Origin of the sequence: Ensifer soli, assembly GCF_041928815.1 — a bacterium.
In the GTDB taxonomy this organism is placed as follows: Bacteria; Pseudomonadota; Alphaproteobacteria; order Rhizobiales; family Rhizobiaceae; genus JBHFEI01.
In genome coordinates this window covers 230,143-286,319 of record NZ_JBHFEI010000009.1, presented here as the reverse complement: position 1 = coordinate 286,319, position 56,177 = coordinate 230,143, and the positions used below count along the sequence as shown (strand labels likewise).

48 protein-coding genes (1 of these 48 running past the window's edge) are annotated in these 56,177 nt (G+C 68.3%); 23 read left to right on the top strand and 25 right to left on the bottom strand.

The features are described 5' to 3' along the window. Positions 1–45: 45 nt before the first annotated feature. The 4 genes from ACEVQ6_RS15735 to ACEVQ6_RS15720 form a co-directional block, all read right to left on the bottom strand. Complete coding sequence (locus ACEVQ6_RS15735) at positions 46–822, bottom strand: ABC transporter permease (RefSeq protein ID WP_374889969.1); 777 nt, start codon at positions 820–822, stop codon at positions 46–48. Then, entirely contained in the window at positions 809–1,576 is a 768-nt protein-coding gene (locus tag ACEVQ6_RS15730) for an ABC transporter ATP-binding protein (RefSeq protein WP_374889979.1), read from the bottom strand. The genes ACEVQ6_RS15735 and ACEVQ6_RS15730 overlap by 14 nt, the downstream gene beginning before the upstream one ends. Before the next feature lie 65 nt (positions 1,577–1,641). After that, positions 1,642–2,643, bottom strand: a complete 1,002-nt coding sequence (locus ACEVQ6_RS15725; RefSeq protein ID WP_374889968.1) for an ABC transporter substrate-binding protein — start codon at positions 2,641–2,643, stop codon at positions 1,642–1,644. 45 nt (positions 2,644–2,688) lie between these two features. Then, entirely contained in the window at positions 2,689–3,771 is a 1,083-nt protein-coding gene (locus tag ACEVQ6_RS15720; RefSeq protein ID WP_374889967.1) for a 4-oxalomesaconate tautomerase, read from the bottom strand. A 108-nt stretch (positions 3,772–3,879) separates the two neighbouring features. Between ACEVQ6_RS15720 and ACEVQ6_RS15715 the strand changes: the two genes are divergently transcribed. Beyond that, complete coding sequence (locus ACEVQ6_RS15715) at positions 3,880–4,776, top strand: LysR family transcriptional regulator (protein WP_374889966.1); 897 nt, start codon at positions 3,880–3,882, stop codon at positions 4,774–4,776. Between the two features lie 198 nt (positions 4,777–4,974). Here the strand turns inward: ACEVQ6_RS15715 and ACEVQ6_RS15710 are convergent, their stop codons facing one another. Next, positions 4,975–5,643, bottom strand: coding sequence for a permease (locus ACEVQ6_RS15710; RefSeq protein WP_374889965.1), 669 nt, complete (start codon positions 5,641–5,643; stop codon positions 4,975–4,977). A 1,132-nt stretch (positions 5,644–6,775) separates the two neighbouring features. On the opposite strand from ACEVQ6_RS15710, the gene ACEVQ6_RS15705 reads away from it, so the two are divergent. After that, positions 6,776–7,603, top strand: coding sequence for a cobalamin B12-binding domain-containing protein (locus tag ACEVQ6_RS15705; RefSeq protein ID WP_374889964.1), 828 nt, complete (start codon positions 6,776–6,778; stop codon positions 7,601–7,603). Between the two features lie 375 nt (positions 7,604–7,978). Here ACEVQ6_RS15705 and ACEVQ6_RS15700 read toward each other — a convergent pair whose 3' ends face one another. From ACEVQ6_RS15700 to ACEVQ6_RS15670, 7 genes are all read right to left on the bottom strand, one after another. Further along, complete coding sequence (locus tag ACEVQ6_RS15700) at positions 7,979–10,300, bottom strand: N,N-dimethylformamidase beta subunit family domain-containing protein (protein ID WP_374889963.1); 2,322 nt, start codon at positions 10,298–10,300, stop codon at positions 7,979–7,981. After that, positions 10,293–10,670 (bottom strand): hypothetical protein, encoded by a 378-nt coding sequence (locus tag ACEVQ6_RS15695; RefSeq protein ID WP_374889962.1) that lies wholly within the window; start codon positions 10,668–10,670, stop codon positions 10,293–10,295. The genes ACEVQ6_RS15700 and ACEVQ6_RS15695 overlap by 8 nt, the downstream gene beginning before the upstream one ends. A gap of 2 nt (positions 10,671–10,672) precedes the next feature. Continuing rightward, complete coding sequence (locus ACEVQ6_RS15690) at positions 10,673–12,331, bottom strand: branched-chain amino acid ABC transporter permease (protein WP_374889961.1); 1,659 nt, start codon at positions 12,329–12,331, stop codon at positions 10,673–10,675. Further along, positions 12,328–13,209, bottom strand: coding sequence for a branched-chain amino acid ABC transporter permease (locus ACEVQ6_RS15685; protein WP_374889960.1), 882 nt, complete (start codon positions 13,207–13,209; stop codon positions 12,328–12,330). The genes ACEVQ6_RS15690 and ACEVQ6_RS15685 overlap by 4 nt, the downstream gene beginning before the upstream one ends. Before the next feature lie 15 nt (positions 13,210–13,224). Beyond that, entirely contained in the window at positions 13,225–13,932 is a 708-nt protein-coding gene (locus ACEVQ6_RS15680; protein ID WP_374889959.1) for an ABC transporter ATP-binding protein, read from the bottom strand. Between the two features lie 145 nt (positions 13,933–14,077). Beyond that, positions 14,078–14,794: an ABC transporter ATP-binding protein gene (locus ACEVQ6_RS15675; RefSeq protein ID WP_374889958.1), complete on the bottom strand. Its 717-nt coding sequence runs from the start codon at positions 14,792–14,794 to the stop codon at positions 14,078–14,080. Positions 14,795–14,810: 16 nt separating this feature from the next. After that, the gene (locus tag ACEVQ6_RS15670) at positions 14,811–16,145 is read right to left on the bottom strand and encodes an ABC transporter substrate-binding protein (protein WP_374889957.1); all 1,335 of its coding nucleotides are present in this window, start codon (positions 16,143–16,145) and stop codon (positions 14,811–14,813) included. Positions 16,146–16,437: 292 nt separating this feature from the next. Between ACEVQ6_RS15670 and ACEVQ6_RS15665 the strand changes: the two genes are divergently transcribed. Genes ACEVQ6_RS15665 through ACEVQ6_RS15655 form a run of 3 tightly spaced genes read left to right on the top strand, consistent with a single transcriptional unit; the run spans position 16,438 to position 19,936 of the window. Next, positions 16,438–17,160, top strand: coding sequence for a response regulator transcription factor (locus ACEVQ6_RS15665; RefSeq protein ID WP_374889956.1), 723 nt, complete (start codon positions 16,438–16,440; stop codon positions 17,158–17,160). Between the two features lie 13 nt (positions 17,161–17,173). Next, entirely contained in the window at positions 17,174–18,709 is a 1,536-nt protein-coding gene (locus tag ACEVQ6_RS15660; protein WP_374889955.1) for an ATP-binding response regulator, read from the top strand. A 15-nt stretch (positions 18,710–18,724) separates the two neighbouring features. Further along, entirely contained in the window at positions 18,725–19,936 is a 1,212-nt protein-coding gene (locus ACEVQ6_RS15655) for an ABC transporter substrate-binding protein (protein ID WP_374889954.1), read from the top strand. A 48-nt stretch (positions 19,937–19,984) separates the two neighbouring features. Here the strand turns inward: ACEVQ6_RS15655 and ACEVQ6_RS15650 are convergent, their stop codons facing one another. Together ACEVQ6_RS15650 and ACEVQ6_RS15645 are read right to left on the bottom strand one after the other, a co-directional pair. Then, complete coding sequence (locus tag ACEVQ6_RS15650) at positions 19,985–20,950, bottom strand: FkbM family methyltransferase (RefSeq protein WP_374889953.1); 966 nt, start codon at positions 20,948–20,950, stop codon at positions 19,985–19,987. 84 nt (positions 20,951–21,034) lie between these two features. Continuing rightward, positions 21,035–25,540 carry a beta strand repeat-containing protein gene (locus ACEVQ6_RS15645; RefSeq protein WP_374889952.1) on the bottom strand — a complete coding sequence of 1,502 codons (4,506 nt, stop codon included), beginning with the start codon at positions 25,538–25,540 and terminating at the stop codon, positions 21,035–21,037. 185 nt (positions 25,541–25,725) lie between these two features. On the opposite strand from ACEVQ6_RS15645, the gene ACEVQ6_RS15640 reads away from it, so the two are divergent. Further along, positions 25,726–25,980 carry a type II toxin-antitoxin system prevent-host-death family antitoxin gene (locus tag ACEVQ6_RS15640; protein ID WP_374889978.1) on the top strand — a complete coding sequence of 85 codons (255 nt, stop codon included), beginning with the start codon at positions 25,726–25,728 and terminating at the stop codon, positions 25,978–25,980. After that, entirely contained in the window at positions 25,977–26,405 is a 429-nt protein-coding gene (locus ACEVQ6_RS15635) for a type II toxin-antitoxin system VapC family toxin (protein WP_374889951.1), read from the top strand. The genes ACEVQ6_RS15640 and ACEVQ6_RS15635 overlap by 4 nt, the downstream gene beginning before the upstream one ends. On the opposite strand, the gene ACEVQ6_RS15630 is transcribed toward ACEVQ6_RS15635, so the two are convergent. From ACEVQ6_RS15630 to cyoA, 5 genes are read right to left on the bottom strand one after another with little or no spacing between them, the layout of a single operon-like run. Beyond that, positions 26,377–27,093 (bottom strand): SURF1 family protein, encoded by a 717-nt coding sequence (locus ACEVQ6_RS15630; protein WP_374889950.1) that lies wholly within the window; start codon positions 27,091–27,093, stop codon positions 26,377–26,379. The two genes, ACEVQ6_RS15635 and ACEVQ6_RS15630, sit on opposite strands and share 29 nt — an antisense overlap. Next, complete coding sequence (locus tag ACEVQ6_RS15625) at positions 27,090–27,494, bottom strand: cytochrome o ubiquinol oxidase subunit IV (protein WP_374889949.1); 405 nt, start codon at positions 27,492–27,494, stop codon at positions 27,090–27,092. The genes ACEVQ6_RS15630 and ACEVQ6_RS15625 overlap by 4 nt, the downstream gene beginning before the upstream one ends. Further along, entirely contained in the window at positions 27,494–28,120 is a 627-nt protein-coding gene (cyoC, locus tag ACEVQ6_RS15620; RefSeq protein WP_374889948.1) for a cytochrome o ubiquinol oxidase subunit III, read from the bottom strand. The genes ACEVQ6_RS15625 and cyoC overlap by 1 nt, the downstream gene beginning before the upstream one ends. 6 nt (positions 28,121–28,126) lie before the next feature. Next, entirely contained in the window at positions 28,127–30,130 is a 2,004-nt protein-coding gene (gene cyoB, locus ACEVQ6_RS15615) for a cytochrome o ubiquinol oxidase subunit I (RefSeq protein WP_374889947.1), read from the bottom strand. A gap of 12 nt (positions 30,131–30,142) precedes the next feature. Next, the gene (gene cyoA / locus ACEVQ6_RS15610) at positions 30,143–31,357 is read right to left on the bottom strand and encodes a ubiquinol oxidase subunit II (protein WP_374889946.1); all 1,215 of its coding nucleotides are present in this window, start codon (positions 31,355–31,357) and stop codon (positions 30,143–30,145) included. A 222-nt stretch (positions 31,358–31,579) separates the two neighbouring features. On the opposite strand from cyoA, the gene ACEVQ6_RS15605 reads away from it, so the two are divergent. Together ACEVQ6_RS15605 and ACEVQ6_RS15600 are read left to right on the top strand one after the other, a co-directional pair. Then, the gene (locus ACEVQ6_RS15605) at positions 31,580–32,917 is read left to right on the top strand and encodes an MFS transporter (RefSeq protein ID WP_374889945.1); all 1,338 of its coding nucleotides are present in this window, start codon (positions 31,580–31,582) and stop codon (positions 32,915–32,917) included. Positions 32,918–33,101: 184 nt separating this feature from the next. After that, a complete protein-coding gene (locus ACEVQ6_RS15600; RefSeq protein ID WP_374889944.1) occupies positions 33,102–33,392 on the top strand; it encodes a hypothetical protein in 291 nt (96 codons plus the stop codon). Positions 33,393–33,637: 245 nt separating this feature from the next. On the opposite strand, the gene ACEVQ6_RS15595 is transcribed toward ACEVQ6_RS15600, so the two are convergent. Continuing rightward, positions 33,638–35,254: a GMC family oxidoreductase gene (locus ACEVQ6_RS15595; protein WP_374889943.1), complete on the bottom strand. Its 1,617-nt coding sequence runs from the start codon at positions 35,252–35,254 to the stop codon at positions 33,638–33,640. Between the two features lie 108 nt (positions 35,255–35,362). On the opposite strand from ACEVQ6_RS15595, the gene ACEVQ6_RS15590 reads away from it, so the two are divergent. Further along, a complete protein-coding gene (locus ACEVQ6_RS15590) occupies positions 35,363–36,271 on the top strand; it encodes a LysR family transcriptional regulator (RefSeq protein WP_374889942.1) in 909 nt (302 codons plus the stop codon). Here ACEVQ6_RS15590 and ACEVQ6_RS15585 read toward each other — a convergent pair whose 3' ends face one another. Continuing rightward, positions 36,272–37,168 (bottom strand): LysR substrate-binding domain-containing protein, encoded by an 897-nt coding sequence (locus tag ACEVQ6_RS15585; protein ID WP_374889941.1) that lies wholly within the window; start codon positions 37,166–37,168, stop codon positions 36,272–36,274. A gap of 147 nt (positions 37,169–37,315) precedes the next feature. Here ACEVQ6_RS15585 and ACEVQ6_RS15580 point away from each other — a divergent pair, with 147 nt between their 5' ends. From ACEVQ6_RS15580 to ACEVQ6_RS15565, 4 genes are all read left to right on the top strand, one after another. Further along, a complete protein-coding gene (locus ACEVQ6_RS15580; protein WP_374889940.1) occupies positions 37,316–38,566 on the top strand; it encodes an aromatic ring-hydroxylating oxygenase subunit alpha in 1,251 nt (416 codons plus the stop codon). After that, positions 38,556–39,593, top strand: coding sequence for an FAD-binding oxidoreductase (locus tag ACEVQ6_RS15575; protein ID WP_374889939.1), 1,038 nt, complete (start codon positions 38,556–38,558; stop codon positions 39,591–39,593). Before ACEVQ6_RS15580 ends, ACEVQ6_RS15575 begins: the two co-directional genes overlap by 11 nt. Before the next feature lie 75 nt (positions 39,594–39,668). Beyond that, a complete protein-coding gene (locus ACEVQ6_RS15570) occupies positions 39,669–41,705 on the top strand; it encodes an oxidoreductase (RefSeq protein ID WP_374889938.1) in 2,037 nt (678 codons plus the stop codon). A gap of 48 nt (positions 41,706–41,753) precedes the next feature. Further along, on the top strand, positions 41,754–42,149 hold the full coding sequence (locus ACEVQ6_RS15565; RefSeq protein WP_374889937.1) for a GFA family protein: 396 nt from the start codon (positions 41,754–41,756) through the stop codon (positions 42,147–42,149). A 10-nt stretch (positions 42,150–42,159) separates the two neighbouring features. Here ACEVQ6_RS15565 and ACEVQ6_RS15560 read toward each other — a convergent pair whose 3' ends face one another. Both ACEVQ6_RS15560 and ACEVQ6_RS15555 read right to left on the bottom strand, forming a co-directional pair. After that, on the bottom strand, positions 42,160–43,296 hold the full coding sequence (locus tag ACEVQ6_RS15560) for an acyltransferase family protein (protein WP_374889936.1): 1,137 nt from the start codon (positions 43,294–43,296) through the stop codon (positions 42,160–42,162). Between the two features lie 147 nt (positions 43,297–43,443). Beyond that, positions 43,444–44,652 carry an ROK family transcriptional regulator gene (locus ACEVQ6_RS15555; RefSeq protein ID WP_374889935.1) on the bottom strand — a complete coding sequence of 403 codons (1,209 nt, stop codon included), beginning with the start codon at positions 44,650–44,652 and terminating at the stop codon, positions 43,444–43,446. Between the two features lie 277 nt (positions 44,653–44,929). Between ACEVQ6_RS15555 and ACEVQ6_RS15550 the strand changes: the two genes are divergently transcribed. The 9 genes from ACEVQ6_RS15550 to ACEVQ6_RS15510 all read left to right on the top strand — a co-directional run bounded on the left by ACEVQ6_RS15550 (position 44,930) and on the right by ACEVQ6_RS15510 (position 53,681). Then, on the top strand, positions 44,930–45,673 hold the full coding sequence (locus tag ACEVQ6_RS15550) for an ATP-binding cassette domain-containing protein (protein WP_374889934.1): 744 nt from the start codon (positions 44,930–44,932) through the stop codon (positions 45,671–45,673). Positions 45,674–45,715: 42 nt separating this feature from the next. Then, positions 45,716–46,696 (top strand): ABC transporter permease, encoded by a 981-nt coding sequence (locus ACEVQ6_RS15545; protein WP_374889977.1) that lies wholly within the window; start codon positions 45,716–45,718, stop codon positions 46,694–46,696. Positions 46,697–46,792: 96 nt separating this feature from the next. Continuing rightward, complete coding sequence (locus ACEVQ6_RS15540; RefSeq protein WP_374889933.1) at positions 46,793–47,809, top strand: sugar-binding protein; 1,017 nt, start codon at positions 46,793–46,795, stop codon at positions 47,807–47,809. A gap of 69 nt (positions 47,810–47,878) precedes the next feature. Next, positions 47,879–49,003, top strand: coding sequence for a Gfo/Idh/MocA family protein (locus ACEVQ6_RS15535; protein WP_374889932.1), 1,125 nt, complete (start codon positions 47,879–47,881; stop codon positions 49,001–49,003). A gap of 11 nt (positions 49,004–49,014) precedes the next feature. Further along, positions 49,015–50,046 carry a hydroxyacid dehydrogenase gene (locus ACEVQ6_RS15530; RefSeq protein ID WP_374889931.1) on the top strand — a complete coding sequence of 344 codons (1,032 nt, stop codon included), beginning with the start codon at positions 49,015–49,017 and terminating at the stop codon, positions 50,044–50,046. Between the two features lie 25 nt (positions 50,047–50,071). Then, the gene (locus tag ACEVQ6_RS15525) at positions 50,072–51,145 is read left to right on the top strand and encodes a Gfo/Idh/MocA family protein (RefSeq protein WP_374889930.1); all 1,074 of its coding nucleotides are present in this window, start codon (positions 50,072–50,074) and stop codon (positions 51,143–51,145) included. Between the two features lie 39 nt (positions 51,146–51,184). Next, positions 51,185–51,988 (top strand): alpha/beta fold hydrolase, encoded by an 804-nt coding sequence (locus ACEVQ6_RS15520; protein ID WP_374889929.1) that lies wholly within the window; start codon positions 51,185–51,187, stop codon positions 51,986–51,988. Between the two features lie 2 nt (positions 51,989–51,990). Further along, positions 51,991–52,704 (top strand): ribulose-phosphate 3-epimerase, encoded by a 714-nt coding sequence (locus ACEVQ6_RS15515; RefSeq protein ID WP_374889928.1) that lies wholly within the window; start codon positions 51,991–51,993, stop codon positions 52,702–52,704. Between the two features lie 2 nt (positions 52,705–52,706). Beyond that, entirely contained in the window at positions 52,707–53,681 is a 975-nt protein-coding gene (locus ACEVQ6_RS15510; RefSeq protein ID WP_374889927.1) for an ROK family protein, read from the top strand. Here the strand turns inward: ACEVQ6_RS15510 and ACEVQ6_RS15505 are convergent. Together ACEVQ6_RS15505 and ACEVQ6_RS15500 are read right to left on the bottom strand one after the other, a co-directional pair. Then, positions 53,641–54,513 carry a lipid kinase gene (locus ACEVQ6_RS15505; RefSeq protein ID WP_374889926.1) on the bottom strand — a complete coding sequence of 291 codons (873 nt, stop codon included), beginning with the start codon at positions 54,511–54,513 and terminating at the stop codon, positions 53,641–53,643. The genes ACEVQ6_RS15510 and ACEVQ6_RS15505 overlap by 41 nt on opposite strands. 560 nt (positions 54,514–55,073) lie before the next feature. Beyond that, positions 55,074–56,177: the 3' portion of a methyl-accepting chemotaxis protein gene (locus ACEVQ6_RS15500; RefSeq protein ID WP_374889925.1), read on the bottom strand. It continues 681 nt past the right edge of the window; only the last 1,104 of its 1,785 coding nucleotides appear in the window; its start codon lies beyond the right edge, outside the window; the stop codon is at positions 55,074–55,076.

Genomic DNA, 56,177 nt, shown 5'->3' with positions numbered 1-56,177 from the left:
CGGCCGACGCCGCCCGTTGCCGTCCGATCGTCTGTCCGCGCCCGGTCAGGCCGGGCGTTCCTCGCCGGCCTTGGGCCGCCAGGTGATGAGGCGCTTTTCGGCGATGTCGAGGAGGAGGTCGATGATGAGGACGAAGACGGCGAGGATGATGATCCCGGCGAAGACGCCGACCGCATCGAAATTGCCTTCCGAGCGGGCAATGAGATAGCCGAGGCCGGCCGAGGCGCCGAGATATTCGCCGATGATGGCCCCGACCACGGCAAAGCCGACGGAGGTGCGCAGCGACGACAGGATCCAGCTTGCGGCGGCCGGAAAATAGACGTGGCGCAGCAGGTCCGAGCGGCGGGCACCGAGGATGCGGGTGTTGGAAAGGACGACAGGATTGACCTCGCGCACGCCCTGCATGGCGTTGAAGAAGGTGACGAAGAAGACGAGCGTGACGGCGAGCGCCACCTTCGACCACAGGCCGAGGCCGAGCCACAGGACGAAAATCGGCGCAAGCACGACGCGGGGAATGGCGTTCACCGCCTTGATGAAGGGATCGAGTATGCGGGCGACGAAGGGGCTGAGGCCGAGCCAGACGCCGGCGGCCACGCCGAGCCCCGTGCCGATGAGGTAGCCGAGCACGGTTTCGCTCAGCGTGATGCCGACATGCTTGTAGAAGCCGGGATCGACGACCCAGCTGATCACCTGCTGGACGATGTCGAGCGGCGCGGGAAAGAAGAAGCGGTCGATGACGCCGGAGGCGACGCCGATCTGCCAGCTTCCGAGAAGGAGCACGAGCAGCGCGACCTGGATGAGACGAACGTTAACGGCTGGCATAGGACTTCTCCACTTCGCCCCGCAGCGACGCCCAGATGTCGCGATAAAGGGTCATGAACTTCGGATCGAGCTTGATTTCGGCGACGTTGCGCGGACGCTCCAGGTCGACGGGAAAGCTCTCGATGACGCGGCTGCGCGGACCCGCGGCCAGCACGGCGACGCGGTCGCCGAGCGCGATCGCCTCCTCGAGGTCATGGGTGATCATGACCACGGCGCGGCGATCCTCCTGCCAGAGGCGCAGGAGCTCGTTCTGCATCAGGTGGCGCGTGTGGATGTCGAGCGCGGAGAAGGGCTCGTCCATCAGGATGACCTTCGGCTCGGTGATCAGCGCCTGCGCCATCTGCACGCGCTTGCGCTGGCCGCCGGAAAGCTGGTGGGGAAAGCGGCCCTCGAAGCCCTTTAGGCCGACCTTCTCCAGCCAGGCCATGACCTTGGCGCGGCGCGCGTCCGCCGGCACGCCGCGAAACATCAGCCCGAGCTCGACATTCTGGTAGGCCGTCTTCCACGGCAGCAGGGCATCCTGCTGGAAAAGATAGCCGATGGTGTTCTGCACGGACCTGACAGTCGCGCCGTCGATGGACACCGCCCCCTTGGCGGGCTTGAGCAGGCCCGCGATGGCGTTGAGGATGGTGGACTTGCCGCATCCCGTGGGGCCGACGATCGAGAGGAACTCGCCGTCGCCGACGGTCAGGTTGACGTTCTCGACCGCGACGAAGGCGCCGAAGGCCATCGTGACGTCGTCGATGGAGACCATCGGTGGCAAACTGGCCTGAGGCACGGCGGCGATCTTCCTTGCTGCAATGGACATGGCGGGTCTCCTCAGTTCTGGGTCGACTGGGTCGAGGCCTCGACGAACCTGTTGGTGTAGGTCGTCTCAAGGTCGATCGTCGCCTTCCTGACGCTTTCGTTGAAGCTCTTCAGCACGGCGAGCGGCGTTTCGAGATCGGCCGGCACGAAGCGCCCGTCCTCGGAGAAGATCGCCTTCGCATTCTCGACGGCCTTGATGTAGGTCTGCTTGTCGCCGGAGACGAAGTCGTCGGGAAGCTTGGCGACGATCTCCTCGGCCGAATGGGCCTTCATCCAGTGGAGCGCCTTCAGCGTCGCATTGGTCACCTTCTGGATGACCTCCGGATGGGCGTCGATATAGTCCTGGTTGGCGTAAAGGACCGAGGTCGGATAGATGCCGCCATAGACGGCCTTCGCGCCCTCGTCGCTTCGGGCATCGATCAGGATCCTGCCGAGGCCGCGCTCGACCACGATGGTGGCGGCCGGATCGTAATTGACGAGCAGGTCGATCTTGCCCTGCTGCAGCGCGGCGACGGCGGCCGCGCCCGAGCCGACGCCGATGATCGAGATGTCGTTGTCGGTCAGGCCGTGCTGCTGCAGGTAGTAGCGGATGAAGAAGTCCGAGGACGAACCCGGCGAGGTGATGCCGACGCTCTTGCCCTTGATCGTCTCGGGCCTCGCCGGATCGAAATCCGTGTCCGGCTTGCCGGCGAGGACGAGGCCGGAATTGCGGGCCAGCTGGATGAAGCCGGTGACGTGCTTGCCCTGCGACTGCATCTGGATCGTATGGTCGTAGAAGCCGACCGCCACGTCGGTGGAGCCGGCGACCAGCGCCTGGAGAACCTTGGAGCCGCCCTGGGCGAAGTTCTCGATCGTCACGTCGAGCCCCTCCTCCTCATAAAACCCCAGGCTCTCCGCGACGGGGAAGGGCAGGTTGTTCAGGTTATACGAGCCGACGCTCATCCGGACGGACTCGGCCTGGGCGGCGGTTGCCATGGCCAGACCGAAGACGGTTGCCAGAAGTAGGTTGCGCATGAGATCTCCTCCTTGTGGAATGCTCCGGGTCCTCACCGGAGCGTGTTAAGCAGCGTGTTCGACACGCTCGTCGGGTTTGGCGAAGGCATAGCCTTCGAAAAGACGTCGGGCGGTGCGGACAAGACCCGCGACGGTCGAGCCGTTGCGCGTTTCCAGCTGCACGTCGAGACGTCCGCCGGGATGCTCGAGGCGGACGAGCGCGGGCAGATCGGCAGCGCCGGCGACGGCGGCCGCGACCGTGCCGGCACTGACAGCGGCGGTCGCGATGCCGACCGCGCCGGTGGTCGCAAGCGCCGGGTGGCAGTCGTTGGGCATGAAGTACCGGACCGAAAGCGTCCCGCCGCTGCGGGCCCTGGCGACAATAACAGGTTTCGGGATGACCATGTCGGAAACGTCTCCCATTCCCATCAGGGCGCCGGCGGCCACGCGGATGGCGGTGATGCGGGCGATGAGATCGCGGTTGGCGGTCAGCGCCGCCGCGCTTTCATAGCCGGTGACGCCAACATCCTCGGCCCGCATCAGGACCATCGGTATGGCGCAGTCGATGGCCGTGACGTCGACGCCGTCGATGACGTCCAGCGGCCTTCCGGTCGGAAACAGCTTGCCCGTCTTCGCGCCCGCCGCATCCAGGAAGGTGAGCGCGATCGGAGCCGCGAGGCCCGGAACGCCGTCGATGGAGGCGTCGCCGAGATAGGTGACCTGCCCGTGGCGCGTGGGGACCTTCGCCTCGATGATCTTGTGCGTGTTGACGTTGTGGATGCGGACGAGCGTGCTGGTCTCGCCGGCGCGCACCAGCCCCGCCTCGATCGCGAAGGGGCCGACGGCAGCCAGCATGTTGCCGCAGTTGGGGGAGTAGTCGACCGTCTGCCGGTCGGTGCGCACCTGGGCGAAGAGATAGTCGACATCCGCGCCGGGAACCGTGGCGGGACCGATGATCGCGACCTTCGAGGTGACCGGGTTGCCGCCGCCGATGCCGTCGATCTGCAGGGGATGGCCCGATCCCATGATGGAGAGCAGCGTCGCATCGCGCCGCCCGCGATCGGCCGGCAGGTCGCGGTCGAGGAAGAACGGGCCGCGCGAGGTTCCGCCGCGCATCAGGACACAGGGAATGCGTGTCAGGTCGTTCATGGTCAGCCCCTCGAATATTGCAATTCATGGATCAATCAGATCCGTTGTTGCAACATGAGGAATTATTGTTTATTTGTGAAATGCAATTTTTAGGGGTTTTATTGCGAAATGAGCATCAATTGCGAAATCTTCGACCTGAGGGCGTTCCAGGCCGTTGTCGATCTCGAGAGCTTTCACCGCGCCGCCGAGGCGCTGCACATTTCCCAGCCGGCCCTGACGCGGCGGATCCAGAAACTGGAGCTGGCGATCGGCGCGCCGCTGCTCGACCGCACCACGCGGCATGTGGCGGCGACGGCGACGGGACAGGAGCTCCTGCCCCTGGTGCGGCGCATGCTGGAGGAGTTCGACGGGTCGCTGTTCGCGCTGAAGGACGGCGGATCGCAGCGGCGCGGCCTCATCACCATGGCCTGCGTGCCGACGGCCGCCTTCTACTTCCTGCCGACGGTCATCCGGCGTTTCGGCGAGGATTACCCGCATATCCGGCTCAGGATCCGCGACCTGACCGCCAATGAGGGACTGCAGGCCGTGGCGCGGGGCGAGGTGGAGTTCGGCATCAACCTGATGGGCAATTCCGATCCGGATCTCTCCTTCGAACCGCTCCTCGACGATCCGTTCGTGCTCGCCATGCGCCGCGATCATCCTCTCGCGGAACACGCGCAGATCCATTGGCACCAGCTCGACGGCCACCCGCTCGTCGTCGTCGACCGGTCGAGCGGCAATCGCGCGCTTCTGGACGGCGCGCTCGCCAAGCACAATCTGCGCCTCAACTGGTTCTACGAGGTCACCCATCTCAACACGTCGCTGGGCCTCGTCGAGGCGGGCCTCGGCATTTCCGTCCTTCCGCGCCTCGCCACGCCGCAGGAGGAGCACCCCTATCTCGTCACCCGGCCGATCATCGACCCCGTGGTCACCCGAACCATCGGCATCGTCCGCCGCCGCAGCGCGCCCCTGTCTCCGGCGGCCGTGAAATTCGTGGAGATGCTCCTCACCGTCTGGAAGCGCTGAGCGCCGTGTCGTCTGCGCCAGGGCAGGCACCGGCGCATGAGAGGCCACGGGGATCGGACACCGGCCCGGTCACGCCATGATCGCGTGCCGCGGGTCCGGGATCGCGCGCGCTTCGCCTCGATGAGGACGTTGCGAGGGATCGACCGGCCGGCTCTCCGGCCCGCCGCGTGGCGGTGCCTGCCGCAGGCGCTCCGGGCGTCACGACCAGGTCTTCAGCTCGACCCCGAGCAGGATGGTGACGAAGGCCGCGGCGAGCGTGGCGGCAAGGAATGCCGACGCGAAGGCGAGGCAGGCCCTGCCGGCCCCGATGGAAAGATCCTGGACGAACCAGCGTACCTGCGCCTGGCCGTACCAGAGGATGGCGAGCAGTATCACCACCGCTCCCGCCGCCGCGCCCTGGCCGCCCGGCATGAACAGCAGGTCGAAGGCGAGACCGACCACGAAGACGAAGGGCGCGGCGACGAAGCACTGGCTGAAGAAGGGCGGCCGCAGGGACGCCCGCGTCAGCGGCACGGATTTCCGGCGCAGGAGAACCACGGACATGCAGAGCGGATAGATGCCGAAGATCACGCCCCGCGCGATCAGGAGATTGGACCCGCTTTCCAGCGCCTTGGGAAGCTCGGAAGGATCGTAGACCGTCGGGAAGGCCGTCGACAGGCCCTGCGACAGAAGCAGCGTGATCAGCAGGAAGAGCGGGGGACTGAGCGTGTCGTCATACTGGCTTTCCGGGCGGTCCGACAGTTCGAGATCGGCATAGCGCATCATGTGCAGCGGCCGCCTGACCGAACGCCACATCGTGATCGGATAGAACACAAGCCAGCTGACGAGCTCGTAGAGAAGCTCTTCCAGGGACTTGAGTATCTTCATGAAATCCAAGGAAACACCCCCGGCGCCCGCCTCGATTGCGCCAGATGCCTAGCAGGATCGCCACGCGATCGCCAGCGTCCCGTCTCCGGCGCTCTCCCGGCGACGGACCGGTCGCCGCCGGACCGCGGTCGAAATGCCGGCCTCCGGAGTGTCGTCCCGGGCAGCCGCGGCGACACAGGCCTCCTCGATCCGGCGGACGCCACGGAAACGATGATGATGTCGCGTCACGGGGGGGCTTGTCGCCAATTTTCGCAACGTCACGGCCTGTTTCCCATCGGGGAAGGATTTATCGCGCCCGGGTTACGGAGCGCACCGGGGACCCTGACTGCGATTGCCGGGAACCGGAAGCGCCCGCCGAAGGGAAGCATCGCGATGCCGCCAGGACCGTCCCGTCAACGATCAAAACAGCCATCGATGACGGGCTCCCGCATCCCTGCCCGGTGCACTCCGTTACCGGCAACCTCCGGCACGCCATGGAAGACGAGAACAGTCGAGTGCCAAGGGACATGCGGGAGATCGGCGGCTTCCAATCGTTCGAAACCGTTGCCGGTCTCGAAGCGATGCTCCGGCGCAGAAAAGACGGCGGCTTTTCGCAGGCTGGACCGTCATGACCGGGACGATCTGGTCGCGCCCCTCCCCGGACGTGAAGAGGTGGACAAGGCAGGGACATGCCGCCGGTCGCAGGCGGGCCCGGCCTCTTGCAAGATCTGCGGCAAGCCCCTCCGGTCATCACAGCGGGGGCGTCCCGCCGTCGACCTGCGCTGCGGCGGAAGAGGCGGTATCACGTCCCGAAGGTCGTTCGGTAAAGGCGGTTTGCTCCTGCAAGCCTCGGGCACCAGACCGGATCTCGTCAGGCGCTCCTGGCCTCTCCCCGGCCATTTTGCGGACGAGGCGGACATCGAAGAGAGCGCCATGCGGCATGAGCGATGATGTCTGTGGGAAAGCGAAGGCTGAAAAGCCTATGGAAGCCGCCCTCGCGATGCGCTAAGCTGATGCGGAGGGACGGAGACGGAGTGCGTAGGCCAAGGACCGGGAGGGGGAGATGGCCGAGAAGCAGTCGGACGATGCAGGGTCGCCAAAACCCGGCAGACAAAAGGATGGCACCCCGGCAGCGGACGGCGCGGAGGGTGACATGCACCTGAGCGCCAGCGACCACCGTCTTCTGGAACGGACCATCCGTGGCAGCGTGCCCGGAATCGTCGGCGCAGGCCATCCCGAACTTGTCCTCGGCCGCCGCGGCGACCGGGCGATCGGCGAGGACAGCCTGACGCATCCCGAGCTGCATCCCCTGGCGCGGCAGATGCCGGGCACGGAGCAGGCCGTCGCCTTCCGCCCGCGCCTCATGGCCTGTCTTGTCGATTCCGACCCGCGCCACCATCGCGGCCTCCTCGACGAATTGCAGCGGTCGGGCATTCCCGTGCGCACGCTCGCGGTGCATCTTTTCGCGCCGGTGGCGGCGGCGCTCGGCGACCTCTGGTGCACCGACGAGGCGGACCTGATGCAGGTCGCCGTCGCCTCGACGCGTCTCGGCATGATCGTCAACCACATCTCCCATGCCAGCATCGCGCCGCAGATGGACAATGGCCGGCGCAAGAGCATCCTGCTCGCCCGTACGCCCGGCGCCCTGCACACGATCGGCCTGTCGATCGTCGCCTCCTGTTTCCGCGACATGGGCTGGAGCGTGGACGGCGGCGGCGAGCTTGAGATCGACGACAGCCTCTATGCGCGGCTGGCGCGCAAGCCTTACACGATGCTCGGCATTTCGGTCGGCCGGATCGACGAGGTGGCGGCCTGCACGGCGGTGATCCGCCGCGTCCAGAGCACCCAGGCCACGCGCGCCACGCGCATCGCGGTCGGCGGGCCCGGCGTTATCGCCAAACCCAAGGCCTTCCAGGGCATCGGCGCCGATTTCGTCACCCGCTCCGCCCTCGAAGTCGTGCAGATGGCAAGCTCCGCCTGACGGCGGCGGCGCCGTGATCGCGCGCGCCTCGTGCCGTTCGGCGGCAGGACGAGGCAGGCCATCCACGCATCCCCGACCGGCATGCCGTGGTCCTGCGATCGGAAGGACCGCGTGAACCTGACCGAGTGCCTTAGGACGCCGAGGCGAAACCACCTGAGCAAAACGGATGTCCTAAAGCGTGTCGCGATCTTTCAGATTCGCTCGTACGCTTTAGGTCTTTGTTTTTACGCGTGTCTTTTCGCAAAACCGCTGCACACCTTTGCGAGACACGCTTTAAAGCATTTCCGGTGATCACGGGGTCACCGAAAATGCTCTAAATCCTTCTTTCTTCGCATTTTCCGACGCCGACGCGATCAGGCTTCGGCTGGAAATGCCCTAGCGCCACTGCTTCTCCTCCAGCGTCCAGCGCGTGCCGGGCAGCGGGCCGTCCTTGATGAAGGCGTCGACGACGTTCTTCAGGAGCTTCGAGGCGCTGTTTTCGAAACTGTCGGCCGGCAGCGCCTGGCCGAAGCCGATCGAGCCGGTGGAGAAAACCGCGCCGTGGTTGAAGCTGGTGTAATAGGTCATGTCGGCGCGGATGCGGTAGTCGATCGAGCCGACCATGCCGGCATAGGCATAGAGGATCTCCTCCGTCACCAGCACGTAATTGTCGGAATGGCCGCCGGACGAGGCGATGATCTTCGTGTGCGGCGGCGTGCCGAGGCTGAGGTCGTAGCGGTCGATCTCGATGCCGGCGGCGGCGCCATAGGCAAGGCCGCGCTCGCCGATGATCTCGCCCTCGATGCCCTCGGTGATCCAGGAGACGGTGCGATGCCAGGCGTCCGGCATCTTGCGGTAGGGGGCGCAGGTCTCGAAGCCCTCCGAGATCATGCCGACGCCGAGCAGCTTCTGCGGCGCCCGGCCGCGGTTGCGCCACAGGCCGCTCTTCTCGCCGGTCGACTGCAGGTAATGCTCGCCGGGCTTGGCCGCCCAGGCGCGCATGCCGCTGTCGAGCTTGCGCACCTCCATGCAGGCGACATCCTCCGGCGTGAAGCCGACGCACCAGTAATAGCCGTTGCCGCCCATGTAGACGAGCCTTCCGCCCTCCCTCACCCAGTCCTCCTGCGCGTCGAGCATCGGTTCGGAGACATATTCCGGATGGGTGCCGGTCAGGATGCAGTTGAACGGGCGGATCGCGTCGATGCCCTCCTTGTGCAGGTCCTCGTCGGTGATGTATTCGCAGTCATAGCCCATGGCGTCGATCCAGGCGGCGATCGAGAGATCGGCCGGGAACTGCCAGGTGATGTTCATGCTCGACATGCGGTATTTCGGCCGCATGTTGATCAGCGGTCGCTTGTAGGACGAGAAGCAGACCCCGGCGCCGTCCTCGAATTCGTTGTAGGTCGAGAAGCCGAACTCGCCATGCTCGTAGGTCTCGATGTCGATGTCGGTGACGACGGGCGGCTGGCCGGTCATCGGCTGGATGATCTGCGCGTCGAAGGAGAGCGTCTCGTTGCCATAGGCGAGATAGCTCGCCGTCGGCACGAGGAAGCAGAGTTTTGCCGTCGGCGTCGCCGAGCGCACGACGAAGACGATGTATTCCTCGCTCAAGCCCTTGCCGGGGCCGATGCGCAGCCGGATCGCATAGATGCCGCTCGGCAGGTCGGCCGGGACCCGCATGCTGTTGGTCACCTGCCATTTGCAGTCGGTCACCGCGTCGGCATGGAACTCGATGCCGCCATATTCGTGCGGCGCGAGACGGAAGCAGTCGTTCTTGCCGCTCCAGTTCCAGCCGGTCATGCCGCGCACGGGGTGGTTCACGCCGGTGCCGGAGAGCTTGTGCGGGCCGGTGTCGACGACAAGGGTGGTGATGCCGTTCTCGGTGTAGCCGGCCGAGGTGTCCCAGTAGGCGACGAGGCCGGCAGAGGGCGGTGCCTTGCCGGCGCGGATCCCGTCGAATTCCTCGCGCGAGACGACGCGGTCGTAGAGGCCGGGACGGTCGATCTTGCCGGAATAGAGGTCGTTGACGAAATCGCCGCGCAGCACGTGGTTGTCGCGGGCGCCGCCGATGATGAAGGGAATGTCGGCGCGGTTCTTCTGGCGGAAGCGGAAGGTGGTGCGGACATGGGAGGAAAAGTCGTAGGGCACGACCGGGCCGATCAGCGAATTGTAGCGGTTCATCACGCCCTGCTGGTAGAGCGTGGCGGTGCCGGTCGCCGGGTCGAAGGAGGCGCCGACCATGTACCAGACCTTTTTGATCAGTGGCAGTTCGGCGGTGACGTAGTCGACCTCCTTGCCATCGCCGACCCAGAATTCGAGATGGCCCTGCGGGTTGATGCCGAGGGCAAAACCCTCGTTGGTGAGCGAATCCCAGCGGCCGACGATCGTCTGGCGCTTGCCCTTCCTCGGCAGGGTCGGCCAGATGAAGGTGAAGAGCGACAGCGCCCCGTCGAGCTTCAGCGTGCCGGCGGGATCGTCGATCGGGATATAGTTGCCGAGCTGGGTGAACTGCTTCTTCACCGCCCAGGCGCCGTTGACCGGATGGGCGACCTCGCGCTCGACGAAGCCGGGGCCGTCCTTGTGGTTGTCGCCGTGGATCAGGCGGACGAGCTGCGCCTGCGCCGTGTCGGCGCCGTCGGCGTTGACGTGGAAGGAGATGGTCTCGCCCTGCCTGACGGAGATCTTGTCCGCGTAACCGAAAATCTTCTGTTCAGCCATTGTCAGCGTCCATCATGTCCTTGAGCTTCAAAAGAAAAATGCCGTGGTGGCCCGCATCCGGCGTCGGGAAGATCTCGTCGCCCGCAGGGAGGGCGCGCCCGCGGCTCGCGCTCGCCATCCTGAGGATGCGGTAGCCGCCGCCGGGAACGGCGGCGAGCAGGTACTGGCCCTCGGGCGGAAGCCGGCGAAAATAGGCGAGCAGCCGGCCGAGCGGTTCCGAAGGGCGGCCGGAGGGGTTGCGCCGGTGCGCCTCGATCAGTTCGTCGCTGACGATCTGGCGGAGATAACGCCGGGTGATCCGGTCGAAACTTTGCCGGCAGACGATGTCGCCGTCGACGACGTCGGCCGTCGGGTCCAGGGTCTCGGACATGGTCAGGACTCCATCAGGTCGTGGATGCGGCGCATGAAGATCGCGTGATAGGCGTCGTCCATCGTCTCGTATTCGCGGTCCTCGACGACGCGGGGCGAGACGCCGCGCTTTCCCGAAAACGCGATGATCTTGTAGCGGTCGGTGGCGGCGATGTGATGCAGGGCGTATTTGTCCTCCATCGGCGAGCGGCGGAAATAATAGAGCACGCGCTCCAGCGCCTCGCTGTGCTGGCCGAGCGGCCGCCGGCGGTGCTCCTCGATGATCTCGGGGCAGATCATCTTTTTGAGATGATCGCGCTGCAGCTTGTCGAAGCGGCGGAAGAACAGCTCGTCCTTGTCGTCGATCTCCGTCGCTTCCTCCGGCAGCGCCTCGCCGCCCTTCTCGGCCCGCATCGAGCGCCATTCGCCGCGCTTCTTGTCGCGCCAGGCGTTGAACTGCTGCTTGATGCCGAAATAGCCCTTGTTGAGGAAGAGCACGACGGCGAGCATGATCAGGCCGATGAGGAAATAGCGCAGCGGCCCGATCTCGATCAGCACCTTGTCGAGGAAGGTGACGACGAGCGTGCCGAGGATCGCGCCTTCCGCCTTGCCGATGCCGCCGATCGTCAGCATGGCGAGCCCGAGCAGCACCGTGTCGAAGGAGAAGATCGAGAAGGCGACGCCGCGATATTGCGCGGCATAGAAGCCGCCGATGAAGCCGAGCGCGGCGGAGGTGACGAGGAAGATGGTCACGCGGGCGGTGCGGTAGTCGACGCCGCAGGCCTGGGCGAAGGCCTCGCGCTTTTCCGGCGCCATGCGCAGGATGCGGCCGAGCCGCTTGCCGTTGATGAAGCGGAAGAGGAAGAGCGCGGCGAGCAGCAGCAGGAAGGCGCCGTAATAGCCGGTCAGCGACTGGGCGAGCGGCGAAAGCGTGTCGGGGATATAGGTGTCGGCGCCGTAAAGGCCGCCCGAGGCCGAGCCGAACTGTTTCGACGTGGTGAAGAAGACGCGGCAGAGCTCGTTGAGGCCGAGCGTCAGCAGCGCGTAGTAGAAGCCGTCGAGCCTCAGCGCCGGGAAGGCGATCAGCGCGCCCATCGCCCCGCCGATCACCGTGCCCATCACCGGCATCGTGTACCAGGGCAGGCCGTACTGGATCGACGCCCAGGTGGTCATGAAGGCGGAGACGCCGACGACGGCATAGGTCGCCAGCGAGAAGATGCTCGCCGTGCCGACGATCAGCGTCCAGCAGACATTGATCGCGGCGAAGATGCAGAAGATCGCGCCGGCCGACAGCAGCGTGTTCTGCATCGAGGCGGGAAACAGCAGCGGCCCGAGCGCGATGACGATGAGCGCCAGCGCCCAGTAGATCGGCCGCCGGTCGTCAATCTTCTTCTCGGCCTTGAGCGTCTTGCGGTTGTAGAGCCCGTGGATGTGCAGGAGATTACGCCGCGTAGGCCACCAGCGCCAGCGCGACCAGAGGGTCTCGCCATGGGCCGGCCAGACGACGTAATGCTTCAGCCGTCCGACCTTGTGGGTCTTCACCTTGTAGGCGGTGTTGTCGTCCCAGACGTCGCGCGGGTTGGGCGTCGTGACGGAGGCGACCTCGTCGAGGCCCTCCGCCGTGCCCCAGACGGCAAGCGGGTTGATCCAGCGGAGCTGCTTGCGTTCGAATGTGTCGCTCATTGTTCGCGTGCCTTGTCGAGGAGGCCCGAAATGCCACGGGGCCGGACGATCAGAATGCAGATGATGACGAGGAACTGGGTGATCAGCACGTATTGCCCGCCGAGCAGCGTCGAGGTCGCGGCCTCCGTCAGGCCGAGGATGACGGCGGCGATGACGGCGCCCTGGACGCTGCCGAGGCCGCCGCAAAGCGCAATCGACACGCCCTTGATCAGCGGCGTCAGCCCGCTGAAGGGCGCGACGTAATAGGTCTGGGACAGAAGCACGGCGGCGAGCCCCGCCATGGCGCCGGTGACGGCCATGACATAGATGCCGGTGCGGCGGATGCCGATGCCGACGATCGAGGCGGCGTGCGGGTTCATCATCATCGCGCGGATTTCAAGGCCGCGCCGGCTGCCCTTCATCCAGAGGACGACGAAGGCGAGCATGGCGGAGGCGCAGACGACGATGCCGATGCGGTCCGAGGTCAGCACCGTGCCGCCGATCTTGAAACTCCAATTGCCGAAGAATTCGGGGAGCGCCTTGGCGCGGGGCCCGAACTGCATCAGGAGCGCCTGCGAGCCGATGAGGCTGATCGCCAGCGTGCCGATCATGCCGCGCGTGGTGAAATTCGGCTTGTCGTGCAGCGGGATAAAGACGACGAGGCAGATCAGCACGCCGCAGAGCGCGCCTGAAAGGATGCCGGCCGCCATGACGACGAGCGGCATCTTCGTCACGTAGATCGCCGTCAGCCAGGCACCGTAGCCGGCAAAGGAGAAGACGAAGCCGTAGCCGAGATTGATCAGGCCGAGGCTCGACCAGGTGATCGACACCGCGACCGCGATCAGCCCGTAGATGCAGGCGACGACGACGGCGTTGATGAGGATGAAGGAAATGTCCATGGGGGGCGTGTCCGTTCAGGTCGTGGCGATGCTGAAGGAGGACGAGGCCTCGCCCTTCAGCTTGCCGGCATGCATGCCGATGACGCGGTCGACACGGCCTTCGAGGAGGGCGACGTTCTGCTCGGCGATGAACATGGCGCTGTCCTTGAGGTCGAGGGAGAACAACGCCTCCATCACGCTCTGGCTGATCTTCGGCGCAAGCCCGAGCGAGGGTTCGTCGACGAGGTAGAGTTTCGCGTCGGTCATCAGGCCGCGGCCGATCGACACCATGCGGCGCTCGCCGCCGGAGAGACGCCCGACGGCCGTCTTCATCAGCTTGGCGAGCGGGGGGAAGAGATCGAGCACGCGTTCTTTCCGCGCCTTGCGGTCGCGCCAGGCCTCGGGCGTGAAGGCGCCGCTGTCGAGATGCTCCTCGACGGTGAGCCCGGTGAAGATCTCGTCGCCCTGCGGCATGATGGCGAGACCCTGGCGGACGATCTGGTGGGTGTAGCGGCCGGGACCCTGGCTGCGGGTGCGGCCGATCTCGACGCCGTTGAGCCGGATCGAGCCGCGCTGCCAGCCGGTGAGGCCGGCGATCGCATAGAGCAACGTCGTCTTGCCGTGGCCGTTCAGCCCGACGATGCCGACGCGCTCGCCCGACTTGATGATCAGGTCGAGGTCGTGGATGACCCGCAAGGGGCCGTATCCGGCCGACAGGCCGTCGATGACCAGCACGTCGGTCATGGTTGTCGTGCTCCCGCGCTGGCGTCGCCTCGCCCCGTCGATGACGGATGCGGGCGCGCTCATGTCGATCTCTGGCCGATGCCGGCGAGTGCGGCAGCGGCGCGTTCTTGCGTGTTCTGGCGAAACGAGGCCCGGCGAATGCCGGTCAGTGGGCCTCGAAATAGGCGGCGCGCACGGCGGGGCTGCGGATCACGTCCTGCATCAGCCCCTCCGCGATCACCTCGCCGGCATCCATGACCATCACCCGGTCGGCGATCGATTCGAGCAGTTCCATGCGGTGCTCGACGATGACGACGCCGATGTTCATCTCCTTCGACAGCATGCGCAGGATCTGGTCGATCTCGTCGATCTCGGCATTGATCAGCCCCGCCGCCGGCTCGTCCATCAGGAGGACGTCCGGCCGGCGCATCAGCAGGTTGGCGAGCAGGAGCTTGCGCCGCTCGAAGGTCTTCAGCCGCGCGTTCGGCGTGGCGTGGGGCGTGACGAAATCGACGAGGCCGGCGCCGTATTCGGCGTCGAAGCGCGTCAGATACGGCCGGAACGCCTGGCGGGCGGCCTTGAAGGTCTCGCCGACCGTCAGGTCCTCGCAGACGATCGGCGTCTGGTAGGTGCGCCCGAGGCCGAGCCGCGCCCGCCTGAACAGCGGCAGCGCGGTGATGTCCTCGCCCTTGAAGGTGACCCGGCCGGTCTTCGGCTGGTAGCGCCCCGACAGGATTTCCAGAAGACTGGTCTTGCCGGCGCCGTTCGGGCCGATGATGCCGAGGACCTCTCCCCTTTTGAGGGAGAAGCCGATCTTGCGCAGCACCTCGCGCCCGCCGAGGTCGAGCGAAAGGTTGTCGCAGGAGAAAAGAGGCGCTTGCACCGGTCTCGTCCGCCGCTCAAGACCACCAGGGGGCGGGCTGGAGCTTCGATTCGGCGATCTCGTTCGGCCAGATGATCTTGTGCTCGCCGTTCTGCACCTGGACGAAGAGCTGGCTCATGCCCTTTTCCAGTTCGCTCGCCTGGTTGCCGAAGCCGTTGTCGGGATAGTGCAGCGCCTCCTGGTACTCGTTGTTCATGTCCATCATGCCGCAGACGCCGCGATAGGGGTTCTCGCGGATCCATTTGACGTTGGCGGCGAAATCCTCGGGCGCCTTGGTCGCCTCCCAGGCGCGCTTCAGGTACTGGACGATGTCGTAGCCGTTGCCGGTATAGACGAGGCCCATATTGCCGACGAATTCGGGGAAGCGTTCGAGATATTTCTTGCGGAAGGCCTGGCCGGTCTCGTCGCCATAGACGCCGAGCACGGTGCTCCAGCAGAAGCCCTCGGTGGAACTGCCGCCGAGTTCGAGGAATTCCGGCTGCGAGGGACCGTATTGCAGGTAGACGAGCGCGCCCGGCACGGGATTGGCGGCGAACTGCTTGCAGAAGGCGGCATATTCGGCGGCGACCCAGTGGTTGATCATGATCGCGCCGGCATCGACCTCCTGCAGCCGCTTGATCACCGGGCTCCAGTCGTTGACCGGATACTGGATGTCGGTGAGTTCGGCCGGCTCGTAGCCGAATTTCGCGATCGATTCCTTCGCCGCCTTCAGGATGGTCTGGTTGTAGGCGACCTGCTCGGAGACGATGTGGATCTTGCGGTTCTTCGGCTTCCAGACGCCGGTCTCCTCCATCTTCTGCAGCCACAGCGGATAGGTCCAGCCGTAATTTGTTTCGGAGGGGTCGGTCTGCAGCACGTGGCTGTATTTCACCGGATCGGCCTTGTAGGCCTCGGTGGCGTTGCGCTGGGTGTTGCCCTGGATATAGGGGCACTTGTACTTGGCGGATTCGTCCATCGCCGGGATCGGCGCGAAGAGGAAGGAATTGGAGATCGCCATCACCTTCTTGTCGATGCAGGCGGCGATCGCCTGGCGGCAGCTTTCCGGCGAGAGCTTGTCGACGTCGGGGACGAAGAGCTCGATCTCGCGGCCGAGAATGCCGCCGGCGGCGTTGATCTCCTCGACGGCGAGCGTCGTGCCGTTGAGGTGATCGGTGTCGTCGGCGACGCCGTAAGGGGTCGACAGCGACGAGGGCACGCCGATGAGGATCGTGTCGCTCGCGGCGCGCAGGATGGCGGGGGCGGCGAGCGTGGCGGCGGCCGCGCCGGCGCCGAGCTTCAGGACGGTGCGGCGGTCGAACGCCCCGCTGAACATGGGCATGCGGATGCGGCCGGTATCGTTGCCGGTGGTCATTCAGGCCTCCTGTTTGACGTCGTGGGCGCGTCTCGCGCCCGTTCCCACTTCATGTATAGACTTATGATTTTGTCTATTTATCTATTGTGAAATGAGCGTATCATCTAGATATTCATCCTGTCAAACACATAATATCGTCTAGACCATACGTTTACAATTTGGGCAGGATGACCGCTTCGGGCGCAGCAGCGCCGCTTCTCTGGCGTGGAAATGGGCAAGGGCTGGCTAGACCTTGTGCATTGCACTCCCCACTTGCTTGACGTAAAGCACTGCCACTTCCCAAGGTGATGCAATGACGGTTCCCGATCTAGAAGCGAACGCCACGCCGGACATGACCATCCTGATTGCCGACGACCACTGGGTCGTCCGGGAATCGCTGAAGCAGGTGGCGCGCGGCCTCAGCGAGCGCTTCGTGCTGGAGGAGGCGGCGAGCTTCGAGGAGGCGCTGAAGGCGCTGGAGCGGCTGCCCTCGATCGGCCTGATGCTTGTCGACCTGATCATGCCGGGCTTCCAGGAGTTCGAGGGGCTGCAACTCCTGCGCCGGCGCTATCCGTCGATCCCCGTCGTCGTCGTGTCGATCCATGAGGACCCGAACTACGTGATGGAGGCGATCCGCCACGGCGTCATCGGCTACATCCCGAAATCGGCCAATGCCGAGGAGATCCGCCGGGCGCTGACCCGGGTGATCGCCGGCGAGGTCGCCTTCCCGCGCGAGATCATCGCCCGCGGCACCAGCGAGGCGGCCCGCCCGCTGCCGCCCCCGGCCGCCGAGCCGGCCCGGCGCGACGCGCGCCTGTCGATGCTCACCGCGCGCGAAATGGAGATCATGCTGCGCCTCGGCCGCGGCGCCGCCCTCTTCGACATCGCCGACGAATTGCGGATCAGCCGCCAGACCGTGCGCGTCCATCTCGGCAATGCGATGAAGAAACTCAACGTCCAGACCCGCGAAGGCGCTATCCATTTCGCCACGGAACATGCTAAGGAACTCGAGATATTGTCCATCGAGACCAGGTGAGGCCGTCTAGACATTGTCGCAATACGGGGACGACGACCAGCGCTTTGCCTTCGAGACCCTCGCTGCCATCGGCCACGGGGTCGCGCTCTGGTCGGCCGAGGGGCGGCTGCGCCTCGCCAACCCCGCCTTCCGCCGCCGCTTCGATGCCTTTCCCGGCGGGCTCGAGGACGGCATCGCCCAGCCCCTCTTCCTCGACGCGGTCGAGCGCAGCGGCCTGATCGTCTCCAGCGGCCAGCCGCCCGCCGATCCGCTCGGCCCCGGCGACCTGCTTTCCGGACGGACGCTGATCTTTTCCGACGGGGCGATCTTCACCATCGACGGCTTCGCGACCGCGAACGGCGACCTCGTCACGCTCTGCCGCGACGTGACCGAGGCGACGCGCAACGCGCGCGCGCTCGAAAAGGCGCGCGAGACCGCCCAGCAGGCCGACCACATGAAGTCACGGTTCCTGCGCGCCGCCAACCACGACCTGCGCCAGCCGCTCGCCTCGCTGAAGATCCTGATCTACACCTGCATCACGGCGCTCACCGACGAGGAGCGCGCCCAGGCGCTGCATGCGATGGACGTCTCGGTGCAGATCATGGAGGACCTGCTCGGGGCGCTCCTCAACATCGGCCAGCTCGATGCCGGCCGCGTCACGCCGACGATCCAGACCTTCCAGCTCTCCTCCATCCTCGACCGGCTGAAGCTGCAGTTCGACCACCAGGCGCGCGAGAAGGGCCTGACGCTCACCATCCTGCCGTCGAAGGCGGCGATCGAGAGCGACCGGGCCCTGCTTGAGCGCATCCTCGCCAATTTCCTCGGCAACGCCATCCGCTACACCGATCTCGGCCGCGTGCTCGTCGGCTGCCGCCGCCACGGCAAGACGCTCCGGATCGGCGTCTACGACACCGGCTGCGGCATCGACCCGCGCTTCCACGAGGCGATCTTCGACGAATTCTTCCGCGTCGGCGGCGAGCAGCGCGACCGCCAGCACAGTCTCGGCCTCGGCCTCAACATCGCCAAGCGGCTCGCCGACGTCATCGGCCATCCGGTCCGCGTCGACAGCGCCCCCGGCCGGGGCTCGACGTTTTCGATCGACGTGCCGCTCGGCGACATCCTCTACAGCAATGTCGGCGAGCCGGAGATCAACGAGCGCATCGGCGGCGAGTTCGCCGGGCTCGCCTGCCTGGTGCTGGAGGACGACGTCTACCTGCGCAGCGCCCTGACGGCGCTGCTCGAACGCTGGGGCATCCGCGTGCTGACGATCGATTCCTTCGACGACATCGCGGCGACCGTAGGCGCGCTCGAGGCGACGCCCGACATCATCATCTCCGACTATCGCCTGCGCGGCGGCGTCGAGGGGCCGGACGTGGTCGGCGCGATCAACGACCTGCTCGAACAGCCCTGCCCGGCGATCGTGGTCACCGCCGACACCAACCCGGCCCTCATCCAGTCGATCCGCGACCAGGGCTATCCGGTGATGATCAAGCCGGTCAGCCCGCCGGGCCTGCGCGTCATCATGCACAATATCCTGTTCGAGCCCGAACTCGTTCCCGAGATCGCCTGAGGAGGGACACCGACCATGCCGGCAGAGACGATCCCGATCGGCAGCATGGTCCCGCTCACCGGCAGTTCCGCCAATGACGGGCGCGAATTCCGCAACGGGCTGCAGCTCGCGGTCGACGAGATCAATGCCGATGGCGGCATCCTCGGCCGCAGGCTCGCGCCCGTCTTCATCGACACCGGCAACCAGACGGCGGCGGAGGTGGTGCGCGCCGCCCGCATGCTGATCTCCGAGCACCGCGTGCACGCGATCGTCAACGGCTACAATATCGGCTCGCAGAATTCCGAATACGAACCCGTCGCCGATGCCGGCATCATCTACCTGCACCACAACACGCTGCTGCAGCACCACGACACGGTGGCCAGCGACCCGGAGCGCTATTTCGGCTGCTTCATGAGCGACCCGGCCGAATACTGGTACGGCCAGGGCTTCATCAAGTTCATCTCCTGGCTGCGCCACACCGGCCAGTGGACGCCGCGCAACAGCCGCATCGGCATCATTTCCGGCCCGAAACCCTACAGCATCGTCATTGCCAACGCGATGGCGACGGTCTCGCCGCAATTCGGCTGGGAGCCCGTCTCGGCCCCCCATCTAGTGCGCAAGATCGGCCATGACTGGCGCCCGGTGATCGAGGCGATGCGGGCGCACGACCCGGCCGTTCTCGCCGTCACCCATTTCCACAGCGGCGACCTCACCCGCTTCCACATGCAGTTCATGGACGCGCCGATCAACTGCCTGCTCTACCTGCAATATGGCGCCCTGCACAAATCCTTCTCCAACATCGTCGGGGATCGCGGCCGCGGCGTCATCGTCGGCACGGTGATCGGGCTGTTGCGCGACGAGCGCGGCCGGCGCTTCGCCGAGCGCTACCGCGCCCGCTTCGGCCAGGATTCGACGCCAGAGATCGGCTGCCAGCCCTACTCATCGATGAAGCACTACGCGATCGCCGCCTCGCTTGCCGGCGGCGGCGGCGGACCGGGCGAGGCGGCCGCCAACCGTCGCATCGCCCGCAACCTGATGGAAATCCCCTATCGCGGCGTCGTCGGCACCATCGCCTATCATCCGCGCTGGCAGGCGGCGATCCCCTATCCGGACACGACGCAGGATCCCTCCCTCGGCCTGCCGCACCTCTTCTACCAGCTGCGCGGCGCCGACGAGACCTCGGCGCTGGTGGCGCCGCTGCCCTTTGCCGATTCCACTTTCCGGCGCCCGCCCTGGATGACGGCCTGAGGACGGCCGCGGCGTTCCCCCGTTCGTCCTCCCTGTGTCGCGGCGCACTCAGCCGCGCGCGGCGAAGAAGCGGTTCTCCCCCTTCGACGGCAGCTCGACGAAGCCGGGTTCGAGCGCCGCGGTGACGGCGGCGTCGGAGCCCGGCCGGAAGCGGTCATGGGTCTCGAGGATGACGAAGCCGACGCGGTCGAGCCAGCCGCGATCGGGATCGGTGAAGAGTTCGAGCTCGGCGCCCTCGACGTCGATCTTCAGGAGATCGACGCGGTCGAAGCCGGCGCGCTGCATCAGCGTGTCGACGCGGAAGGCCGGCACCAGCCCGGCGGACGACCCCTCGGGCCCGCCGGCCGCTTCCGCCACCTGCACGCCCCAGGCGCCGAGGTCCATGCCGTCGTCGTCGGTGGTGCGCAGGTCGAGCATGCCGTCGCGATGCCAGACGGCGCCCTGCAATGCCGTCATCCGCGCGCCGAGCGCCGCGGTGTTGCGCCGGAGCATGGCGGCGTTGTCGGGATGCGGCTCCACCGAGAACAGCCGCGCCTCGGGATAGCGCAGGCCGAAGAACAGGGCGGCAAGGCCGATATTGCCGCCGAGGTCGAGGATGGTGCGCGCCGTCTCCGGCAGGCTGTCCGTCTCGTATTCCCGTTCGAGGAACACCTGGTCGAAGGTCGGGATGTCGCTGGTGGCGCTGCGCAGCTCGACCTCGTGGCCGAGCCCGGGCAGCCCGATGCAGAACCGGCTCAGCCGGAATGGCCGGTCGCGCACCCGCACGAAAGGCGCGAAGCTCAGGTCCGGCACGGCGACGCCCTCGCGCAGCAGCACGCCGTCATGCAGGAAGAAGCGTTCCTGCGGATAGCGGTCCCAGAAGACGTCGAGCCGGTCGCCGGCCTCGGCATAGCGGCCGGTCGCGCCGGTCTCCTCGTGGCGGAGCCGGCCGTCCGCCTGCGACAGCAGGAGATGGCCGGTCCAGTGCGGATGGATCGCCGGGATGCGGCGCAGGTCGCGTGGCTCGAACGTCATCTCATGCCGTCTCCGGAAGGCCCTCCGGCCGGACAGGGCGGAGCGCGACAATGTCTCAATCCTCGCCGGAAGGCCCGGCGCCGGTCAATAGACGAGGAAATCGGCCTCGTTGATCACGGCCTTGTTGGCGAGCGTGGCGAAGCGCACCGCAAGGCCCGCGCCGCTGCCGTCGGCATCGTAGAAGAGCGCGCCGCTTGCGCGATCGTAGAGGATGCGGTCGCTGTCGTCGACCGCGCCGGTCGACAGGTCCTTGAAGGCGGCGGCGGCGAGGGCGCCGGCATCGAGGCCGGTGAAGACCGCGGCGCTGAGCCGGATCGTGTCGTCGACGCGGCTGAAGTCGGTGATCGTGTCGACGGTGCCGCCGGAAAGCGCGGTGGAGAACTGGAAACTGTCGCGCCCGGCGAGCCCGGTCATCGTGTCCGCGCCCGCCTTACCGTCGAGGATGTTGTCGCCCTTGTTGCCGGTCAGCGCATTGGCGAACTCGTTGCCGGTGAGGTTCAAGGCCGTCGTGCCGGTCGAGGCGAGCAGCCGCAGCGCCTCGATTTCCTGGTTTGCCGCCAGCGTGTAGCCGGTTGAGGCGTAGACAAGGTCGGTGCCGCCGCCCTTCGCCTCGATCACCCGGTCCGACGCGTGGTCGACGAAATAGGTGTCGTTGCCGGCAAGCCCGGTCATCGTGTCCGCCCCCGCCTTGCCGTCGAGGATGTTCGCGCCGCCATTGCCGGTCAGCGCGTTGGCGAACTCGTTGCCGGTGAGGTTCAAGGCCGCCGTGCCGGTCGAGGCGAGCAGCCGCAGCGCCTCGATCTCCTGCTTTGCCGCCAGCGTGTAGCTGACGGAGGCATAGACGAGGTCGGTGCCGCCGCCCTTCGCCTCGATCACCCGGTCCGACGCGTGGTCGACGAAATAGGTGTCGTTGCCGGCAAGCCCGGTCATCGTGTCCGCCCCCGCCTTGCCGTCGAGGATGTTCGCGCCGCCATTGCCGGTCAGCGCGTTGGCGAACTCGTTGCCGGTGAGGTTCAAGGCCGCCGTGCCGGTCGAGGCGAGCAGCCGCAGCGCCTCGATCTCCTGCTTTGCCGCCAGCGTGTAGCTGACGGAGGCATAGACGAGGTCGGTGCCGCCGCCCTTCGCCTCGATCACCCGGTCCGACGCGTGGTCGACGAAATAGGTGTCGTTGCCGGCAAGCCCGGTCATCGTGTCCGCACCGGCCTTCCCGTCGAGGATGTTCGCGCCGCCATTGCCGATCAGCGCGTTCTCGAATTCGTTGCCCGTCAGGTTGAGCGCCGCCGTGCCGGTCGCGGGCGCAAGCTGCAGCACCTCGATCTCCTGGCCGGCGCCGAGCGCATAGCCGACGCTGGCGATGACCGTGTCGCGGCCGCCGCCGGCGGCCTCGACCACCGCGTCGCGCGCCTGCGCCACGAGATAGGTGTCATTGCCGCCAAGGCCGGTCATCGTGTCGTTGCCGCCCCTGCCGTCGATGACGTTGTCGAGCCCGTTGCCGGTCAGCCGGTCGGAATAGCCGGAGCCGGAGAGGTTCTCGATCGCATAGAGCCGGTCGGTGCCGCGCCCGCCGCCGACGGCCTGCGCCGCCGTGGTGTCGAGCGACACGGTGACGGCGCCGGTGGCGCCGCCATAGTCGGCCGTGTCGGTGCCGAGCGAGCCGTCGAGCACGTCGTCGCCGGCGCCGCTGACCAGCGTGTCATTGCCGCCAAAGCCGATCAGCCGCTCGCCGGCGGCGCGCGCCGTCATCGTTTCGCCCGCCTCGGTGCCATTGCGCGAGGCCATGCGCTCGAAGCCGAACAGGCCGTCGGCGGCGCCGATCAGCCGGAACTGCCCCTGCGAGACCGGGCCCGTCAGCCGGATGGCGTAGGGGTTGGTGCCGTCGCCGAAAAAGCCGGCGGTGAGGAGGCCGCCGTCGCCGGTCGTCGCGAAGCCGAACTCCGCCTCCACGCCGGCGGGAGCGCCGACGTCGAGGCGGATGCGGTCGCCGACCCCCATGCCGGAGACGGTGAAGTCATAGCCGCCGGCCGCCGCCTCGCGCCGCACCAGCGCCAGCGTGTCGCCGCCAGCGCTTCCGGCGAAGACGACGCGCTGGTCCGTGCCCTGGTCGACCACCAGCGTGCCGCCGTTGCGGATCTCCAGCCGGCCGGTGCCGGTGACGTTGTCCTCGATGTCGAGCGTGCCGCGATCGGCCATCAGCACGCCTGAATTGTCGATCACCGTGCCAGTCTGCACCCTCAGCACCTTGCCGGCCTGGTTGGCCGTGACGACGCCGGCCACGCCGTTGACGAATGTCAGGCCGGACCAGGCGCCGAAGGAGCCCGCGCCGCCGGCGAAGGTCTGGTCGACATTGGTGAGCACGTAGCCCGGCGCCGCGGCGCGGATCGCGCTTTCCTCGAAACCCTCGTTGAGGGTGAAGCTGCCGCCGCCCGACAGCGTGACGTCCGCGCCGATCGTCAGGCTCGACCGGTAGGTGAAGCCGACATCGCCGGAATTGACGATCGTGCCCTTGAGGATCAGGTGCCGGCCGTTGACAAGATCCATGTCGGCATTGGACGTGACCTGCGCCAGCGTGCCGTCGAGGGTGGCGCGGGCGAGCGTGATGCGGCCGCCGGCCTCGGCCAGCAGCGTTCCGCCCCTGATCACCGCATCGGCGAGATCGACGACCGACCCCGTCCCCGTGGCGCGGATCGTGCCGCCGGTGTTCTGGATGCCGCCGTCGGCGGTGTTGCGCAGTTCCAGCGTCGCGCCGTTGCGCGCCTCCAGCCGGCCGACATTGGTGAAGGAGGCGAGATCGGCGATGACGAGGGAATCGGCATCGTCATAGGGGTCGGCGTCGGCGTGGATTAGGCCGAAATTGGCGAGCGTCAGGTTGGCGCCGCCGATGAAGCCGTCGCCGCGGATCGTGTTGTTGAAATTGGTCAGCACCGCGCCCGGCGCCTGTCCGGTGATGCTCGCCGTGTTGTAGTTGTCGAGGAGGACGACCGTGCCGCCGCCGGTCAAGAGCACGTCGTCGGCATGGATCCGGATGCCGGCGCCGTCATCCTCGTAGATCAGGCCGCGATTGACGACGGCGCCCTTCAGCACCATCTGGCTCGCATCGATCCGCGTCGTCGCGCTCGTCTGGAAATCCGCAAGCTGCACGTTGAAGCTTGCGGCCCGGATCACGCCGCCATTGCTGGTGCTGAGCGTGCCGCCGGCGATGCTGGTGTTGGCGAGCGCCACGACCGTGCCGGCGCCGTTCGCCCGGATGGTGCCGCCGGCATTGTCCAGGACGCCGCCGATGCTGTAGAGGCCGAGGGTCGTGTTGGTGCCGGTGGCTTCCAGGATGCCCGTGTTCCTGAGGCTCGCGACCTGGTCGATGCGCAGCAGATCGGGATCGGGCGTGTAGCTGTCCGGCCGCGCCGAGATCAGCCCCTGGTTGATCAGATGGACGCCGCTGATCACGCCGGCGCCGAAGATGCGGTGATCGGCATTGGTGAGCGTCGCGCCGGCCTCCTCGGCGACGATGCTCGACTCGCCGTAATTGTCCATCAGCTGCAGCGAGCCGCCGCCGGTCAGCGTCACGCCGTCCTTGTCGATCCTGCTGGTGCTGTCGAACTGGTCCTGGACGATCTTGCCGCGGTTCTCGATCGTCCCGTCCAGCACGACGGACCGGCCGAGATTGACCCGGCCCGTCGCCGAGATGTCGAGATTGGCGAGCCGCGTGTAGAAGCCCTCGACCTGGATCGTGCCGGTGCCCTGGCCGTCCAGCGTGCCGCCCTCGACGACGACGTTGTTGAGCACCACCGACGCGCCGTTGAAGGCCTTGATCGTGCCGGCCCCGGTCTGCTCGACATGGAAGGACAAGGGGCCGAAGGGGCCGTTATAGCCGTTGATCGAAAGCGTGCCGCCATTGCTCGCGGCCATCATGCCGGCATTTTCCAAGGGATTGTTGGACGTGAGTTCGGTGTAGATCGACAGCGTCCTGCCGCTGACATCGGCCTCGATCGTGCCGGCGGCGGTGTTGACGATGTGGAGATAGCCGGCGTCGCGCGGAAACGCCACCAGGTTGAAATCCGAGCCGATCGAACCGTGGCCGCTGATCCGGCCGGAAACGAAGAAGTCCGTCACCGAGCTTTGTCCGCCCTCGCCGGTGAGGTAGCCGCCGCGCAGGCGCATGTCGCCGGAGCCGCTGAGCGTGAAATCGCCGCCGACGGGCCTGAGCTTGAGGAAGACCTCGCCGACGGTCATCAGGTGGTTGTTCTCGACGGCGCCGGTCAGCGTCGTCATCGCGCCGATCGTCGTCAGACCGTTGTTGGTGAGCTTGCCCGAGATGGTGAAATTCTGCGCGCCCTGCAGGAACTGCGACGTCGCGGAGACGAGCAGGTCCTTGACGCCGACGGCATAGCCGAAATGCTTGAAGGCGAGCTGCGTCAGCTGGACGTTGAAGCCGCCGATCTCCACATCCGTGCCGGCATTGGTGAATACGTCGTCGGCGAACTGGGTGAAATAATTGACGATGGCGCCGTTCTCGATGACGACGATGACGTCGCTCCACTCGAAGACCTTGCCTTCGCCTCTGAACGTGCCGGCACCGCCGCTGAACGTGGCCATCGATCCCCCCTGATGTCGTCCGGGCGAAAGACCCGCGCGGTCTGCATCTTCATCCGAATATACGAAACTTCAAGAGGACGGGACGGCGGAGCCGGCCCATTCCTGGGCCTGTTTCTTCAAGCCTCGCGCCTTGCAAAGCGCTGCTGCGGGATTATATGTAGGAACGTTGCCGCATGAGGAGCGCCATGACCGTCACCACGCTTTCGAGCCGCGCGCTGAACCACGACGTCGGCAGCGCCAAGCGCGCCGCGCTGAACGGGCCGGTGATCATCACCGACCGCGGCCGGCCGTCCCACGTCCTGATGAGCTACGAGGCCTACCGCGCGCTGACGGGCGGGCGCCGCAGCCTCGTCGAGGCGCTGGCGATGCCCGGCCTGTCGGAGATCGAGCTTTCGCCGCCGCGGGCCGTCATCGCCGCGCGAGACCTCGACCTGTCGTGAGCTGGCTCCTCGACACCAATATCGTCTCGGAACTGCGCAAGGCGGGCGACGGGCGGGCCGATGCGAACGTCGTCGCCTGGATCGGCGCGCGCGACGCCGGCCTCTTCCACCTTTCGGCCATCACCATCCTGGAACTGGAGCGCGGCATCCTCGGCGTCGCGCGGCGCGATGCCGCGCAAGGGGTCCGGCTCAGGGCCTGGCTCGACGGGCATGTGCGCCCGGAATTCTCGGGCCGCATCCTGTCCGTCGACGACGCTGTCGCCACCCGCGCCGCCCGCCTCCACGTGCCCGACCGGAGGAACGAGGCCGATGCGCTGATCGCCGCCACCGCCCTCGTTCACGGGCTCTCCCTCGTCACCCGCAACACGCGGGACTTCGAGGGCTGCGGCCTCGACCTCATCGATCCCTTTCAGGCGCCCGCCTGACGCGGACAAGGAGGACGGCGAGCCCGCCGGCGAGCGCGAACCAGGTCAGCGCGTAGGAGAGGTGGCTGTTGCGGAAGGAGACGACGGTGAGCCCGCCGAGCGGCAGGCCGTCGCCCGCGCGTTCGGCATCGAGGAAATAGGGCGCGGCCAGACCGAGGCGAAGCGTCGCGCCGATCGCCGCCGTGTCGCGCGAGAACCAGCGCCCGCCCGCCGGATCGTTGCGCCTGAGGAAGCCGCCGCCGGGCTGGCTCATCCTGAGGAGACCGGCGACGGTCCTGTCGCCCCCCGGCAGCGGCCGGTCCTCGGCGGCCCGGCGATCGGCGGGCACGAAGCCGCGATTGACGAGGAGGCGCCAGCCCGCCTGCGTCTCGAAGGGCGTCATCACCCAGAAGCCGGGCCCACGCTGCGTCACCGCCTGCACCAGCACGTCGGCGCCGGGCAGGTAGCGGCCGGTGACGGAAATGCGCCGGTACTCGTCGCTGTCGGCGCGAAGCGCCGGCCAGTCGGCGGGACCGGGGGCTGCGACCGGATCGGCGGCAAGCCCCGCCTCGACCCTTGCGATCAGCGCCGTCTTCCAGGCGAGGCGCTGCACCTGCCAGACGCCGAGGCCGAGGAAGACCGCGACGAGAAGGAGGCCGGGGACGAGGACGAGGCGCCGGAAGCACCGCCCCGTCCCGGCCGGGCTCACGAACCGAAGCCCTGCGTCTCGGCCGCCGGCGCGTCGCCGTGGTTCATCTGCGGCATCATGTTGGCGTTGAGGTTGAACATCACCCAGAGCGAGCCGGCGAGCATGATGACCACGACGATGACGGTGAAGATCATCGACAGCATCGTCCAGCCCTCGTCGGACTTGCTGTTCATGTGCAGGAAATAGACCATGTGGACGAGGATCTGCACCACGGCGAAGCCGATCACCACCAGCGCCGTCACCGCCCGGCTCTCGAAGCCGCCGGTCATGACGATGGCGAACGGGATGACCGTCAGGATCACCGACAGGACGAAGCCGGTGAGGTAGGAGCGGTAGCTGCCGTGGTCGTGGCCGTCATGGGCCTCCGGATGCGGCTGCGGCTCGATGGAATGGGTCGACATCAGATCATCCCCAGAAGATAGACGAAGGTGAAGACGCCGATCCAGATGACGTCGAGGAAGTGCCAGAACATGCTGAGGCAGGTCATCCGGCGCCGGTTGGCGGCGATCAGCCCCTTCTTGGAGATCTGCACCATCAGCGTCACCAGCCAGATCGAGCCGAAGGCGACGTGCAGGCCGTGGGTGCCGACCAGCGCGAAGAAGGCGGAGAGGAAGCCGGAGCGCTGCGGCCCGGCGCCCTCGTGGATCAGCTCGTAGAACTCGTAGAGTTCGAGCGAGAGGAAGGCGAGGCCGAAGAGGAGCGTCACCGCCAGCCAGAGGAGCGTTCCCGCCCGGTTGCCCTTCAGCATGGCGAGCATGGCGAAGCCGAAGGTGATCGAGGAGACGAGCAGGAAGCCGGTGTTGATGGCGACCAGCGTCAGGTCGAACAGCGCCTTCGGCCCGGGGCCGGCGGCATAGTTCTGCCCGAGCACGCCGAAGACGGCGAAGAGCACCGCGAACATCAGGCAGTCGCTCATCAGGTAGACCCAGAAGCCGAGGCTGGTGGAGGCCCCGTCCTCGTGGTGGTGCGGCTCGGTCTCCCAGTAGGAGACGTCGCCCGGCTCGGTGGTCGTGGTCGATGCGCTCATGATGCGTCAGGCTCCGGCCCGTGCGAGGTCGCGGTCGCGCGCATCCTCGACGCGCGCGACTTCGTCGACCGGCACGTGATAGTCGCGGTCGTAGTTGAAGGTGTGGGCGATCGCCGCGGCGACGAGGGCGGCGAAAGAAAGCGCCGCCAGCCACCAGATGTACCAGACGAGCGCGAAGCCGCAGACGGTGGCGAGCCCGGCGAGCACGACGCCGGCGCCGGTATATCGCGGCATGTGGATCGCGAGATAGGCGGCCTTCGGCCGCTTCGCCCCGACCGCCTTCATCTCGGTCCAGGCGTCGATGCCGTGCACCACGGGCGTGAAGGCGAAATTGTAGGCGGGCGGCGGCGAGGACGTCGCCCATTCCAGCGTGCGGCCGTCCCAGGGATCGCCGCTGACGTCCGGGTTCTCCTTGCGCCGCCAGATCGACACGGCGATCTGGACGAAGAAGGCGGCGATCCCGATCGCGATCAGGACGGCGCCGAGCGCCGCGATCGCGAACCAGATGCGCAGGTCCGGATCGTCGAAGACGCGCATGCGCCGGGTGACGCCCATCAGGCCGAGCACGTAGAGCGGCATGAAGGCGGCCCAGAAGCCGGTGACCCAGAACCAGAACGACACCTTGCCCCAGAAGACGTCGAGCGTGAAGCCGAAGGCCTTCGGCCACCAATAGGCGATCGCGGCGAAGCAGCCGAACAGCACGCCGCCGATGATGACGTTGTGGAAATGGGCAACGAGGAACAGCGAATTGTGCAGGACGAAGTCGGCCGGCGGCACGGCGAGCAGCACGCCGGTCATTCCTCCGACGGTAAACGTCAGCATGAAGGCGACCGTCCACATCATCGGCAGCTCGAAGCGCACCCGGCCCTGATACATGGTGAACAGCCAGTTGAAGATCTTCGCGCCCGTCGGCACCGAGATGATCATCGTGGTGATGCCGAAGAAGGCATTGACCGAGGCGCCCGAACCCATGGTGAAGAAGTGGTGCAGCCAGACGAGGTAGCTCAAGATGGTGATGCAGACGGTGGCGTAGACCATCGAGGAATAGCCGAACAGGCGCTTTCCGGAAAAGGTCGAGGTGACCTCCGAGAAGACGCCGAACAGCGGCAGGATCAGGATGTAGACCTCCGGATGGCCCCAGATCCAGATGAGGTTTATGTACATCATCGCGTTCCCACCAAGGTCGTTGGTGAAGAAGTTGGTGCCGACATAGCGGTCGAGCGTCAGGAGGATCAGCGTCATCGTCAGGACGGGGAAGGAGGCGACGATCAGCACGTTGGTGCAGAGCGAGGTCCAGGTGAAGATCGGCATGCGCATCAGCGTCATGCCGGGCGCCCGCATCTTAACGATGGTCACGAGCAGGTTGATGCCCGACAGCGTCGTGCCGACGCCCGCCACCTGCAGGCCCCAGATGTAATAGTCGACCCCGACCCAGGGACTGTAGCCGATGCCCGACAGCGGCGGGAAGGCGAGCCAGCCGGTCTGGGCGAACTCGCCGACGAAGAGCGAGGCCATGACCAGCACCGCGCCGCCGACCGTCATCCAGAAGGAGAAATTGTTGAGGAAGGGGAAGGAGACGTCGCGCGCGCCGATCTGCAAGGGCACGACATAGTTCATGAGACCCGTGACGAAGGGCATCGCCACGAAGAAGATCATGATCACGCCATGGGCGGTGAAGATCTGGTCGTAGTGGTGGGCGTTGAGATAGCCTTCCGAGCCGTTGAAGGCCCAGACCTGCTGGATGCGCATCATGATCGCGTCGGCAAAGCCGCGCACCAGCATGACGAGGGCCAGGATGATGTACATGATGCCGATCTTCTTGTGATCGACGGAGGTGAACCATTCCTTCCAGAGGTATCCCCAGAGGCGGTAATAGGTAAGGCCGGCGAGAAGCGCCGCGCCGCCGATGGCGACGACGACGAAGGTGGCGAGCACGACGGGTTCCGTCGGGATGGCGCTCCAGTTGAGCCGGCCGAGGAGAAGGGTGGTGGAGGTGTCTATCGTGGCCATGGCCGCTTCCTGTCAGAGGTTCGACGCGCCGGCATCGGCCGGCTCGGCAAGGCTGATCGCCTCGGGACGGCGCCGGTCGAAGAGGCCGTCCATCAGGCCGCCGGTCCGGACGAGCCCGTGGCCGCGCAGATGCGCCGGATCGCGGGGCACCGCCTCGCTCCAGGCGGGCTTGACGCCGAACATGCGCTCCTCCTCCTCGATCGAGCAGAAGCCGGTGACCTGGAACGGCTCCCAGCCGAGGACGGGGGCGCGGGTGCCGCGGCGGGCGTCCTTGTCATAGGTCAGCGCCGAGACGTTCATCGTGCCGGCAAGGCCGGTGCCGCCCTCGCGGTCGAGCGCCATCATCTCGGCCATGCAGATCTTGCCTTCCTCGACGCACATGTTGACGACGCGGGAGAAGAGATGCGGCTCGACGGCGGCGAAGGTCTCGGGCTTCACGTTCTCGCTCGGCCGCTCGAGGTCGAGATAGGCCGGGCGGTCGAGCGTGCGGCCGCCCGCGCGCGCCGCCGCGACCCAGGCGTCGAAGCCGGCGGCGTCGCTCGCCTTCGCCTTGAAGCGCATGCCGGAAAAGCCCCAGCCGGAATAATGCGAGGCGAGCCCCTGATAGGTGCCTTCCGCGTTGAAGACGCCGTGGAGCGTCGTCTGCATGCCGGGCATGGCGTAGATCATGCCGGCCATCGCCGGGATGTAGAAGGCGTTCATCACCGAGGAGGAGGTGAGCGTGAACTGCACCGGCCGGTCGACCGGGACGGCGAGCTCGTTGACGGCGGCGACGCCGTATTGCGGGTAGATGAACAGCCATTTCCAGTCGAGCGCGACGACCTCGACCTTCAGCGGCTCCTCCGTCGTCAGGGGCTTTTCCGCCGAGATGCGGCCGAGGGGCCGGTAGGGATCGAGCAGGTGCGTGCCGACCCAGGTGAGCGCGCCGAGCGCGATGACGATCATCAGCGGCACCGCCCAGATGATCAGTTCCAGCTTGGTCGAATGGTCCCAGTTCGGCTTGTAGGAGGCCTTCGTGTTCGACGCCCGGTAGTGCCAGGAGAACCAGACGACGAGCAGCATCACCGGCACGATGATGATCAGCATCAGAAGGGTCGACAGGACGAGCAGATCGCGTTGCTGCGCTGCAACATCGCCGGTCGGCGCCAGGACCTCCGCCTTGCAGGCGGACAGAAAGAGAAGGGAAAACAGCAGTATGGCAATTTTCCCAATCGGATTTTCGCGCATGACGCACCTCGACCTTGGCCCGTTCCGGGCTTTGCCGCGATTGGCTTCCCTGTTGCACCTAGTGAAAACTGAGCAGACGCAACATACGACAATTTGTCGCCTGTCAAATTGACACCCGCTGGTGCATGCAGTCCGGCGACACCCGGCCGCAGCCCGGAACATCCCCGTTCCCGGACGCGCGGCCGGCCCTTGACATCGTGTTTCGCGGAGCGATCATACCCCATGGCGGACATCCTCGATACATCCGGCGCAGGACATACGGGCGGCAGCTCCCGCGACGCCGACGACCAGCACGTCTCCCCCTCCGACATCGCCGTCGGCGTCGTCATCGGGCGCGCCTCGGAGTTCTTCGACTTCTTCGTCTTCGCCATCGCCTCGGTGATCGTCTTCCCGGCGCGCATCTTCCCCTTCGTCGATCCGCTGGAAGGCACGCTTTGGTCCTTCGTGCTGGTGGCGCTCGCCTTCGTGGCGCGGCCCGTCGGCACGGCGCTGTTCATGGCCTTCGACCGGCGCTACGGCCGCGTCACCAAGCTGACGCTGGCCCTGTTCCTGCTCGGCACCTCGACGGTGGCGATGGGCCTCGTGCCCTCCTACGAGACGGCCGGATGGTGGTCGATCGCGATCCTGGCGGGCCTTCGCATCGGCCAGGGCCTGGCGCTCGGCGGCGCCTGGGACGGGCTCGCGCCGCTGCTCGCCATCACCGCGTCGAAGGAGAGGCGCGGCTTCTTCGCCATGGTGCCGCAGCTCGGCGCGCCGATCGGCCTTGCGGTCGCCAGCATCCTCTTCGCCTATCTGGTGACGACCCTGTCTGCGGCCGATTTCCTCGACTGGGGCTGGCGCTACCCGTTCTTCGTCGCCTTCGCCATTAATGTCGTGGCGCTCTTCGCGCGGCTGCGCATCATCGCCACGCCGGAATTCCGCCACCTCTTCGAAACCAACGAGCTGAAGCCGAGCCGCATCCGCGACACGGTGGCGCAGGACGGCCGCACGCTGCTGCTCGGCATCTTCGTGCCGCTGGCGAGCTTCGCCATGTTCCACATGGTGACGGTCTTCCCGCTGTCGTGGATCTTCCTCTATACCGACGTGACGCTCGGCTCCTTCCTGATGACGGAAGCGCTGGGTGCGGCGCTCGGCACGCTGTCGATGCTGTTTTCCGGCTGGCTGTCCGACCGCATCGGCCGGCGCAAGATCCTCGTCTGGGGCGCCTGGGCGATCGGCGTCTATGCCGTCGTCGCGCCGACGCTGCTCGGCGCCGGCCGGCTCGGCGAGAGCGGCTACGTGCTGATCGGCTTCGTCATCCTCGGCTTCAGCTTCGCCCAGTCCTCGGGCGCGGTCGCCTCGCTCTTCGACCAGCGCAACCGCTACACGGGCTCGGCCTTCGTCTCGGCGCTCTCCTGGATGTTCGGCGCCGGCTTCGCGCCGCTGACGGCGCTCCTGCTGTCGAGCTGGTTCGGCCTGCCCGCCGCCGGCATCTACCTGCTCTCCGGCGCGATCTGCACGACCCTGTCGCTCTCCGTCGCCCGCCAGATCGCGCTGCATCCGCGGGAAGGCGACCGCTGAGACGGGGCGGCGCCTCGAAGATCCGGGCCGGGTGACGCGCCGCGCGCGCGGCTCCGGAACGCCATTCGCACCCGGCAGACCCGTGCCGGGAGGCTCCGGGACGCGACGCCGAGATACCGGCTGGCCCGCGCCTCCCATGCGCTGAGACGCGCCGGAGCCGCGGCTGCATTATTCGGAGTGCGTCATGGTCCTTGCGCGCAACATCGTCCTGCACAGTCCGATCTTAAAGGAAGCAGACCTGCCGGGTTTCGTCGAACGCTGCCTCGCCGACGGTGTTTCGCTGCTGGCGATCGTCGGTCCGGATGCGCGCAGCGTCGAAGACCGGGTGGACGGGATCGTCATCGGCGATGGCAGCGACCCCGGCCGCTTTCTGTGCACCACGTCCCATCCCGACGAACCGCTCGAGGATGTGCTCGAGATGGCGGAGGCGTGGGAGGCCGGTCCTCCCGGCCCTGTCGAGGAGGTCTTTCTCTGAAGCCTGTCCGGCGACCGCCGGTTCCCCGGGAATGCCCTGCCTCCCTGTTTCAACGCATTGTCCGGACGTCCACTCCGCTCCGGACTTGACGGGACAGGCTCTCTCCTCGTGTTTTGCCGCATGGTCCCTCGCTGAAGCGAGCCCGCTGCGGCCGGACATGCGTCAGCCTTGCGTCTCTCCCGCTCGGAACCCGGGGCCGCCAGCCCCGGGGCAAAGGCGCCATCCCGCCTCGGGCCGGCAACGCCCTACGTCCGCCTGCGGTCCTCGATGATCATGTCGGCGCCCTTCATCGCGATCATCGCGGTCGGGGTGTTGGTGTTGCCGGAGACGATCAGCGGCATGACCGAGGCGTCGACGACGCGGAGCCCGTCAAGGCCGATCAGGCGCAGCCGCGCGTCGACGACGGCGTCGGGATCGTCGTTTCGGCCCATGGCGGCGGTGCCGGCCGGATGGAAGATCGTCGTGCCGATGTCGCCGGCGGCCTTCACCAGCGCCGCCTCGTCGTCGCCGACGGAGGGGCCCGGCAGGTATTCCTCCGGCCGCAGCGCCGAAAGCGCCGGCTGGCGCATCAGCCGGCGCGTGACCCTCAGCGCGTCGGCGGCGACCCGGCGGTCGTCCTCGGTCGAGAGGTAGTTCGGCTGGATCAGCGGTGCCGCCTCCGGCGCCGGCCCGGTGACGCGCACCGTGCCGCGCGAGGTCGGCCGCAGGTTGCAGGCCGCAACCGTGATCGCCGAAAAACGGTGCAGCGGCGTGCCGAACCTGTCGAGGGAGAGCGGCTGGACGTGGAACTCGATGTTGGCGCGGTCGCGGCCGGGATCGGATTTCGTGAAGATGCCGAGCTGCGAGGGCGCCATGGTCAGCGGCCCGCGCCGGCGGACGAGGTAGTCGAGCCCCATCAGCCCCCGGCCGAACAGCGTGTGGTAGCTGTCGTTCAGCGTCCGGGCGCCGGAAATCCGGTAGATCGCCCGCTGCTGCAGATGGTCCTGCAGGTTGCGGCCGACGCCGCGTCGCTCCAGCCGGGGCGCGATCCCCGCCTGTGCCAGAACGTCGCCGGGGCCGATGCCGGAACGGTGCAGCACCTGCACCGAGCCGATGGCGCCGGCCGCAAGCACCAGCTCGCCCCGCACTGTTGCCACGACCTCCGATCCGTCGGCGCGGCGGAAGCGGACGCCGGTGACGCGGCCGTCGCCGATCTCCAGCCGGTCGACGAGGACGCCGGTCTCGACCGTGAGGTTCTGGCGGTGCATCACCGGCTTCAGGAAGCCGCGCGCCGCCGACCAGCGCCGGCCGCGCTTCTGGTTGACGTGGAAATAGCCGGCGCCGTCGTTCTCGCCGCGATTGAAGTCGTCGGTCGCGGGAACGCCCATCTCGCCGGCGGCGGCGCGCACGGCGTCGAGCACCGGCCAGGAGATGCGCGGCGCCTCGACGCGGAAGCCGCCGCCGGCGCCGTGATAGGGCCCCTCGCCGAGGAAATGGTCCTCGATGCGGCGGAACACCGGCAGCACGGCGTTCCAGCCCCAGCCCGGCAGGCCGAGCGCCTCCCAGCCGTCGTAATCGGCGGCCTGGCCGCGCATGGCGATCATTGCGTTGATCGCCGACGAACCGCCGATCACCTTGCCGCGCGGATAGGCGAGCGCCCGGCCGTTCAGCCCCGGCTCCGGCGCGGTGGAGAACATCCAGTCGGCGCGCGGATTGCCGATGGCGAAGAGATAGCCGACCGGGATGTGGAACCAGATCCAGCCGTCGGTGCCGCCCGCCTCGAGCACCAGCACGCGGCGCGCCGGATCCTCCGACAGGCGGTTGGCGAGGATGCAGCCGGCCGTGCCGGCGCCGACGACGATGTCGTCGAAGCTCATGTCCATGCTGCGCTCCTTTCGCGTCCACCCCGCTGCCGCCTCTCCCTTGCCTCTTGACGCCGCCGCCCGCAACGCCGCATCCTGCACAAGCCATGTGCAGCAATGGGAAAACGGATGGACTGGGACGACCTGCGGCTCTTCCTCCATGTCGCCCGTGCCGGCCGCATCACCGGCGCGGCGGCGCGGCTCGGGCTCGACCATTCGACGGTCAGCCGCAGGCTTTCGCGGCTGGAGGCCGCCGTCGGCACCGCGCTCTTCAGCCGGGCCGGGCGGCGGCTGAAGATCAACGCCGCCGGCGAGAGCCTGCTTTCGCTCGCCTCGCGGATGGAGGCGGTGCTGATCCGCGACATCGGCGCCGTCGCCGGCACGGCCGAGGCGGTGACCGGCACGGTCCGGATCGGCGCGCCGGAGGGGCTCGGCGCCGGCTATCTCGGCGCCCGCCTCGACCGGCTCTGCGCCGGCCATCCCGGCCTCGACCTCGAACTCGTCGCCCTGCCGCAGAGCTATTCGCTCGCCTCGCGCGAGGTCGACATCGCCGTCACGCTCGACCGGCCGAAGGCCGGCAGCGTCGCGACGCGGCGGCTGACGGGCTACCGGCTCGGCCTCTTCGCCGCCCCCGCCTATGCGGCGCGCCACGGCCTGCCGGAAACACCCGCCGAGCTCGCGCGCCACCGGCTCGCCGGCTATATCCCGACGCTCCTGCACACCGCCGAGCTCGACTATCTCGACGCGACCGGCGTCACGCTCCGGCCGCAGCTGAAGAGCACGAGCATCATCGCCCAGCGCGCCATCGTCGAGACCGGCCAGGCGATCGGCATCCTGCCCTTCTTCCTCGTGCGGCCGGAGGCGGGGCTGGTGCCGCTTCTCGCCGGAACCTTCACGCTGAAGCGCAGCTACTGGCTGTCCGTCCATGACGACCTGAGGCCGCTCGCCCGCATCCGCGTCGCACTCGACGCGCTGGCGGCGCTGGTGCGCGACGACCAGGACCTCTTCAACGCGCCGCCCGGTGCGCCCGCGCCCTGATCAGGGCCGCATCAGCGCGCCAGTCAGCCAGGCCGCGACCCGCTCGGTCGGCCCCGACGGACGCGCGCCGGCCGGCAGCAGGATGTTGTGCCGCCCCTCGGCCTCGAACTCATGGCCGCCGACCTTGACGAGGCTGCCGTCGTCGAGGAAGGCGCGGATCAGCGTCTCCCAGCCGAGCGCCACGCCATGGCCGGCGCGCGCCGCCGCGATCGCCTCGGTGTAATGGCTGAAGCGCAGCGCCGGCGCGGCCGCATCCGCCTTGACGCCGGCCCGGGAGAACCAGTCGGCCCAGCGGTACCAGCCCCGGTTCGGCACCTCGGTGTCGATGAGGTCGGGCGCGCCGCGCGGAAAGGCGGCAAGATCGTGCCGGGCGGCGTAATCGGGCGAACAGACGGGGAAGACCCGGTCGCCGCAGGACGCGATCGCCATGCCGTCGGAAAAGGGCGGCGTGCCGTAGCGCAGCACGATGTCGACATCGCCGCCGCCCGGCCGCCAGGGCTGGTCCTGCGAGACGACGCGGATCTGGATGTCGGGGTGGAGGCCGCGCACCTCGGCGAGCTTCGGCAGCAGCCAGAAGGCGGAAAAGGCGATGGTCGCGCCGATCGTCACGACGCTGCCGGTGTTGGCGCGCAGGCTCTCGACCGCGTCGGCGATGCCGGCGAAACCGTCGGCGAGCGCGGCGCCGAGCGCCAGGCAGGCCGGCGTCGGCTCGATCGTGCGGTGGCCGCGCAGGAAGAGCGGCCGGCCGAACTCCGCCTCCAGCAAGGCGATCTGCCGGCTGACGGCCGCCTGGGTGACGCCGAGCTCGCGGGCGGCGGCGGTGACGCTGCGATGGCGCACCACCGCCTCCAGCGCGACGAGCGCGGTCAGCGACGGCAGCTTCCGGCGGAACTGCATGGGCGGCCTCCCCGGCATATCGGCGGCGGGACAGCCGCCGCGCCGGCTTTCGCATAACATTTTCTCATGTGTCGCTCAATTATTTCTGCCGTTGTACCAAAAGGGATCCTGCCGCACTCTCGGCCTTCCACGGCATAAGGGAATGTCATGCTGAACCGCCCCTCCCCGATCACCGCCCTTCTCGACGCCCGCGTCGACGGCCATGCGCTGCCCGCCGGCCTCTACACCCGCGCCGACGTGTTCGAGGCCGATCTCGACGTCCTCTTCCGCCGGCACTGGATCTATATCGGCCTCGACTGCGACGTGCCGGAGCCCGGCGACGCCACCGTGATCGATATCGGCCGCACCAGCCTGATCCTTTTGCGCGACGACGACGGGGCGCTCCGCCTCGTGCACAATGTCTGCCGCCATCGCGGCTCGCGCCTCCTCGATCACGGCCCGGCGATCCTGTCGCGCATCGTCTGTCCCTATCACCAGTGGACCTATGCGCTGGATGGCACGCTCGCCCACGCGCCGCACATGGGAACAGGCTTCGACCGTTCCTGCAACAACCTGAAGCCCGTGCATGTGCGCAGCATCGGCGGGCTCGTCTTTGCCTGCCTTTCCGAGACGCCGCCGGACGACATCGACAGGCTCGCGGCGGTGATGGAGGAGCGGCTCGCCCCCTACGGCCTGAAGGACGCGCGCATCGCCCATCAGGTCGACGTGATCGAGGAGGGCAACTGGAAGCTCACCCTCGAGAACAACCGCGAATGCTACCACTGTTCTGCCAACCATCCGGAGCTTTGCGTCTCCTTCGTCGAGATCGACTTCGGCTACGATCCCGACACGCTGAGCGCGGAGGACCGGGAAATGGCGAGGGCGCACGAGGCGCTCTATGCCGAGCGGACGGCCGCCTGGGAGGCGGAGGGTTTTCCCTCCGCGCCCGTCGAGCAGCTCGCCGGCCACGCCACCAATTTCCGCACCCAGCGCCTGATCATCGCCGGCGCCGGCGAGAGCCAGACGCCGGACGCGACGGCGGCCTGCTCCAAACTCCTCGGCACGATGACGCGCAAGGATCTCGGCGACATCCATCTCTGGGCCCACAACGGCTGGAGCCACTTCATGGGCGACCATGCGGTGACCTCGATGGTGATCCCGCTTGCGCCCGACCGCACGCTGGTGCGCACCAAGTGGCTGGTGCACAAGGATGCGGTCGAGGGCGTCGATTACGACCGCGACACGCTGACCAGCGTCTGGACCGCGACGACCGAGCAGGATTCCGCCCTCGTCGCCCGCTCGCAGCGCGGCGTCGAAGACCCGGCCTACATCCCCGGCCCCTACTCGCCCTTCACCGAGCGCCAGCTCGACAATTTCGCCACCTGGTACATCGAGCGGATGCGCGCCCATGGCTATTGAGCCGCAAGGGGCGGCGGACGCCGGGACCGCGCTCGTCTGCGTCGACGTGCACGAGGAGACGGCCGACGTCAGAACCTTCACCTTCGTCGCGGCGGACGGACGGCCCATCGCCTTCGAGGCGGGGCAGTATCTCTCCTTCGACGTCGCGATCGACGGCGCGCGCGAGACGCGCTGCTACAGTTTCTCCTCCTCGCCGCTGCGCCGCAACGCCGTCTCGGTCACGGTCAAGCGCGTCCCCGGCGGGAAGGTCTCCAACTGGTTCCACGACACGGTGACGGCCGGCACGACGCTTGCCGCCAGCGGTCCGCTCGGCCGCTTCGTCCGGCCGGCGGGCGACAAATACCTCTTCCTCAGCGGCGGCTCCGGCATCACGCCGGTGATGGCGATGGTGCGCGAGCTCGCCGACCATGCCCGCCCCGTCGACGCCGTGTTCCTGCATGCGGCGCGCACGCCGCGCGACCTCGTCTTCCGCGCCGACCTCGCCCGGCTCGCCGAGCGGCTGAAGGGCCTGCGCCTGATCCTCCTGCCGGAGACGCTCGCAGGCGAACCGTCCTGGCCGGGGCTTTCCGGCCGCATCTCGCCGGCGCTGATGGCGCTCGCCGTGCCGGACCTTACAGAGCGGACCGTGCTGTGCTGCGGCCCCGCCCCCTTCATGGCGCAGGCGCGCCGGATCGCCGAAGGCGCGGGCGTCGCCCCCGGCCGCTATATCGAGGAGAGCTTCGAGCCGGCCGCCGAGGCGCCGGCGCCGGTCGCGGCGGGCGAGCGGCTCTTCCGGGTCGAGTTCGCGAAGCAGAAGCGCATGATCGAGGTGGCGGCCGGGCAGACGGTGCTCTCCGTCGCGCGCAAGGCCGGCGTGCGGCTGCCCTCCTCCTGCGCCAACGGCCTGTGCGGCACCTGCAAGTCGACGCTGGTCAGCGGCAGGGTCGACATGGCGCACAATGGCGGCATCCGCCAGCGCGAGATCGACGCCGGCCTGTTCCTGCCCTGCTGCTCCAGACCCTTGAGCGACCTCGTGATCGACCGCTGACGCGCGCCTTCCCTTCGCTTGCCCTCCCTTCCCGCCGCGCGGCCCCCGCCACGCCCCGATGACGGAACAGACCCGATGTCCAACGACCCCCTCCTCCAGCCCTTCCGGCTGAAGCACCTGACGCTCAGGAACCGCATCATCGTCACCGCGCACGAGCCGGCCTATCCCGAGGACGGCATGCCGACGGCGCGCTACCGCGCCTACCACGTCGAGCGCGCGAAGGGCGGCGTCGCCATGACGATGACGGCGGGATCGGCGGCCGTCTCGCGCGACAGCCCGCCCGCCTTCAACAACCTGCTCGCCTACAGGGACGAGATCGTGCCGCACCTGAAGGCGCTGACCGACGCGGTGCATGCCGAAGGGGCGGCGGTGATGATCCAGCTCACCCATCTCGGCCGGCGCACCCGCTGGGACAAGGGCGACTGGCTGCCGGTCGTCTCGCCCTCGCACAACCGCGAGGCCGCCCACCGCGCCTTCCCCAAGCAGATGGAGGACCACGACATCGCCCGCATCGTCACGGACTATGCGGACGCGGCCGAGCGGATGCAGGCCGGCGGCATGGACGGCATCGAGATCGAGGCCTATGGCCACCTGATGGATCAGTTCTGGTCGCCGCTGACCAACACGCTCGAAGGGCCCTATGGCGGCAGCCTCGACAACCGGCTGCGCTTCACCTTCGAGGTGCTGGAAGCAATCCGCGGCCGCGTCGGCCCCGATTTCATCGTCGGCCTGCGCCATGTCGGCGACGAGGCGGTCGAGGGCGGCATCGACGCCGGCGAGGGCACCGAGATCGCGCTGCGGCTCGCGAAAAGCGGCCTCGTCGATTTCCTCAACGTCATCCGCGGCCATATCGACACTGACCCGGCGCTGACCGACGTCATCCCGATCCAGGGCATGGCAAGCGCCCCCCATCTCGATTTCGCCGGCACGATCCGCGCCGCGACCGGCATGCCGGTGTTCCACGCCGCGCGCATTCCGGACGTGGCGACGGCGCGCCATGCGGTGGCGAGCGGCAAGGTCGACCTCGTCGGCATGACGCGGGCGCACATGACCGACCCGCACATCGTGCGGAAGATCGTCGAGAAGCGCGAGGACGACATCCGCCCCTGCGTCGGCGCCAATTACTGTCTCGACCGGATCTACCAGGGCGGTGCCGCCTATTGCATCCACAATGCGGCGACCGGGCGCGAGGAGCACATGCCGCACCGGATCGAGACCGCGCCGGCGCCGCGCAGGATCGTCATCGTCGGCGCCGGGCCGGCGGGGCTCGAGGCGGCGCGCGTCGCCGCCGGGCGCGGCCATGCCGTGACCGTGTTCGAGGCGGCCGACCGGCCGGGCGGCCAGGTGCGGCTGACGGCGCTGAGCCCGCGCCGGCGCGAGATGATCGGCATCATCGACTGGCGCGTGGCGCAATGCGAGAAGGCCGGCGTCGCCTTCCACTTCAACACCTATGCCGAGGCCGACACGGTGCTTGCCGAGGCGCCGGACGTCGTCGTCGTCGCCACCGGCGGCCTGCCGCACACGGAGATCCTGTCGGCCGGAAACGACCTGGTGGTCTCGGCCTGGGACATCCTTTCCGGCGACGTGAAGCCCGGCGCAAACGTGCTCGTCTTCGACGATGCCGGCGACCACGCGGCCCTGCAGGCGGCCGAGGTGCTGGCGAAGGCCGGGGCGAAGGTCGAGATCATGACGCCCGACCGCAGCTTCTCGCCCGAGGTGATGGGGATGAACCTCGTTCCCTACATGCGCGCGCTGCAGCCGCACGACGTCACCTTCACCGTCACCTACCGGCTGCTTTCGGTCGAGAGACGCGGCAACGGGCTCGCGGCCCTGATCGGCAGCGATTATGGCGGCGTCACGCGCGAGCGCCTCGTCGACCAGGTCGTCGTCAACCATGGCACGCGGCCGCTGGACGAGCTCTATTTCGCGCTGAAGCCGGCGTCCTCCAATCTCGGCGAACTGTCGCACGCGGCCTTCATCGACGGCCTGCCGCAGGATGTCCTGCGCAATCCGGCGGGCGCCTTCCAGCTCTTCCGCATCGGCGACGCGGTTGCCGCGCGCAACACCCACGCGGCGATCTATGACGGGCTGAGGCTCGCCAAGGACCTCTGAGCGGTGTAACGCTCAAAGGACCGTGCCGATGGCGAAGGGAGAGGCGGGATGGCGGAGGATCTGACCGGCGGGTGCCTGTGCGGCGACATCCGTCTCGTGGCGCGCGGCGCCCCCTACCGCGTCGGGCTCTGCCACTGCCTCGACTGCCGCAAGCATCACGGCGCGCTGTTCCATGCCTCGGCCATCTTCCCCGAGGACGCCGTGACGGTGACCGGCGCGCCGCAATCCTATGCCGGGCGCTTCTTCTGCCCGCGCTGCGGCGGATCGGTGTTTGCGCGCACGGGCGACGAGGTCGAGGTCCATCTCGGCGCGCTCGATGCGCCGGACCGGCTGGTGCCGACCTACGAGAACTGGACGGTGCGGCGCGAATCCTGGCTGCCGCCTTTCCCGCTCGCGCGGCATTATCCGGGCGACCGCGAGGGCGAAGGGCGCGGCGAGCCGTAAGCCGCGCGCCTCAGCCGCGAGGCGCGACCCTCCGGCCGAGCCGGCCGTCGCGCAGGAGCGCTGCGACCTGCGCGCCGAAGGCGATGCCGGGCTTCTCCAGCCGATGATGCAGCAGGCCGGCAAGCGCGAGCGACAGCGGATAGGCGGCCGCAAGCGTCAGCGCCGCCATCGTGCCGTAGCCGAGCCCGGCAAGGGCGGCACCGGCGACGAGCAGCTCGATCACCGGATAATGCGCGAGGTAGAGCGGGTAGGAGCGCGCGCCGAGCGCCTCGACGGGCGGGTTTTCGAGCAGCGGCCGAAGCGCCCGCGTCAGGACCGGCAGCGCGCCGATCGCATGGACGAAGAGGAGCGCCCAGAGGAAGAATTCGAGATGGGCGGGACGGGCGAGCGCCAGCGCCCCGGTCAGCGCCAGCGCGAGCACGCCGAAGAGCCGGGGGCGGCGCTCGATCGCGGGCAGGAAGAGGCGGCTCGCGATGCCGACCGCGAACCAGTGCAGCGCGCCCGGCAGGAAGCTCGGCAGCACGAAGCTGCCGAAGACGCCCGTCTTGTAGGCCATGAAGGCGCCGAGCGCGGCAAGGCAGAGGGCGGCCGCGCCGAGCCGGGTGGAGAGCGCGGCGAGCACGAAGGGCGCGATCAGGTAGAACTGCCATTCGAGCGACAGGCTCCAGGCCGGCGGCAGGAAGAGGAATTCCGAACCGTAGAAGACCGTGTCGGGGATGACGCCGTGCAGCATCGTCAGATGGGCGATCAGGTGGGCCGGATAGCCGAGGCCGGCGCTGCTCTCGATCTGGCCGGAGAGGCGCGGGCTGATCGGCAGGAGCTCGCCCCAGGGATGGGTCGGCAGGACGTGGAAGAACAGGCCGGTCGCGACCAGGCCGAGCGCCAGGCAGGCGAGATAGACCGGATAGAGGCGGAAGAAGCGCCGGGTGATGTAGACGCCGTAGCGTTCGCGGCGCTCGGTGAGGAGATGGGTGATGACGAAGCCGCTCAGCATGATGAAGACGCGCACCGAGACGTCGCCGAAGGCCTGGAAGAACGGATAGATCGCCGCTCCGTTCGCCACGCCGGTCAGCTGCACCGCATGCGACAGGACGACCGCCGTCGCCAGCAGTCCCCTCGCGCCGTCAAGCCCGCGAAAGACCCTCATCACCGGCCCCCGTTTCGAGTGAGGCGCCGATAGTGCGCACAGGCCGGGACCGGCGGCAATGGCCGCGCCGGCACTCTCTGCGGTTAAGGTTACCCGGGCGTCCCGACGGGATCGGCCGCCCCTCGGCCAGCCCTCTCAGCCCGCCCCTCACCCGGCCATGTCGCGGTCGATGCGCGCGGCGTGGAAGCAGCGCTGGTGGGCGATCGCGGCGACGCCGACGGCGCATTCGTAGGGTTCGAGGCTGAAGAGGCTGAGCTGCGGCGCCGGCAGGCCGGGAACGATGCCGTCGGCGACGGCCCGTTCGAGGTCGTCGCGGAAAAGCGAGAGCACGGGCCCGAGGGCGCCGCCGAGGAAGATGGTCGAGGGGTTGAAGATATTGGCGAGGCTGACCATGCCGAGCGTCAGCGCCTCGATAAGGTCGCCGACGGCGGCGACCGCGCCCGCCTCGCCGGCGCGATAGGCCGCCGCCGCATCGCCGGCGAGCGTCTCGAAGGCGGCCTCCGTCAGGTCGTCCGTGCCCTTCCAGGCGCGCGCCAGCGCGTCGAGCCCGACCCGGCTTTCGAGGCAGCCGCGATGGCCGCAGCTGCATGTCGCCCCGCCCGCGCCTGCCGGCCCGATGCGCATGTGGCCGAGCTCGCCGCCCGCCCCGCTCGCCCCGCGCATCAGCCGGCCGTTGATCACCGCCGCGCCGCCGCAGCCCCTGCCGATGACGAGAAAGACCGAGCAGCCCTCCTGCAGCTCCGGCAGGGTGTAGACCGTGCCGAAGGCGGCGGCGTTGGCGTCGTTCTCGACGAAGCAGGGCCGGGCGACCGCCGCCTGCAGCGGGGTCAGCAGGTCGACCGCCTTCCAGCCGAGGATCGGCAGGTTGACGACGAAACCCTCGGAATTGACGACGCCCGGCACGGTGACGCCGACGCCCTGGACGCGGCCGGCATAGCGCAGGTCGCGCTCCAGCATCGCCACATGGGCGGCGATCGCCTCGACCACGGCCTCCGGTGCGATGGTGCGGCTGACATGCACGTCGGAGGTGACGACGCTCGCGGCGGTGAGGTCGATCAGCGCGTAGCGCAGGATGCCGACGCCGATCTCGACGCCGAGGAAATAGACCGAGGCCGGATTGAGGGCGAGCGACACGCCGGGACGCCCGGCATCGCGCCCGCCCGGCCGCGCCGCCTCGCCAGGCGCGACCTCGCGCAGGAGCCCTCGGGCGGCGAGCCCGTTGACGAGGCGCGTCACCGAGGCCGGGGTGACGGCGAGATGGCGCGCGATCTCGGCCCGGCTCGCCGGGCCCGACAGCCTCAGGAACCTGAGGATCTGCCGCTCGTTGACCTCCTTGGCCAGCGTCTGGTCCGCCATCGTCCGCGCTCTCCTCCCCTCGCGCCCTTCTCCTCGCGGAAGCCTAGCGCATTTCTTTCCTTTGTAAAAAAATATCTTTCCCGTTCGAGAAAAAATCGACCAGGACCGAGACGGAAAGGAGCAGAAAAAACCGAAAAAGCGGCATGTCGCCCAATATGTCAGCATTCCTGACGCAAATTCCGCGATCGGCGCCCGTAAACAAATCGTTGACAAGCGCGGAGGCTTCCTATTCCTTACTTTAAGAAAGATATTTATCCGGACTTTGGGAGGAGGTTGGATGGAGAGGCTCGCCCGTCTCGAGAACATCGTCATGGAGTTCGGCGCCATCCGCGCGCTCGACGGCGTGTCGATCGACATCAACCGCGGCGAGGTGCTCGGCCTGATGGGCGACAACGGCGCGGGAAAATCGACGCTGGTGAAGACGATCGCCGGCAATTTCCAGCCGACCGCCGGGCGCTACCTGTTCGAGGGCGCCGAGGTGCATCTCTCCGGCCCCGCCGACGCGCGGCGCCACGGCATCGAGGTCGTCTACCAGGACCTGGCGCTCTGCAACAACCTGACGGCCGCCGCCAACGTCTTCCTCGGCCGCGAGGCGATGCGCCGGATCGGCCCGTTCCGCGTGCTCGACAAGGCCGCGATGAACCGGCGCGCGGCCGAGCTCTTCCGCGAACTGAAATCCGAGACGCGGCCCGCCGACCTCGTCGACCGCATGTCCGGCGGCCAGCGCCAGGCCGTCGCCATTGCCCGCACGCGCCTGTCCAATTCCAAGCTGGTGCTGATGGACGAGCCGACGGCGGCGATCAGCGTGCGCCAGGTGGCGGAGGTGCTGGCGCTGATCCGGCGCATGAAGGACCAGGGCCTGTCGGTGATCCTGATCAGCCACCGCATGCCCGACGTCTTCGACGTCTGCGACCGGGTGGTGGTGATGCGGCGCGGCCGCAAGGTCGCCGACAAGCAGATCGCGCAATCGAGCCCGGAGGAGGTCACCGGCCTCATCACCGGCGCCATCCAGACCGCCTGAGGAGGAGAGCCCATGTCCCAGCAAGACACCCCGCCTCCCGGCATGGACGTCGACCTGCTGAAGCGGCACGACCGGTCGCTGCTGCGCCGGCTGATGCTGACGCAGGAAATGTGGATCGCGCTCGCCATCCTCGTGCTCGGCCTCGTCGTGTCGATGATCTCCGGCAAGTTCGCCACTTCCGGCAACCTCTTGAACATCCTGCAGAATGCCTGCTTCATCGGCCTGATGGCGCTCGGCATGACGCCGGTGCTGATCTCCGGCGGCATCGACATCTCGGTCGGCTCGATCCTCGGCCTTTCCGGCGTCAGCCTCGGCATCCTGCTCAATGCCGGCGCGCCCCTGCCGGTCGGCATCGCCGGCGCGCTCTTCATCGGGCTTGCCTTCGGCGCCATCAACGGCGCGGTGATCACGCTCGCGAAACTGCCGCCTTTCATCGTCACGCTGGCGACGCTGTCGATCGGGCGCAGCCTGGCCCTGGTCGTCACCGACAACCAGGTCTTCTACGAATTCGGCACGGCGACGGAGGCGATCCTGGCGCTCGGCGGCGGCTACACGCTCGGCATCCCCAATGTCGTCTACGCGCTGATCGCCGGCGTCGTCGTCCTGCATTTCCTGCTGACCATGACGCGCTGGGGCCGCTACATCTTCGCGATCGGCGGCAACGAGGGCGCGGCCCGGCTCGCCGGCATCCCGGTCGATCTGATCAAGATCTCGGCCTATGCCTTCAGCGGCCTGATGGCCGCCGTCAGCGCCGTCTTCCTCGTCGGCTGGCTCGGTGCGGTCACCAATGCGATCGGCACCGGCTACGAACTGCAGACGATCGCCTCGACCGTCATCGGCGGCGCCTCGCTGACGGGCGGCTTCGGCACGGCGCTCGGGGCCGCGATCGGCTCGATCCTGATCGAGGTGATCCGCAACGCGCTGCTCATCGCCGGCGTCAATCCGTTCTGGCAGGGCACCTTCGTCGGCGGCTTCATCCTCGCCGCGGTGCTGCTCGAACGCATCCGCTCGCTGCGCCGCTGAACCGGCGCGGCAGACAAGGGATTTGCGGCGCGGGAACGGGAGTGCCCGCGCCGTGAAGGAGACCGACTTCTACAGCGAACTCAAGGAGGAGATACCATGTCGCTGTCCAAAGGACTGAAGCTTGCCGCCTCGTCGGCCGTCATCGCGCTCTGCGCGCTCGGCTCGACGGCCAACGCCGCCGACCGTGAATTCGCGCTGGTCTTCAAGGTGCTGAACAACGCCTTCAGCCCGCCGATCGACGCCGGCTGCAAGGAAGCCGCCAAGAAGCTCGGCGACGTCACCTGCACCTATATCGGCCCGACGGAATATGACGAGGCCAAGCAGGTCCAGCTCGCCCAGGACATGATCACCCGCGGCGTCGACGGGCTCGGCATTTCCGCCGGCAACCCGAAGGCGATGGCGCGCATTCTCAAGATGGCGAACGACAAGGGCATCCCGGTCGTCACCTTCGACACGGACGTGCTGCCGGAAGACGCCGGTCTTCGCGCCACCTATATCGGCACCGACAACTATTCCTTCGGCGTCGACCTCGCCAAGAAGGTGCTGGAGCACAAGAAGGAGGGCGGCACGGTCTGCATCCAGTCCGGCGCGCCGGCATCTGAAAACCTCAAGGCCCGCGTCGACGGCATCCGCGACACGCTCGCCGGCACCACCCGCGACAAGCCCGCCGGCCAGCTGACCGGCCAGAACGGCTGGACGGAGCCGGCCGGCTGCCCGGTCTACAACAATGACGACATCGCGCTCGCCGCCCAGCAGGTCCGCGACGTGATGACCAACCATCCCGACCTCTCCGCCTTCGTCGCCGTCGGTGGCTGGGCGCAGTATGCGCCGCAGGCCTACAAGCAGGCGATGGAGCCGCTGAAGGCGCGCCTTGACAGCAAGGACCTCGTCGTCGTCTTCGGCGACAATTTCGGCCCGCAGCTGCCGCTGCTCGCCGAAGGCCTCAGCCACTACAATATCGGCCAGCGCCCCTACGACATGGGCTACGAGACCATCATGGCGCTCGACAAGCTGACCAAGGGCGAGAAGCTCGAGCCCTTCATCCAGACCGGCACCGAGACCTGCACGCCGGAAGACGCGCTGACCACCTGCGGCAAGGTCGCCGCGAAGTAGCAATCCGACCCCGGCCGGCGCGGGAGCGATCCCGCGCCGGCCCCTTCCCTTCCCCGACAGGACCAAACAATGAGACGGCTGAGACTGGGCATGGTCGGCGGCGGCAACGGCGCGTTCTTCGGCGCCGCCCACCGCGCCGCAGCCGCGATGACGGGACGCTTCACCCTTGTCGCCGGCGCGCTCTCCTCCGATCCGGAACGGGCGCGCGACAGCGGCCGCGACCTCGGGCTCGCGCCGGAACGCTGCTACACGAACTTTGCCGACATGGCCGGGCGCGAGGCCGCGCGCGACGGCATCGACCTTGTCGCCATCGTCACGCCAAACCACCTGCATGCGCCGGCCGCCCGCGCGTTTCTTTCCGCCGGCATCAACATCCTCTGCGACAAGCCGCTGACGGCGACGCTTCCCGAGGCGCTGGCGCTCGAACAGGCGGCGGCGCAGAGCCCCTCGCTCTTCGGCGTCACTTACACCAATGCCGGCTTCGACATGCTGCGCGAGGCCCGCGCCATGGTGGCGGCCGGCGAGATCGGCGCGGTGCGCATGGTCCGCGTCGTCTTCCCGCAGGAATGGCTGGCGACGGCGGCGGAAGCGACCGGCAACAAGCAGGCCGAATGGCGCACCGACCCGGCGAAAAGCGGCGCCGGCAGCCTCGGCGACATCGGCACCCATGCCTTCCACCTCGCCGAATTCGTCACCGGCCTGACCGCCACGGAGATCTCCGCCGAGGTCGACACCTTCGTTCCCGGCCGCCGCGTCGACGACAACGTCACGGCGAAACTGCGCTTTGCCGGCGGCGCGAAGGGTCTCCTCTGGATAAGCCAGGTGGCGATCGGCGAGACCAACGGGCTCGCGATCGACGTCCATGGCGATCGCGGCTCGCTCTCCTGGAGCGTCGCCTCGGCCAACACGCTGTCCTTCGCGCCGCTGAACGACCGGCGCAGGGTGATCGACCGCGCCTCGCACGGCACCGCCGTCAAGGGCCTGATGCCGCCCGGCCATGCGCAGGGTTTCGTCGAGGCGCTGGCCCGGCTCTATCTCGACATGGCCGAGCAGATCGAGGCGCGCCGCGACGGGCGCGCGCCCGCCGCCGACGCCCTCCTCCTGCCCGGCATCGCCGATGGCGTCAGGGGACTGCGCTTCGTCGAGGCTGCGCTCCGCTCCGGCGCCACGGACGGCCGGTGGACCGAGATCTGACAGGAGACCCCATGACCGGCACCCCGTTCCGCACCTTCATCATGGCCCATCCGCGCCGCGTCGAGGACGTGTTCACGGAAAGCCATCTCGAGAGGCTGAGGGCGCTCGGCGACCTCGTCCTCCACGAGGGCGACACGCTGTCGGACGCCGATTTCGAGGCCCATGTCGTGCCCGCCGACGTTGCCATGGGCGTCTTCGACATGCCGGCCGCGCGGCTGGCGCGCTGTACCCGGCTGAAGGCCTTCGTCAACAGCGAGGGCAATTTCCTGCCCAACATCGACTACCGCCACTGCTTTTCCCACGGCATCCGCGTGCTTTCCGCCAGCCATGTCTTCGCCGAGCCGGTCGCCGAGATCGGCATCGGCATGGCGATCGACCTCGGCCGGGGGCTGACCGAGGCCGACCGCAGGATGCGCGCCGGCACGGAGGCGTACGGCTTCGCCGCCAACCGCGACGCCCTGCCGCTGATGCGCGCCCGCGTCGGGCTGATCGGCTTCGGCGACCTCGCCCGGGCGCTGCTGCCGCTCCTCAAACCCTTCACCGCGACGATCGACGTCTACGATCCCTGGGTGCCGGACGTTCTGGTCGAGCAGGCCTCCTGCCGGCCGGCGACGCTCGACGCGGTGCTGGAAGAGAGCGATTTCGTCTTCGTGCTCGCCGGCGTCACCTCCGACAATGCCGGCTTCCTCGGAAAGGCCGAATTCGCGCGGATGAAGCCGGGCGCCTGCCTGCTGCTTTTGAGCCGCGCCGCCGTCGTCGATTTCCCCGAGATGCTCGCGGCCGCCGCCGCCGGGCGCATCCGGGTCGCGACCGACGTCTTCCCGGTCGAGCCGCTGCCCGCCGGCGACCCGGCGCGCCGCACGGAAAACATCCTGCTCTCGCCGCACCAGGCCGGCGCGATGACCTCGACGCTTGCCGCGATGGGCGCCGCGATCACCGCCGACATCGCGCTGATCGCCCGCGGCCTGCCGCCGGCCGTCTGCAAGGTGGCGCAGCCCGAAACGGCGACGCGCTTGCGCAGCATGCCGGTAACGAGAAGCTGACGCATCTTCTGAAAGGACCCCCATGATGAACGACGGCAAACCGACGGTGAAGATCGGCATTCTCGGCTGCGGCCCGATCTCGCAGGCCGGCCATTTCGAAAGCACGGTCAAGGCGAGGAATGCCGAACTCTACGCCATCTGCGACGTTGCCGACGATCTGCGCGCCCGCATGGCCGCGACCTATGCGCCGCGCAAGGACTTTGCCGACTACGACGCGATGCTCGCCGATCCGGACCTCGACGCGGTGATCATCGCCACGGCGGACGCCTTCCATGTCGCGGCCGCGACCCGGGCGCTCCAGGCCGGCAAGCACGTGCTCTGCGAGAAGCCGCTCGGCATGGCGGTCGAGGAGGTGGAATCGCTGAGAGCGGTCGTCGAGGCGAGCGGCAGGGTGTTCCAGGTCGGGCACATGAAGCGCTACGATGCCGGATTGCAGAGCGCCAAGGCCTTCATCGAGGCCGGGATGGGCGAGATGCTGGCGCTGAAGGCCTGGTATTGCGATTCGACCCACCGCTACGCCGTCACCGACGCGGTGCAGCCGCAGATGATCCGCAGCGCGAAGGCGAGGAAGCCGTCGCGCAACCCGAAGGAGGATCTCGAACAGTATTTCATGCTCGCCCATGGCAGCCACCTCTTCGACACCGCCCGCTATTTCGCCGGGCCGATCGTCTCGCTCGAGGCGCGGCTTCGCCAGCGCTTCGGCGCCTATTGCTGGTTCGTCGACGTCGAGTTCGAGAGCGGCGTCATCGGCCATCTCGATCTCACGGTCGCGGTCCGGATGGACTGGCACGAAGGATTCCAGATCTATGGCGAGAACGGCAGCATCCTCGGCAAAACCTACAATCCCTGGCTCTACCGGACGAGCGAGGTCGACATCTTCAGCGAGAGCACCGGCGCCACCAGCCGCGTGCTCGGCGCCGACGGGCATTTCTACCGCCGCCAGCTCGAAGGCTTCTGCGACACGATCCTCAATGGCGGCGCGCTGACGGGCGCCGGCATCGAGGACGGCATCGCCTCGGTTAGGGCGATGGCGGCCGTGCGCCAGTCCGTGCGGGAGAGGCGGCCGGTGCGGCTCGCCGACGCGGATGGTTCGGTCTGAGATGGCCGGTCTGAACCAGCATAGAGGGAGGACCATCGCATGGGCCTGATGCACCATACCGAGGACGGCGTCGCGCTCTCCGTCACCGAGGAGGGCGACGGCGCGCCCTTCGTCTTCCAGCACGGGCTCTGCGGCGACGCGGCCCAGCCGGGGCAGGTGTTTCCGGACGGCGCCGGCTTTCGCCGCGTCACCGTCGAATGCCGGGGCCATGGCGCATCCGAGGCCGGTCCCTTCGACCGGCTGTCGATCCGGACCTTCGCCGACGACATCGCCGGCTACATGGACGCGTCCGGCCTGGCGCCCGCCGTCGTCGGCGGGATTTCCATGGGGGCGGCGATCGCGCTCCGGCTCGCCGTCACCCGGCCGGAGCTGGTGCGGGCGCTGGTGATCGCCCGGCCGGCCTGGGTGGTGGACGAGGCGCCGGAGAACATGCGGCCAAACCTTGAGGCCGGCGATCTCATCACCCGCTTTCCGCCGCAGGAGGCGCGGCGGCGCTACGAGGCTTCCCCGGCCACCGCGCGGCTGGAAGAGGAGGGACCGGACAATCTCGCCTCGATCCGCGGCTTCTTCACCCGCGAACCGCGCGACGTCACCGCAGCGCTTCTCACGCGCATCTCCGCCGACGGGCCGGGCGTGAGCGAAACGGAAGTTCAGGCGATCGCGGTCCCGACGCTGGTGATCGGCCACCGGCTGGACGTCGTCCATCCGCTCGCCCATGCGCAGGCGATCGCGGCGCTGATCCCCAGCGCGCGCTTCGTGGAGATCACGCCCAAGGCCGGGGACGCGGCCGCCTACCGCGCCGATTTCCACGCGGCGCTTGCCGATTTCCTGAAAGGTCTCTGACGATGCGGCCGCCGCCGGACTGGCTCGACACCCTGCCGCGCGACCGGCTGATCGCCGAGATCTCGCTCTGGTCGGCCGATCTCGGCCGGCTCGCCGAGGAGATCGCGCGGGTCGACGCCCATGCCGACCTCTACCATATCGACGTCGCCGACGGCCATTTCGCCCCGGCGCTGCTGTTCTTTCCCGATCTCGTCGCCGCCTGCCGCCGGCGGACGGCAAAGCCGCTGCATGTCCACCTGATGGCGCGGGACGCGATCCTGCGCGACCAGATCCGCCAGTTCGCCGACGCCGGCGCCGACGCGATCAGCCTCCATGCCGAGAACGGCACCCTCGATCACGGCCTCGATCTCGTCCAGAGGCTCGGCCTCGTGTCCGGTGTCGTGCTGCAACTCGACACGCCGGTCGCGGCGGCGAACGCCGTCATCGAGCGCATCGGCCTGCTGACGCTGCTCGGCACGCGGATCGGCATCAAGGGCCAGGACCTCGACGGGGCGGCGGAACGCCGGCTGAGCGAGGCGCGCGCGCTTGCCGCCGGCCGCGTCACACCGGGCCGGGTGCTCGTCTGCGCCGACGGCGGCATCCGCGAGGGCACCGTGCCGGGCCTGGCGCGGGCCGGCGCCGAGACGATCGTCATGGGCTCGCTCGCCTTCGGCGCGCAGGACCTTGCCGCCCGCATGGCCTTCGTCCATGCCCAGCCGCGCGCGCGGGGAGCATGAGCATGGAGACGGATGTCGCGATCGCCCTCGACCTCGGCGGCACGCAGGTGCGCGCCGCCCTCGTGCGCGACGGCCGGGTTCTCGCGCGCGCGGCGGCGCGGACCGATCTCGGCGGGCCGGAGGCGGTGATGCGCCAGTTCCGCGCGCTCGTCGCCGGGATCGCCCCGGCCGGAACCCCGCCGCCCGGCGCGGTCGGCATGTGCGCGCCGGGGCCCCTCGACACGGTGAGCGGCATCGTCGACCATATCCCGACCCTGCCCGGCTGGGACGGTTTCGCCCTTCGCGACCATCTGTCGGACACGTTCGGGCTGCCGGCCGTGGTCGAGAACGACGGCATCGCCGCCGCCTTTGGCGAATGGACGCATGGCGCGGGCCGCGACCTTCACCATCTCGTCTATGTCACCGTCTCGACCGGCATCGGCGGCGGCGTCGTCGTCGACGGCCGGCTGATGCACGGCGCGCGCGGCATGGGCGGGCATGTCGGCCATTTCACCCTCGCCGCGGAAGGCCCCGTCTGCTCCTGCGGCCGCATCGGCTGCTTCGAAGCGTTTGCCGCAGGCACGGCCTTCGGCCGGCGCGCCCGCGCGGCGGCAGACCGCGATCCCGCCTCCCATCTCGGACGGATCGCGGCGCGCGAGACGGTCGAGGCACGCCATGCCGTCGAGGGCGCGCGCGCCGGCGATCCCGCCTGCCTTGCCCTCGTCGCGGAGGAAGCGGCCTATCTCGGCTCGGGCTTCGCCAGCCTCCTGCATCTCTACAGCCCCCAGATGATCGTCATGGGCGGCGGCGTGTCAAAGGCCTTCGATCTTCTGGAACCCGGCATCCGCGCCCGCATCGAACGCGACGCCATGCCGCCCTTCCGCGCCGTGCCCGTGCGTCCCGCAGCGCTTGCCGACGACGCCGGCCTCGTCGGCGTCGCTGCGCTCGCGCGCGCCGCTACGGCACGAACACCTCGACCGCCTTCTCGCGGATCGTGAAGGAGACCGGCGTCTCGGTCTTCAGCTCGCCGTCGAGGTTGACCGGGCGGGGCGTGCGGGTGCGGATCGTCACCGCCTTGGTGGAAAAGGCGCGGACGTCGTCCCAGTGGCCTTGCGTGCCCCGGCGCAGGCTCGGCAGCAGCCTGAGGAGCCGCCACCAGTGGTCGACCTCGAGGCTGTAGAGGTCGAGCATGCCGTCGGTCGCGGTCGCATCGGCATGCACGCTCATGCCGCCGCCATAGAAGCGGCCGTTGCCGACGGAGACCTGCAGCGTCCTCAGCGCTTCCGTGCGGCCGTCATGTTCGAGTTCGGCGGTGAACAGCCGCGAGCCGGCCAGAAGCCGCGCCGCAACCAGCGCGTAGCCGAGCGTGCCGAAGCGCCGCTTCGCCTCCTGCGTCAGCGCGGCGGCGAGATCGGCGCTGAAGCCGATGCTCGCCACGTTGAAGAAGGGATGGCCGTTCGCCTCGCCGAGATCGACCGGCACGGTCCTGCCGCGCGCGATCACCGCGACGGCGGCGGCCAGATCGAGCGGGACGCCGACCGTGCGGGCGAAATCATTGGCCGTCCCGAGCGGCAGCACGCCGAGCGCGAGCCCGGTCTGCATCAGCCCGCGCGCGGCCGCGTTCAGCGTGCCGTCGCCGCCGCCGACGATCACCCGGTCGACCGTGGCGCGGCGGGCGAGGATCACGTCGGACAGCGTCTCGCCCCTTTGCGGCGTCGCCTCGACGAAGGCGATGCCGTTGCGCGACAGCAGCGCCCGCACCGCATCGAGGCTCTGCCCGCCACGCCGGGAAAAGGGGTTGATCAGCAGGAGCGCTGTCGTCTCTGTCATTCGGCCGTCCTTCGCGTCAGGGTCGCGGCCGCTATATGTGCAGCGCAGCAGAAACCTTCAATGACGCGCCGTCCGTTTGCGCCGGCAGCGTCCCGGTGGAGCCCGCAAGCCCTGAAGCAGGCTGGACACCGGGGCAGAAACAGAAGGAGGGAGCAGGTCCGGCGATCGCTGGCCCATGCAACATGCCGCCTCTCTCTGTTTCAACGCGGTGTCCGGACGTCGCATCCGATCCGGGTGACGGGACATGCTTTGGCAGACCGGCGCGGCGTCCTTGGGAGAAGCGATCTTGCGAGAAGCGCTGCGTCGACGCGAGGATCCAAAGCGCGGGAGCGGGTCTGAAGGATCGCGACGCCCTTTCACCGTCTAGGGCCTTTCCGGGCGAAGGCGGAGCACTCCCGCAGCGGGCACGGCGGAAGACGCGAAAGGAGGGAGCGTTTTCCGCCGCCATGGTCCTGCCGGAAACGCTCTCTCCTTGTTTTGAGCCATTGCCGGGCGCGAACGCCGTGCCCGACTTCACGGGAACGGCTTCAGGAGCGAACGCTCCCCGGCGGCACGGGCCGTCAGAATTCGTCCCATTGGTGGGCCTCGGCGGCGGCAGGGGCGACCGCGCGGGCGGCGCGCTGCTGTAGGAGGCGGGCCGGCGAGGCGACGCCGTGCTCGCTCCCGCGCGCGATCCGGACGGGTGCGGCGTGGCGCAGCGCGCCGGCGCCGAGCGAGAAATGGCCGATCCGCTCGCGCAGCCGCGCGGTTTCCCCGGCGAGCGTCGCGCCCGCGGCATTCGCCTCCTCGACCATCGCGGCATTCTGCTGCGTCACCTGATCCATCTCGTTGACGGCGGAATTGACCTCGGCAAGACCGGTCGACTGTTCGCGCGCCGAGGTGGCGATCGCCGCCATATGCGCGTTCATCTCGCCGATGTCCTCGCCGATCCGCTTCAGCGCCTGGCCCGCCTCGCGCACCAGCCGCACGCCGCCCTCGACCTGCGAGGTGGAGTTCTGGATCAGCGACTTGATCTCCTTGGCCGCCTGGGCCGAGCGCTGGGCAAGCTCGCGCACCTCCTGGGCGACGACGGCGAAACCCTTGCCGGCATCGCCGGCGCGGGCCGCCTCGACGCCGGCGTTGAGCGCGAGAAGGTTGGTCTGGAAGGCGATCTCGTCGATGACGCCGATGATGTTGGAGATCTGCTGCGAGGAGGCCTCGATCCGGCTCATCGCCGCCTCCGCCTCGCCGACGATCGCCGCCGACTTGGTGGCGTTCTCGTTGGCTGTGGTGGCGACGCGGCGCGCGTCCTCCGTGCGCTTGGTCGAGCTTGCGACGTTGACGGTGATCTCGTCGAGGGCGGCCGCCGTCTCCTCGAGGGCGGCGGCCTGCTGCTCGGTGCGCCGCGACAGGTCGGAGGCGCTGCGGCTGATGTCCTGCGTGCCGCCATCGATCTCCGACGTCGCCTCGGCGACCGCCGTCAGCGTCTCGCGCAGCTGCATCACCGCATTGTTGAAATTCGCCCGAAGCGGCTCGAAGTCGCCGGCGAGCGGCTCCGTTAGCGTGAAATCGAGCGCGCCGGCGGCAAGGCGGGTCAGGCCTTCGCCGATGCGGTCGACGGCGCGCACGCGCTCGGAGACGTCGGTGGCGAACTTGACGATCTTGGCGACGTGGCCCCTCTCGTC

What these genes read in the sequence shown, in the direction of transcription:
- ACEVQ6_RS15735 (WP_374889969.1), bottom strand. Translation starts at nt 822, where the DNA reads ATGCCAGCCGTTAACGTTCGTCTCATCCAGGTCGCGCTGCTCGTGCTC.
- ACEVQ6_RS15730 (WP_374889979.1), bottom strand. Translation starts at nt 1,576, where the DNA reads ATGGTCTCCATCGACGACGTCACGATGGCCTTCGGCGCCTTCGTCGCG.
- ACEVQ6_RS15725 (WP_374889968.1), bottom strand. Translation starts at nt 2,643, where the DNA reads ATGCGCAACCTACTTCTGGCAACCGTCTTCGGTCTGGCCATGGCAACC.
- ACEVQ6_RS15720 (WP_374889967.1), bottom strand. Translation starts at nt 3,771, where the DNA reads ATGAACGACCTGACACGCATTCCCTGTGTCCTGATGCGCGGCGGAACC.
- ACEVQ6_RS15715 (WP_374889966.1), top strand. Translation starts at nt 3,880, where the DNA reads ATGAGCATCAATTGCGAAATCTTCGACCTGAGGGCGTTCCAGGCCGTT.
- ACEVQ6_RS15710 (WP_374889965.1), bottom strand. Translation starts at nt 5,643, where the DNA reads ATGAAGATACTCAAGTCCCTGGAAGAGCTTCTCTACGAGCTCGTCAGC.
- ACEVQ6_RS15705 (WP_374889964.1), top strand. Translation starts at nt 6,776, where the DNA reads ATGCACCTGAGCGCCAGCGACCACCGTCTTCTGGAACGGACCATCCGT.
- ACEVQ6_RS15700 (WP_374889963.1), bottom strand. Translation starts at nt 10,300, where the DNA reads ATGGCTGAACAGAAGATTTTCGGTTACGCGGACAAGATCTCCGTCAGG.
- ACEVQ6_RS15695 (WP_374889962.1), bottom strand. Translation starts at nt 10,670, where the DNA reads ATGTCCGAGACCCTGGACCCGACGGCCGACGTCGTCGACGGCGACATC.
- ACEVQ6_RS15690 (WP_374889961.1), bottom strand. Translation starts at nt 12,331, where the DNA reads ATGAGCGACACATTCGAACGCAAGCAGCTCCGCTGGATCAACCCGCTT.
- ACEVQ6_RS15685 (WP_374889960.1), bottom strand. Translation starts at nt 13,209, where the DNA reads ATGGACATTTCCTTCATCCTCATCAACGCCGTCGTCGTCGCCTGCATC.
- ACEVQ6_RS15680 (WP_374889959.1), bottom strand. Translation starts at nt 13,932, where the DNA reads ATGACCGACGTGCTGGTCATCGACGGCCTGTCGGCCGGATACGGCCCC.
- ACEVQ6_RS15670 (WP_374889957.1), bottom strand. Translation starts at nt 16,145, where the DNA reads ATGACCACCGGCAACGATACCGGCCGCATCCGCATGCCCATGTTCAGC.
- ACEVQ6_RS15665 (WP_374889956.1), top strand. Translation starts at nt 16,438, where the DNA reads ATGACGGTTCCCGATCTAGAAGCGAACGCCACGCCGGACATGACCATC.
- ACEVQ6_RS15655 (WP_374889954.1), top strand. Translation starts at nt 18,725, where the DNA reads ATGCCGGCAGAGACGATCCCGATCGGCAGCATGGTCCCGCTCACCGGC.
- ACEVQ6_RS15650 (WP_374889953.1), bottom strand. Translation starts at nt 20,950, where the DNA reads ATGACGTTCGAGCCACGCGACCTGCGCCGCATCCCGGCGATCCATCCG.
- ACEVQ6_RS15645 (WP_374889952.1), bottom strand. Translation starts at nt 25,540, where the DNA reads ATGGCCACGTTCAGCGGCGGTGCCGGCACGTTCAGAGGCGAAGGCAAG.
- ACEVQ6_RS15640 (WP_374889978.1), top strand. Translation starts at nt 25,726, where the DNA reads ATGACCGTCACCACGCTTTCGAGCCGCGCGCTGAACCACGACGTCGGC.
- ACEVQ6_RS15625 (WP_374889949.1), bottom strand. Translation starts at nt 27,494, where the DNA reads ATGTCGACCCATTCCATCGAGCCGCAGCCGCATCCGGAGGCCCATGAC.
- cyoC (WP_374889948.1), bottom strand. Translation starts at nt 28,120, where the DNA reads ATGAGCGCATCGACCACGACCACCGAGCCGGGCGACGTCTCCTACTGG.
- cyoB (WP_374889947.1), bottom strand. Translation starts at nt 30,130, where the DNA reads ATGGCCACGATAGACACCTCCACCACCCTTCTCCTCGGCCGGCTCAAC.
- cyoA (WP_374889946.1), bottom strand. Translation starts at nt 31,357, where the DNA reads ATGCGCGAAAATCCGATTGGGAAAATTGCCATACTGCTGTTTTCCCTT.
- ACEVQ6_RS15605 (WP_374889945.1), top strand. Translation starts at nt 31,580, where the DNA reads ATGGCGGACATCCTCGATACATCCGGCGCAGGACATACGGGCGGCAGC.
- ACEVQ6_RS15600 (WP_374889944.1), top strand. Translation starts at nt 33,102, where the DNA reads ATGGTCCTTGCGCGCAACATCGTCCTGCACAGTCCGATCTTAAAGGAA.
- ACEVQ6_RS15595 (WP_374889943.1), bottom strand. Translation starts at nt 35,254, where the DNA reads ATGGACATGAGCTTCGACGACATCGTCGTCGGCGCCGGCACGGCCGGC.
- ACEVQ6_RS15590 (WP_374889942.1), top strand. Translation starts at nt 35,363, where the DNA reads ATGGACTGGGACGACCTGCGGCTCTTCCTCCATGTCGCCCGTGCCGGC.
- ACEVQ6_RS15585 (WP_374889941.1), bottom strand. Translation starts at nt 37,168, where the DNA reads ATGCAGTTCCGCCGGAAGCTGCCGTCGCTGACCGCGCTCGTCGCGCTG.
- ACEVQ6_RS15580 (WP_374889940.1), top strand. Translation starts at nt 37,316, where the DNA reads ATGCTGAACCGCCCCTCCCCGATCACCGCCCTTCTCGACGCCCGCGTC.
- ACEVQ6_RS15575 (WP_374889939.1), top strand. Translation starts at nt 38,556, where the DNA reads ATGGCTATTGAGCCGCAAGGGGCGGCGGACGCCGGGACCGCGCTCGTC.
- ACEVQ6_RS15570 (WP_374889938.1), top strand. Translation starts at nt 39,669, where the DNA reads ATGTCCAACGACCCCCTCCTCCAGCCCTTCCGGCTGAAGCACCTGACG.
- ACEVQ6_RS15565 (WP_374889937.1), top strand. Translation starts at nt 41,754, where the DNA reads ATGGCGGAGGATCTGACCGGCGGGTGCCTGTGCGGCGACATCCGTCTC.
- ACEVQ6_RS15560 (WP_374889936.1), bottom strand. Translation starts at nt 43,296, where the DNA reads ATGAGGGTCTTTCGCGGGCTTGACGGCGCGAGGGGACTGCTGGCGACG.
- ACEVQ6_RS15555 (WP_374889935.1), bottom strand. Translation starts at nt 44,652, where the DNA reads ATGGCGGACCAGACGCTGGCCAAGGAGGTCAACGAGCGGCAGATCCTC.
- ACEVQ6_RS15550 (WP_374889934.1), top strand. Translation starts at nt 44,930, where the DNA reads ATGGAGAGGCTCGCCCGTCTCGAGAACATCGTCATGGAGTTCGGCGCC.
- ACEVQ6_RS15545 (WP_374889977.1), top strand. Translation starts at nt 45,716, where the DNA reads ATGGACGTCGACCTGCTGAAGCGGCACGACCGGTCGCTGCTGCGCCGG.
- ACEVQ6_RS15540 (WP_374889933.1), top strand. Translation starts at nt 46,793, where the DNA reads ATGTCGCTGTCCAAAGGACTGAAGCTTGCCGCCTCGTCGGCCGTCATC.
- ACEVQ6_RS15535 (WP_374889932.1), top strand. Translation starts at nt 47,879, where the DNA reads ATGAGACGGCTGAGACTGGGCATGGTCGGCGGCGGCAACGGCGCGTTC.
- ACEVQ6_RS15530 (WP_374889931.1), top strand. Translation starts at nt 49,015, where the DNA reads ATGACCGGCACCCCGTTCCGCACCTTCATCATGGCCCATCCGCGCCGC.
- ACEVQ6_RS15525 (WP_374889930.1), top strand. Translation starts at nt 50,072, where the DNA reads ATGAACGACGGCAAACCGACGGTGAAGATCGGCATTCTCGGCTGCGGC.
- ACEVQ6_RS15520 (WP_374889929.1), top strand. Translation starts at nt 51,185, where the DNA reads ATGGGCCTGATGCACCATACCGAGGACGGCGTCGCGCTCTCCGTCACC.
- ACEVQ6_RS15515 (WP_374889928.1), top strand. Translation starts at nt 51,991, where the DNA reads ATGCGGCCGCCGCCGGACTGGCTCGACACCCTGCCGCGCGACCGGCTG.
- ACEVQ6_RS15510 (WP_374889927.1), top strand. Translation starts at nt 52,707, where the DNA reads ATGGAGACGGATGTCGCGATCGCCCTCGACCTCGGCGGCACGCAGGTG.
- ACEVQ6_RS15505 (WP_374889926.1), bottom strand. Translation starts at nt 54,513, where the DNA reads ATGACAGAGACGACAGCGCTCCTGCTGATCAACCCCTTTTCCCGGCGT.